Annotated in this window: 52 protein-coding genes and 1 pseudogene (1 of these 53 only partly in view); 29 read left to right on the plus strand and 24 right to left on the minus strand. The window is 60.5% G+C overall.

All coding sequences use genetic code 11. From position 1 onward, the window contains the following. Nucleotides 1-269: 269 nt before the first annotated feature. Nucleotides 270-1,151: a LysR family transcriptional regulator gene (locus L384_RS09865; RefSeq protein WP_022650550.1), complete on the minus strand. Its 882-nt coding sequence runs from the start codon at nt 1,149-1,151 to the stop codon at nt 270-272. Between the two features lie 105 nt (nt 1,152-1,256). Here L384_RS09865 and budA point away from each other — a divergent pair, with 105 nt between their 5' ends. From budA to L384_RS09845, 4 genes are all read left to right on the plus strand, one after another. Beyond that, nucleotides 1,257-2,036: an acetolactate decarboxylase gene (gene budA / locus L384_RS09860; protein ID WP_003858848.1), complete on the plus strand. Its 780-nt coding sequence runs from the start codon at nt 1,257-1,259 to the stop codon at nt 2,034-2,036. Further along, on the plus strand, nt 2,008-3,729 hold the full coding sequence (gene alsS / locus L384_RS09855; protein WP_176602847.1) for an acetolactate synthase AlsS: 1,722 nt from the start codon (nt 2,008-2,010) through the stop codon (nt 3,727-3,729). Before budA ends, alsS begins: the two co-directional genes overlap by 29 nt. Nucleotides 3,730-3,749: 20 nt before the next feature. Then, the gene (locus tag L384_RS09850; RefSeq protein ID WP_003858846.1) at nt 3,750-4,520 is read left to right on the plus strand and encodes a (S)-acetoin forming diacetyl reductase; all 771 of its coding nucleotides are present in this window, start codon (nt 3,750-3,752) and stop codon (nt 4,518-4,520) included. Nucleotides 4,521-4,657: 137 nt separating this feature from the next. Beyond that, complete coding sequence (locus L384_RS09845; RefSeq protein WP_003858845.1) at nt 4,658-5,131, plus strand: cold-shock protein; 474 nt, start codon at nt 4,658-4,660, stop codon at nt 5,129-5,131. 69 nt (nt 5,132-5,200) lie between these two features. Here the strand turns inward: L384_RS09845 and L384_RS09840 are convergent, their stop codons facing one another. From L384_RS09840 to L384_RS09820, 5 genes are all read right to left on the minus strand, one after another. Further along, a complete protein-coding gene (locus L384_RS09840; protein WP_023324280.1) occupies nt 5,201-5,905 on the minus strand; it encodes an ABC transporter ATP-binding protein in 705 nt (234 codons plus the stop codon). Further along, on the minus strand, nt 5,892-6,728 hold the full coding sequence (locus L384_RS09835; RefSeq protein ID WP_023324281.1) for an ABC transporter ATP-binding protein: 837 nt from the start codon (nt 6,726-6,728) through the stop codon (nt 5,892-5,894). Before L384_RS09835 ends, L384_RS09840 begins: the two co-directional genes overlap by 14 nt. Then, complete coding sequence (locus L384_RS09830; RefSeq protein WP_023324282.1) at nt 6,721-7,554, minus strand: ABC transporter permease; 834 nt, start codon at nt 7,552-7,554, stop codon at nt 6,721-6,723. The genes L384_RS09835 and L384_RS09830 overlap by 8 nt, the downstream gene beginning before the upstream one ends. Further along, nucleotides 7,554-8,567: an ABC transporter permease gene (locus L384_RS09825; RefSeq protein WP_022650553.1), complete on the minus strand. Its 1,014-nt coding sequence runs from the start codon at nt 8,565-8,567 to the stop codon at nt 7,554-7,556. Before L384_RS09825 ends, L384_RS09830 begins: the two co-directional genes overlap by 1 nt. A 71-nt stretch (nt 8,568-8,638) precedes the next feature. Beyond that, nucleotides 8,639-10,207, minus strand: a complete 1,569-nt coding sequence (locus L384_RS09820) for an ABC transporter substrate-binding protein (RefSeq protein ID WP_023315582.1) — start codon at nt 10,205-10,207, stop codon at nt 8,639-8,641. 200 nt (nt 10,208-10,407) lie between these two features. Here L384_RS09820 and L384_RS09815 point away from each other — a divergent pair. Beyond that, nucleotides 10,408-11,100, plus strand: a pseudogene (locus L384_RS09815) (GNAT family N-acetyltransferase); the annotation flags it as partial. Between the two features lie 108 nt (nt 11,101-11,208). On the opposite strand, the gene betA reads toward L384_RS09815, so the two are convergent. From betA to betI, 3 genes are read right to left on the minus strand one after another with little or no spacing between them, the layout of a single operon-like run. Beyond that, the gene (gene betA, locus L384_RS09810) at nt 11,209-12,873 is read right to left on the minus strand and encodes a choline dehydrogenase (RefSeq protein ID WP_003858831.1); all 1,665 of its coding nucleotides are present in this window, start codon (nt 12,871-12,873) and stop codon (nt 11,209-11,211) included. 13 nt (nt 12,874-12,886) lie between these two features. Continuing rightward, nucleotides 12,887-14,359, minus strand: a complete 1,473-nt coding sequence (betB, locus tag L384_RS09805; protein WP_023324284.1) for a betaine-aldehyde dehydrogenase — start codon at nt 14,357-14,359, stop codon at nt 12,887-12,889. Between the two features lie 13 nt (nt 14,360-14,372). Further along, a complete protein-coding gene (betI, locus tag L384_RS09800) occupies nt 14,373-14,960 on the minus strand; it encodes a transcriptional regulator BetI (RefSeq protein WP_003858827.1) in 588 nt (195 codons plus the stop codon). Nucleotides 14,961-15,088: 128 nt separating this feature from the next. Between betI and betT the strand changes: the two genes are divergently transcribed. The 6 genes from betT (at nt 15,089) to L384_RS09770 (ending at nt 21,158) form a co-directional block, all read left to right on the plus strand. Continuing rightward, nucleotides 15,089-17,122, plus strand: a complete 2,034-nt coding sequence (gene betT, locus L384_RS09795; RefSeq protein ID WP_022650556.1) for a choline BCCT transporter BetT — start codon at nt 15,089-15,091, stop codon at nt 17,120-17,122. 138 nt (nt 17,123-17,260) lie between these two features. Next, complete coding sequence (nadS, locus tag L384_RS09790) at nt 17,261-17,545, plus strand: NadS family protein (RefSeq protein WP_022650557.1); 285 nt, start codon at nt 17,261-17,263, stop codon at nt 17,543-17,545. 211 nt (nt 17,546-17,756) lie between these two features. Beyond that, nucleotides 17,757-18,668: an iron/manganese ABC transporter substrate-binding protein SitA gene (gene sitA / locus L384_RS09785; protein WP_003858820.1), complete on the plus strand. Its 912-nt coding sequence runs from the start codon at nt 17,757-17,759 to the stop codon at nt 18,666-18,668. Nucleotides 18,669-18,670: 2 nt separating this feature from the next. Further along, the gene (gene sitB, locus L384_RS09780; RefSeq protein ID WP_022650559.1) at nt 18,671-19,477 is read left to right on the plus strand and encodes an iron/manganese ABC transporter ATP-binding protein SitB; all 807 of its coding nucleotides are present in this window, start codon (nt 18,671-18,673) and stop codon (nt 19,475-19,477) included. After that, nucleotides 19,474-20,322, plus strand: coding sequence for an iron/manganese ABC transporter permease subunit SitC (gene sitC, locus L384_RS09775; RefSeq protein WP_022647369.1), 849 nt, complete (start codon nt 19,474-19,476; stop codon nt 20,320-20,322). The genes sitB and sitC overlap by 4 nt, the downstream gene beginning before the upstream one ends. Further along, nucleotides 20,319-21,158: a metal ABC transporter permease gene (locus L384_RS09770; protein WP_023324285.1), complete on the plus strand. Its 840-nt coding sequence runs from the start codon at nt 20,319-20,321 to the stop codon at nt 21,156-21,158. Before sitC ends, L384_RS09770 begins: the two co-directional genes overlap by 4 nt. On the opposite strand, the gene entD is transcribed toward L384_RS09770, so the two are convergent. Together entD and L384_RS09760 are read right to left on the minus strand one after the other, a co-directional pair. Beyond that, complete coding sequence (entD, locus tag L384_RS09765) at nt 21,094-21,783, minus strand: enterobactin synthase subunit EntD (protein WP_023324286.1); 690 nt, start codon at nt 21,781-21,783, stop codon at nt 21,094-21,096. The two genes, L384_RS09770 and entD, sit on opposite strands and share 65 nt — an antisense overlap. A 162-nt stretch (nt 21,784-21,945) precedes the next feature. Further along, nucleotides 21,946-24,186: a TonB-dependent siderophore receptor gene (locus L384_RS09760; RefSeq protein ID WP_022650562.1), complete on the minus strand. Its 2,241-nt coding sequence runs from the start codon at nt 24,184-24,186 to the stop codon at nt 21,946-21,948. A gap of 146 nt (nt 24,187-24,332) precedes the next feature. On the opposite strand from L384_RS09760, the gene fes reads away from it, so the two are divergent. The 3 genes from fes to entF are packed head-to-tail and all read left to right on the plus strand — an operon-like array spanning nt 24,333 to nt 29,609. Continuing rightward, entirely contained in the window at nt 24,333-25,532 is a 1,200-nt protein-coding gene (gene fes, locus L384_RS09755; RefSeq protein ID WP_032628162.1) for an enterochelin esterase, read from the plus strand. 10 nt (nt 25,533-25,542) lie between these two features. Continuing rightward, on the plus strand, nt 25,543-25,755 hold the full coding sequence (locus tag L384_RS09750) for an MbtH family protein (protein WP_003858806.1): 213 nt from the start codon (nt 25,543-25,545) through the stop codon (nt 25,753-25,755). Then, nucleotides 25,752-29,609, plus strand: coding sequence for an enterobactin non-ribosomal peptide synthetase EntF (entF, locus tag L384_RS09745; RefSeq protein WP_023324288.1), 3,858 nt, complete (start codon nt 25,752-25,754; stop codon nt 29,607-29,609). The genes L384_RS09750 and entF overlap by 4 nt, the downstream gene beginning before the upstream one ends. A gap of 88 nt (nt 29,610-29,697) precedes the next feature. Here the strand turns inward: entF and fepC are convergent, their stop codons facing one another. The 3 genes from fepC to fepD are packed head-to-tail and all read right to left on the minus strand — an operon-like array spanning nt 29,698 to nt 32,488. Beyond that, nucleotides 29,698-30,498, minus strand: coding sequence for an iron-enterobactin ABC transporter ATP-binding protein (gene fepC / locus L384_RS09740; RefSeq protein ID WP_023324289.1), 801 nt, complete (start codon nt 30,496-30,498; stop codon nt 29,698-29,700). Beyond that, on the minus strand, nt 30,495-31,484 hold the full coding sequence (fepG, locus tag L384_RS09735) for an iron-enterobactin ABC transporter permease (protein WP_072139725.1): 990 nt from the start codon (nt 31,482-31,484) through the stop codon (nt 30,495-30,497). The genes fepC and fepG overlap by 4 nt, the downstream gene beginning before the upstream one ends. Then, nucleotides 31,484-32,488, minus strand: coding sequence for a Fe(3+)-siderophore ABC transporter permease (gene fepD, locus L384_RS09730; protein ID WP_022650567.1), 1,005 nt, complete (start codon nt 32,486-32,488; stop codon nt 31,484-31,486). Before fepD ends, fepG begins: the two co-directional genes overlap by 1 nt. A 108-nt stretch (nt 32,489-32,596) precedes the next feature. Here fepD and entS point away from each other — a divergent pair, with 108 nt between their 5' ends. After that, entirely contained in the window at nt 32,597-33,844 is a 1,248-nt protein-coding gene (entS, locus tag L384_RS09725; RefSeq protein ID WP_023324290.1) for an enterobactin transporter EntS, read from the plus strand. Nucleotides 33,845-33,890: 46 nt separating this feature from the next. On the opposite strand, the gene fepB is transcribed toward entS, so the two are convergent. After that, nucleotides 33,891-34,850 carry a Fe2+-enterobactin ABC transporter substrate-binding protein gene (gene fepB / locus L384_RS09720; RefSeq protein WP_023324291.1) on the minus strand — a complete coding sequence of 320 codons (960 nt, stop codon included), beginning with the start codon at nt 34,848-34,850 and terminating at the stop codon, nt 33,891-33,893. Between the two features lie 188 nt (nt 34,851-35,038). On the opposite strand from fepB, the gene entC reads away from it, so the two are divergent. The 7 genes from entC to L384_RS09685 all read left to right on the plus strand — a co-directional run bounded on the left by entC (nt 35,039) and on the right by L384_RS09685 (nt 42,431). Continuing rightward, entirely contained in the window at nt 35,039-36,214 is a 1,176-nt protein-coding gene (entC, locus tag L384_RS09715; RefSeq protein WP_023324292.1) for an isochorismate synthase EntC, read from the plus strand. Nucleotides 36,215-36,223: 9 nt separating this feature from the next. Continuing rightward, nucleotides 36,224-37,834 carry a (2,3-dihydroxybenzoyl)adenylate synthase EntE gene (gene entE / locus L384_RS09710; protein ID WP_023324293.1) on the plus strand — a complete coding sequence of 537 codons (1,611 nt, stop codon included), beginning with the start codon at nt 36,224-36,226 and terminating at the stop codon, nt 37,832-37,834. Between the two features lie 10 nt (nt 37,835-37,844). Next, on the plus strand, nt 37,845-38,699 hold the full coding sequence (locus L384_RS09705) for an isochorismatase (RefSeq protein WP_017382510.1): 855 nt from the start codon (nt 37,845-37,847) through the stop codon (nt 38,697-38,699). Then, a complete protein-coding gene (gene entA, locus L384_RS09700; RefSeq protein WP_023324294.1) occupies nt 38,699-39,451 on the plus strand; it encodes a 2,3-dihydro-2,3-dihydroxybenzoate dehydrogenase EntA in 753 nt (250 codons plus the stop codon). Before L384_RS09705 ends, entA begins: the two co-directional genes overlap by 1 nt. Further along, nucleotides 39,451-39,864 carry a proofreading thioesterase EntH gene (entH, locus tag L384_RS09695; RefSeq protein ID WP_015571173.1) on the plus strand — a complete coding sequence of 138 codons (414 nt, stop codon included), beginning with the start codon at nt 39,451-39,453 and terminating at the stop codon, nt 39,862-39,864. Before entA ends, entH begins: the two co-directional genes overlap by 1 nt. Nucleotides 39,865-40,013: 149 nt before the next feature. Beyond that, entirely contained in the window at nt 40,014-42,119 is a 2,106-nt protein-coding gene (gene cstA, locus L384_RS09690) for a pyruvate/proton symporter CstA (RefSeq protein WP_015571172.1), read from the plus strand. Between the two features lie 114 nt (nt 42,120-42,233). Next, complete coding sequence (locus L384_RS09685) at nt 42,234-42,431, plus strand: YbdD/YjiX family protein (protein ID WP_006809671.1); 198 nt, start codon at nt 42,234-42,236, stop codon at nt 42,429-42,431. On the opposite strand, the gene L384_RS09680 is transcribed toward L384_RS09685, so the two are convergent. From L384_RS09680 to L384_RS09665, 4 genes are all read right to left on the minus strand, one after another. Further along, on the minus strand, nt 42,428-42,832 hold the full coding sequence (locus L384_RS09680; protein WP_023324295.1) for a helix-turn-helix domain-containing protein: 405 nt from the start codon (nt 42,830-42,832) through the stop codon (nt 42,428-42,430). The genes L384_RS09685 and L384_RS09680 overlap by 4 nt on opposite strands. Beyond that, nucleotides 42,807-43,109, minus strand: a complete 303-nt coding sequence (locus L384_RS09675) for a type II toxin-antitoxin system RelE family toxin (RefSeq protein ID WP_022647393.1) — start codon at nt 43,107-43,109, stop codon at nt 42,807-42,809. The genes L384_RS09680 and L384_RS09675 overlap by 26 nt, the downstream gene beginning before the upstream one ends. 183 nt (nt 43,110-43,292) lie before the next feature. After that, the gene (locus L384_RS09670) at nt 43,293-44,036 is read right to left on the minus strand and encodes an SDR family NAD(P)-dependent oxidoreductase (protein ID WP_017382507.1); all 744 of its coding nucleotides are present in this window, start codon (nt 44,034-44,036) and stop codon (nt 43,293-43,295) included. A gap of 57 nt (nt 44,037-44,093) precedes the next feature. After that, nucleotides 44,094-45,182, minus strand: a complete 1,089-nt coding sequence (locus L384_RS09665; protein WP_023324296.1) for an oxidoreductase — start codon at nt 45,180-45,182, stop codon at nt 44,094-44,096. Nucleotides 45,183-45,341: 159 nt separating this feature from the next. Between L384_RS09665 and L384_RS09660 the strand changes: the two genes are divergently transcribed. The 4 genes from L384_RS09660 to L384_RS09645 are packed head-to-tail and all read left to right on the plus strand — an operon-like array spanning nt 45,342 to nt 50,158. Further along, nucleotides 45,342-46,844 (plus strand): sugar ABC transporter ATP-binding protein, encoded by a 1,503-nt coding sequence (locus L384_RS09660; protein ID WP_023324297.1) that lies wholly within the window; start codon nt 45,342-45,344, stop codon nt 46,842-46,844. Next, complete coding sequence (locus L384_RS09655; protein ID WP_023324298.1) at nt 46,841-47,836, plus strand: ABC transporter permease; 996 nt, start codon at nt 46,841-46,843, stop codon at nt 47,834-47,836. Before L384_RS09660 ends, L384_RS09655 begins: the two co-directional genes overlap by 4 nt. Nucleotides 47,837-47,855: 19 nt before the next feature. After that, nucleotides 47,856-48,920, plus strand: coding sequence for a sugar ABC transporter substrate-binding protein (locus tag L384_RS09650; protein ID WP_022650577.1), 1,065 nt, complete (start codon nt 47,856-47,858; stop codon nt 48,918-48,920). Next, nucleotides 48,917-50,158, plus strand: coding sequence for an LVIVD repeat-containing protein (locus L384_RS09645; protein WP_023324299.1), 1,242 nt, complete (start codon nt 48,917-48,919; stop codon nt 50,156-50,158). Before L384_RS09650 ends, L384_RS09645 begins: the two co-directional genes overlap by 4 nt. Before the next feature lie 52 nt (nt 50,159-50,210). On the opposite strand, the gene mtnK is transcribed toward L384_RS09645, so the two are convergent. Beyond that, nucleotides 50,211-51,410: an S-methyl-5-thioribose kinase gene (gene mtnK / locus L384_RS09640; protein ID WP_023324300.1), complete on the minus strand. Its 1,200-nt coding sequence runs from the start codon at nt 51,408-51,410 to the stop codon at nt 50,211-50,213. A gap of 102 nt (nt 51,411-51,512) precedes the next feature. Here mtnK and mtnA point away from each other — a divergent pair, with 102 nt between their 5' ends. Both mtnA and L384_RS09630 read left to right on the plus strand, forming a co-directional pair. After that, the gene (gene mtnA / locus L384_RS09635; RefSeq protein WP_023315603.1) at nt 51,513-52,529 is read left to right on the plus strand and encodes an S-methyl-5-thioribose-1-phosphate isomerase; all 1,017 of its coding nucleotides are present in this window, start codon (nt 51,513-51,515) and stop codon (nt 52,527-52,529) included. A 42-nt stretch (nt 52,530-52,571) separates the two neighbouring features. Further along, nucleotides 52,572-53,042: an SRPBCC family protein gene (locus L384_RS09630; protein WP_023324301.1), complete on the plus strand. Its 471-nt coding sequence runs from the start codon at nt 52,572-52,574 to the stop codon at nt 53,040-53,042. Between the two features lie 53 nt (nt 53,043-53,095). Here L384_RS09630 and L384_RS09625 read toward each other — a convergent pair whose 3' ends face one another. From L384_RS09625 to L384_RS09615, 3 genes are read right to left on the minus strand one after another with little or no spacing between them, the layout of a single operon-like run. Next, entirely contained in the window at nt 53,096-53,638 is a 543-nt protein-coding gene (locus L384_RS09625) for a 1,2-dihydroxy-3-keto-5-methylthiopentene dioxygenase (RefSeq protein WP_023315605.1), read from the minus strand. Beyond that, complete coding sequence (gene mtnC / locus L384_RS09620; protein ID WP_006809660.1) at nt 53,635-54,324, minus strand: acireductone synthase; 690 nt, start codon at nt 54,322-54,324, stop codon at nt 53,635-53,637. Before mtnC ends, L384_RS09625 begins: the two co-directional genes overlap by 4 nt. Then, a complete protein-coding gene (locus tag L384_RS09615; RefSeq protein ID WP_003858775.1) occupies nt 54,321-54,935 on the minus strand; it encodes a methylthioribulose 1-phosphate dehydratase in 615 nt (204 codons plus the stop codon). The genes mtnC and L384_RS09615 overlap by 4 nt, the downstream gene beginning before the upstream one ends. Before the next feature lie 122 nt (nt 54,936-55,057). On the opposite strand from L384_RS09615, the gene L384_RS09610 reads away from it, so the two are divergent. Further along, a complete protein-coding gene (locus L384_RS09610) occupies nt 55,058-56,218 on the plus strand; it encodes a pyridoxal phosphate-dependent aminotransferase (RefSeq protein WP_003858773.1) in 1,161 nt (386 codons plus the stop codon). On the opposite strand, the gene L384_RS09605 is transcribed toward L384_RS09610, so the two are convergent. Beyond that, nucleotides 56,219-56,389, minus strand: partial view of an IbrB-like domain-containing protein gene (locus L384_RS09605; RefSeq protein ID WP_022650584.1) — the 3' portion only. 456 nt of this gene lie beyond the right edge of the window; only the last 171 of its 627 coding nucleotides appear in the window; the start codon falls outside the window, past its right edge — the gene reads right to left on this strand; its stop codon occupies nt 56,219-56,221.

Consider the following 56,389-nt stretch of genomic DNA (forward strand, 5'->3'; position numbering starts at 1 on the left):
AAAAATGTCATGTCATGCTAACGGGTTCCTACGCCCGGTTACGGATGTGCCGCAACGCAGGCACTTTACGACCGCGGAGAAGGGATGAAAAGGGATGCCCCTGAATTACATAAGGTTGCTTAAAAGTTTGCGAGGCGGCTTCCAAAGGGCATTGCCGGGTGGCGGCTGCGCCTTACCCGGCCTACAAAACCGCCAACAAGCCAACCAACCCGCGACACGAACCGTAGGCCCGCGCAAGCGCAGCGCCGCCGGGCACAGCCACACCGTAGCTACCCCTCGCTCATCATCGCCAGAAACCGCTTCACCGTCCGCGAACGCTCAAATCGCCGCCAGCAGAGTGCGATATCGGTATAAAGCTCCGGTGAGCGCAGCGCATGGTAGGTGACATTCGGCGGCGAAATAGCGGCCATGGATTTCGGCACCAGCGCGAACCCGCCGCCCGCGGAGACCATGCTCAGGGAAGAGGAAAGTTGTGAAGATTGCAGCGTGTGTTGCATATCGATCCCGGCCCGCTCGCAGCTGCCGTAAACGCGGTCATACAGCCCCGGCGCGACCTCCTGGGGAAACAGCACCACCGGCGTATCCCGCAGCTCCTCCAGCGCCAGATCGCCACACGCTGCCAGGGGATGATCGCGATGCAGCGCCACCACCATCGGCTCCCGGTCGAGGATTTTTAGCTCGAACACCTTACTGCTCTCGCACGGCAGGCGCACAAAGGCGATATCCAGCTCACCCTCCGCCAGCATCGTCGTCAGCGACGACATATTGGCTTCCACCTGGTGAACCTGCACCGCCATGTTCTGCACCTGAAACTGGCGAATCAGGGCGAAGATTTTGGGATGAAAAGCATCTGAACTGGTGATGCCAATCGACAGGCTGCCGTTCAGCCCGCGCGCGATGCCCCGGGCTTTCTCCAGCGCGGCGTCGCTCAGCGCCAGGATCTTACAGGCGTCCTCATAGAAGGCTTCTCCCGCCTCGGTCAGCTCCACGCCCCGCGTCAGGCGCCTGAACAGCGGCGTGCCCACTTCCTCTTCGAGCCGTTTGATCTGCTGACTCAGAGGAGGCTGTGAAATACCCAGCGCTTTGGCCGCCCTGGTGAAGTGTCGCTCGCGTGCTACCGCGACAAAATAGCGCAGATAACGAAGTTCCATATCAAAAACGTCTCAAACCAGCATGGATTCTATATTGGAACTCTCTGCTGAATCGGGTCAACATTTATTTAACCTTTATAAATAAAGTTGAAGAGGACGGGCATGATGATGCATTCATCTGCATGCGACTGTGAGGCGAGCTTATGCGAGACCCTGCGCGGATTCTCGGCTCAGCATCCTGACAGCGTGATCTATCAGACATCGCTAATGAGCGCCCTGCTAAGCGGCGTCTACGAAGGGGAGACCACCATCGCCGACCTGCTGGCGCACGGCGATTTTGGTCTCGGTACCTTTAACGAGCTGGACGGTGAAATGATTGCCTTCAGCAGCCAGGTGTACCAGCTGCGCGCCGACGGCAGCGCCCGCGCCGCGAAGCCGGAGCAAAAAACGCCGTTCGCGGTGATGACCTGGTTCCAGCCGCAGTACCGCAAAACCTTCGACGGGCCGGTCAGCCGTCAGCAGATCCACGACGTGATCGACCAGCAAATCCCCTCCGATAACCTGTTCTGCGCGCTGCGCATCGACGGCAATTTCCGCCACGCGCACACCCGCACCGTACCGCGCCAGACGCCACCGTACCGGGCGATGACCGACGTGCTGGATGACCAGCCGGTGTTCCGCTTTAACCAGCGCGAGGGCGTGCTGGTCGGGTTCCGCACCCCGCAGCATATGCAGGGCATTAACGTGGCGGGCTATCACGAACACTTTATCACCGACGACCGTCAGGGCGGGGGCCACCTGCTCGACTATCAGCTGGAGAACGGCGTGCTCACCTTCGGCGAAATCCACAAGCTGATGATTGACCTGCCCGCCGACAGCGCGTTTTTACAGGCCAATCTGCACCCCAGCAACCTTGATGCGGCTATCCGCGCCGTCGAAAACTAACAGGAGAACTACCGTGAACAGTGAGAAACAGTCACGTCAGTGGGCGCACGGTGCCGATATGGTTGTCGGCCAGCTGGAAGCGCAGGGTGTGAAGCAGGTGTTCGGCATACCGGGCGCAAAAATCGACAAGGTCTTTGACTCCCTGCTGGACTCCTCCATCGAGATTATCCCGGTGCGTCACGAGGCGAACGCGGCGTTTATGGCGGCAGCGGTAGGGCGGCTAACCGGCAAGGCCGGAGTCGCGCTGGTCACCTCCGGGCCGGGCTGCTCCAACCTGATAACCGGCATCGCCACCGCCAACAGCGAAGGTGACCCGGTGGTCGCGCTGGGTGGGGCGGTGAAGCGGGCAGATAAAGCGAAGCTGGTGCACCAGAGCATGGATACCGTCGCCATGTTCAGCCCGGTGACCAAATACGCCGTGGAGGTCAATTCGCCTGACGCGATTGCCGAGGTGGTGTCGAACGCGTTTCGCGCTGCCGAGCAGGGCAGGCCGGGCGGGGCGTTTGTCAGCCTGCCGCAGGATATTGTCGACCAGCCCACCACGGGGGCGATTTTGCCCGCCAGCGGTCCCGCGCTGATGGGGCCAGCACCGGAATCCGCCATTAACGACGTGGCGAAGCTTATTGAAAAGGCCAAAAACCCGGTCATCTTACTCGGCCTGATGGCCAGCCAGCCCGCCAACAGCGCCGCGCTGCGCAAGCTGCTGGAGAAAAGCCGTATTCCGGTCACCAGCACCTACCAGGCCGCCGGGGCGGTGAATCAGGAACACTTCACCCGCTTCGCCGGACGCGTCGGTCTGTTTAACAACCAGGCGGGCGATCGGCTCCTGCATCTGGCGGATCTGATCATCTGTATCGGTTACAGCCCGGTGGAATACGAGCCGTCCATGTGGAACAGCGGTGACGCCACCCTGGTGCACATTGACGTGCTGCCCGCCTATGAGGAGCGCAAGTATGTTCCCGATCTGGAACTGGTTGGGGATATTGCCGCCACGCTGAATCTGCTTGCCAGCCGAATCGAGCACAAGCTTGAACTCAGCCAGCGCGCCTCGGAAATTCTTGTCGATCGCCAGCATCAGCGGGACCTCCTCGACCGTCGCGGCGCATCGCTTAACCAGTTTGCCCTGCATCCGCTGCGCATCGTGCGCGCCATGCAGGACATCGTGAACAACGACGTGACGCTCACCGTCGACATGGGCAGCTTCCACATCTGGATCGCCCGCTACCTCTACAGCTTCCGCGCGCGTCAGGTGATGATCTCCAACGGTCAGCAGACCATGGGCGTGGCGCTGCCGTGGGCGATTGGCGCGTGGCTGGTCAACCCGGGGCGCAAGGTGGTGTCGGTCTCCGGGGACGGCGGCTTTTTGCAGTCGAGCATGGAGCTGGAAACCGCCGTACGCCTCAACGCCAATATTCTGCACATCATCTGGGTGGATAACGCCTACAACATGGTGGCCATCCAGGAGGAGAAAAAATATCAGCGTCTCTCCGGCGTGGAGTTCGGCCCGGTCGATTTCAAAGCCTATGCCGACGCGTTCGGCGCAAAAGGTTTTGCCGTCGAGAGTGCCGACGCGCTCGAACCGACGCTGCGTGCCGCAATGGATGTCGATGGCCCGGCCGTGGTGGCCATTCCCGTCGACTACAGCGATAACCCGCTGCTGATGGGCCAGCTCCATCTCAGCCAGATTTTGTGAATCAATATAAGGACAGAGAAATGCAAAAAGTGGCTCTCGTAACCGGCTCCGGCCAGGGAATTGGCAAAGCGATCGCGCTTCGCCTGGTGAAGGATGGTTTTGCCGTTGCTATTGCGGATTATAACGAAGAGACGGCGAAAGCGGTCGCGGATGAGATCACCCGCAACGGCGGGAAGGCCGTCGCCGTGAAGGTGGACGTCTCTGACCGCGAGCAGGTGTTCGCGGCGGTGGAAAAAGCCCGCACCGCGCTGGGCGGTTTTAACGTCATCGTCAATAACGCTGGGGTGGCGCCGTCCACGCCCATCGAATCCATCACGCCGGAGATTGTCGACAAGGTCTACAACATCAACGTGAAAGGGGTGATCTGGGGCATTCAGGCCGCAATTGACGCCTTCCGCAAAGAGGGGCACGGCGGCAAAATCATCAACGCCTGCTCCCAGGCGGGCCATACCGGCAACCCGGAACTGGCGGTCTATAGCTCCAGCAAGTTCGCGGTGCGTGGCTTAACCCAGACCGCCGCGCGGGATCTCGCGCCGCTGGGGATCACCGTTAACGCCTATTGCCCGGGCATCGTCAAAACGCCGATGTGGGCGGAAATCGACCGTCAGGTCTCCGAGGCGGCGGGTAAACCGCTTGGCTACGGGACGGAAACCTTTGCCAAACGCATCACGCTTGGCCGTTTGTCCGAGCCGGAAGACGTGGCCGCCTGCGTCTCTTACCTCGCCGGGCCGGATTCCGACTACATGACTGGTCAGTCGCTGCTGATTGATGGTGGGATGGTGTTCAACTAAATACACAATACTAAAAAGCTCTGACATGAACTTTCCCCTGCTCCCGTGCAGGGGCTTTTTTTTGTCTCGTCAGCCATTGTGCATTACACTGCGCGCTGCAAAACTTTAGTCTTGAGATCTGACAGGCGGTAACAGCGATGAACGGTACAATCACAACGTGGTTTAAAGATAAAGGCTTTGGATTTATCAAAGATGAAAACGGCGACAACCGCTACTTTCATGTGATTAAGGTCGCCAACCCTGATCTGATTAAGAAAGATGCGGCGGTGACCTTCGAGCCAACCACCAACAGCAAAGGCCTTTCCGCGTATGCGGTGAAGGTGATCCCCGAAAGTAAGCACCTCTATATTGCAGGCGAGCGCGTGAAGCTCACCTCAATTAAATCCTTCGTGGTGTTCAGCGAGGAAGAGCCCGTTGATACTAAAATCGACAAAGAGAACGCGGTGCTGTCGGTGGGGCTGCTGATGAACAGCATCAAACCAAAATCCGAGAAAAAGCCGGGCGAAATGCGCACGGTGAAGAAGCTGGCGATCACTACCTTCCAGAACACGACGCTGATCTTCACTGAAGATGAGATCGACATCGATGCCACGGTGAAGCTGCTGAAGTAACGTTTTGCCGGGTGGCGGTTACGCCTTACCCGGCCTACAAAATGCGTGCGGCACTCGCCGCCGCACGGTTTACCCCATCCTGTGCTCGCCCCGCAACATTGCTTCACGGTCAAATACCCGCTGGATCTCCCCGTGCGCCATAAATGCCGCCCGGTCGGACATATGCGCAATCACGTCCGCATCGTGGCTCACCAGCAGGTAGGTCATGCCGTGCTGCGCCTTCAGGCGGTTGAGCAGGTTAAGAATCTCCGCCTGTACCGACATATCCAGCGCCGAGGTCGGTTCATCCAGCAGCAGAAGCTGCGGGCGCAGCAGCAGCGCGCGGGCAATGGCCACGCGCTGACGCTGTCCGCCGGAAAGCTGATGCGGGTAACGCCTGCCCGCGTCGGCGGAAAGCCCCACCTCATGCAGCGCATTGGCCACCTTTTCCGCGATCTGCGTCTCGCCGTGGATGCTTAACGGCTCCGACAGCGTGCGCGCTATGGTGTGATTCGGGTGCAGCGACGCCCACGGATCCTGAAACACCATCTGCACGTTGCGGCGAAGCTCGCCTTCAAAGCGTCGCCCTGGCGTTAACGCTTCTCCCAGTAGCGCAATACTGCCGCGCCACTCGCGCTGCAGCCCCGCCAGCACGCGCAGAATAGTCGATTTCCCGCAGCCGGATTCGCCAATCAGGCTGAACGTCTCGCCTTTCTCAATGCTAAAGCTGGCGGCCGAAACCGCCGTTTTTTCCCCGAAGGTGACCTGCACCTGGTTAACCTCAACGATCGCCATCGCTGGCCTCCTTCCACGGCTGCGAACGGTCGAGCGTCGGCAGCATCTGCCCATAGGTATGGGCGTCTGGACGACAGGTCCACAGGGTGCGCGTGTACGGATGCGTCGCCTGCGGGAGCCGGCTTGCCGCCATCTCATCGACCTTTTCACCCTGATACATCACCAGCACGCGGTCGCAGTGTTCCGCGACGAGCGGCAAGTCGTGGCTGATTAACAGCATCGCCATCTGCCGCGCCTCGCACTGCTGTACCAGCAGCTCCAGGATCTGGTTGCGCAGGCGTGCGTCCAGCGCGGAAGTCGGTTCGTCGGCGATCAGCACCTGCGGGTTGTTGACGAGCGCAATGGCGATCATCACGCGCTGGCCCATGCCGCCGGAAAGTTCGCCGGGATAGCGCTGGAGCACGTGCTCGTTCAGCCCCACGGCGCGGATGATATCGTGAATGCGCGCCAGTCGTTCGGCGCGGGGCAGGCGCTGATGGAGGGTCAGCGCCTCATCAAGCTGGGCGGAGACGGTTTTCACCGGGTTTAGCGCGTAGCGCGGGTCCTGTAGAACCATCGCTATGCCGTTGCCGCGCAGCGCCTGCCAGCGGCGGCTGTTCAGGGTCAGCAGGTCGTTGCCAAGCACGTTAAGCCGCTTAGCGCTCACGATGCCGGGCTTGCGCACCAGCCCCATCAGGGCGCGGGCAGACATGGACTTGCCGGAGCCGGATTCTCCTACCAGCGCCAGCCGCTCTTTGCCCAACGTAAAGCTCAGGTTGTTGACCACGCGCGCGGCGGGGTAGTCGATATTCAGCGCATCGACGATGACGCGGTGTTCAGTCATGCTGTGGCTCCAGTACGTCGCGCAGGCCATCGCCCAGCAGGTTAAAGGCCAGGCTGGCAAACAGAATCGCCCCGCCTGGAATGGCGGCAATCCACCACTGGTCAAAAATGACCTGCATGCCGTCGGCAATCATCGCGCCCCATTCCGCCATCGGTGGACGCGCGCCCAGACCAAGGAAGCCCAGCCCGGCAGCGGCCAGAATAATCCCGGCCAGATCCAGCGCCAGTCGCACAATCGCGGAGGGCAGGCACAGGGGCAGAATATGGCCGACCAGCAGGCGCGGGCCGCGAATGCCCATCATCTCCGCGGCGGCCAGATAATCGCTGTGGCGCAGACGCTGGATTTCACTGCGCGCCTGGCGCGCATAGGCAGGCCAGGTCGTTAAGGCCAGCGCCAGCGCGCCGTTGACCAGCCCCGGGCCGAGCATCGCCACAAACGCGAAGGCGAGGATCAGGCGCGGCATCGACATCACCACGTCGGAAAAGCGCATCAGGATGCGCTCCATCCAGCCGCCGTAGTAGCCTGACAAAATCCCCACCAGCAGACCGGCGGGGAGGGTAATAACGGTGACTAAGGCCACCAGCCCCAGTGCCGGACGGGTGCCGTAGATTAATCGGGAGAGCAGATCCCGCCCATAGCTGTCAGTACCCAGCCAGTGCTGCGCGTTGGGCGGTTGCAGACGCGCGGCGGCGTCCTGCCAGTTGGGATCCTGCGGCGCAAGCCACGGCGCGAACAGAGCAATAAGCACCAGCAGCGCGATGGCGATCAGCCCGCAAAACGCGGCAGGGGAGCGGCGCAGGCGGCGTAAGAAGAGATAAAACGGCATTAGCGCACCCTGGGATCGGTCGCCCGCACAAGCAGGTCGGTAAGGTTATTGATCAGAACAAAGCAGACGCCAATCAGCAGCGTGCCGCCCATCACGGCGGTGGTGTCACCGGCGAACAGGGCCGTGGTGAGGTAGCGCCCGATGCCCGGCCACGAGAAGACGGTTTCGGTTAATACCGCGCCCTCCAGCATGCTGGTGTAGGCCAGCGCAATCACCGTCAGCAGCGTGCTGCGAATGTTCGGCAGCACGTGACGCAGCAGGATGGTCATCTCTCCGGCGCCCTTGGCGCGGGCGAGCAATATGTACTCTTTGTTCATCTCGCTCAGACAGGCGGAGCGCGTCAGGCGGGTGATACTTGCCAGCGAGTAGTAGGCCAGCAGCAGCACCGGCAGCACCAGGTGGCTGATGGCGTTGCGGAACGCCTCGCGGTCGCCGGAAAGCCAGGTATCTACCAGCGCAAATCCGGTTCGTGGCTCGACGGTGAATTGCCAGATGTCGTCCAGCCTGCCGGGGCCAGCGCTCCACTGTAGTTTCGCGTAGAACAGAGCCAGCATCAGCAGGCCGAGCCAGAATATCGGCACCGAATTGCCGAGCAGGGTGAGCGTTCTGATCGCTAAGTCCAGTGGCGAACCGGCGTAGCGGGCGCACAGCACACCCGCAATTACGCCGAGTACTGTGCCGATAATTAGCGCCAGCGTTGCCAGTTCCAGCGTGGCGGGAAAGGCGTGCAGCAGGTCCTGCAATACCGGCTGACCGGTAGCGCTGGCGGTGCCTAAATCCCCGTGAGCGAGGTTTTGCAGGTAGTGCCAGAACTGCACCGGCAGGGGCCGATCCAGCCCAAGCTGCTGGCGAACCTGATCGTAAGTGGACTGGCTGGCGTGATCGCCGACGATCTGCAATACGCGATCGACCGGGGAAAAGGCAGAGAGCGCAAACGTGACCAGCAGTAGCCCGAACAGCGTGAGCAGGAGAGTCAGCAGACCCTGAAGCACGCGGGTGGAAAGATGTGGCATGGGAAAATCGTTATCCTGAAAATATGCACGAACGACCCCCTCTCCCACGGGAGAGGGAGAGGGGGGAAAAGCTACTTCATAACGCGATCGTACCAGACCATATCCGCGTTCAGCCCCTGCTGATACCCCTTCACGTTATCGCGCACCACGATCTGAGTTTTGCCCTGGTCAACGAACACGTACGGCGAGTTATGCTGTAACTGTTCCTGCATCTTCTTATACAGATCCAGACGTTTCGCCGGATCCGGCTCGGCAACCGCCGCCAGCGTGGCCTTGTTCAGCTCCGGGATTTTCCAGCCGTTCAGACCGGCCACGGTGCTGGACTTCCCGTCGTTCCACGCGAAGGCGCTGGCGTTGGAGTGCGCATCGAAGTAATCCGGGATCCACAGGCGAATCGCCGCCTGATGCTGCTTAGCGCGCACGCGGGCGTACACCTGGCTACCCGCAGCGGGCAGCAGATCCACCTTCACGCCACCCTGAGCAAAGCTCGCCTGCATGGATTGCGCGATGGTGATGAACGGTGGTTTATTCTCCACGTCCAGCGTGAAATGCGCGTCTTTGATGCCCGCCTTGGCGAGGATCGCTTTTGCTTTTGCCGGGTCAAACGTGAACGGATTGTCCTCCAGCGCGCCCGGCAGGCCGACCGGCAGGAAGCTCTGATGAACAAAATACTGGCCTTTCAGCAGGTCTTTGGTGATGCCTTCATAATCCACCAGCCAGCGCGAGGCTTCCCAGAACGCTGGATTATTCAGCAGCGGGTTAGCGCTGTTGCCGGTGTTAAACACCAGATAGTTTTGCTCGGCAGAAGGGATGCTAAGCACCTTCACGCCCGGCTTGCCGCTGAGGGCGCTTATCTGGTCTGCACCCAGATCGCGCGCCACGTCCGCATCACCCTGCTGGATCAGCAGGCGGCGGGAAGCGGGATCGGGGACGTTTTTAATGATGATGCTTTTAAGCTTCGGCGCGCCGCCGGGCGCGGATTCGTTGGCTTCCAGCACGATGGCCTGATGCGGCTGGTAAACGCGCATTTTGAACGCGCCGCTGCCCGCAGAGTGCATTTTTAACCACGCGTTGCCGAAGTCGTTATCCTTCACGTTCGCCGCAACCTGTTTTTCATCGACGATGGAGGCAATCGGCGTGGAGAGAATATTCAGCGCCACCGACGGGCTAACGTCGGCCGTCCAGTGAAGCGTGAGGGTATGGTCGTCCACTTTCTTTAGCTGGCTGGCGATGTTGCTGGCGTCCCAGCCCAGTACGTTGAGGATAAACGCCGGGGATTTGTTCAGCGTCACGGCGCGGGTATAAGAGAAGATCACGTCTTCCGGGCGCAGCGGGTTGCCGGAGGAGAATTTCGCATCGGGTTTAAGCTTGATGGTCAGGGTTTTTGCTGCCGCGTCCGCGTCCCAGCTTTCTGCCAGAACCGGCGTGATTTTTTCCGGATTATCGCGGTCCGGCTGTACCAGACGCTGGTACAGGCTCGGAACGGTCTGGATGCTGGAAAGCTCGTTGGCTTCGGCCGGGTCAAGGCTCACGATATCATCCAGACCCTGGGCGACAACCAGCGTGTTGGGCGGGGTAGCGGCGTGAGCAGCGCTTGAGAGCGCAGCCAGCACCAGTAACGGCAGCAGTTTTTTAGTCATAGCGATCCCTGAATAAAATATATTGTGATTGTTTTATGCACCGTTACGGTAGGCTGGCTGAGGATTTCCTCAAAGTCGAAATTCTGCTTTGCTTATGCCATCCGGGAATAACGCATTCGGTCTGGTTATGAGTCACCTCTCTTTTCGTTCGCTTTTTAACCTGCTATAACAAACTCCTTACCTTTCAGGGAGTCACCGCCGTGCCCGAAATCAATCAACATGGTCAAACCGTTAACGATATTGTCCCGGACTGGAAATGCGCCCGCGCGTTAACCCGTACTCTGCTCACCGGCCAGTATTGCCGCCTGGAGCCGCTGGATGCTGACCGCCATTCGGCTGATTTGTTTGAAGCCTATGCGCTGGGTGACGACAGCGACTGGACGTGGCTTGCCAGCACCCAGCCTGTGAGCGTTGAGGCCACTGCGCACTGGGTGCTGGGAAAGGTGCTGGATGACGACCTGGTGCCCTTTGCCGTTATCGATCTGCGCACCGAAAAGGCGGTAGGGCTGGTCAGCTATATGGCGATAGAACGCTTTCAGGGCTCGGTTGAGATCGGCCACGTCACCTGGTCGCGCAGAATGAAGGGCACCCGCGTGGGTACCGAAGCGGTGTGGCTGCTGCTGAAAAATGCCTTTGAGCATCAATATCGCCGGCTGGAGTGGAAGTGCGATTCGATGAACATCGCCTCACGCAACGCGGCGGAGCGGCTGGGGTTTGTCTGGGAAGGGCGACTGCGCCAGAAGCTGGTGCGCAAAGGCCGCAACCGCGACAGCGATATGCTCTCGATTATTGACGGCGAATGGCCGGAAAAGGATGCGGCTCTGCGGACCTGGCTGGCAGCGGAGAATTTTGACGGGGAAGGGCGGCAGGTCAGGCGGTTAGAGGAATTTCGGACGAAAAAGCCTTACCCTTCACCCCAACCCTCTCCCCAAAGGAGAGAGGGTGTTCAAGTTCCCTCTCCCCTTTGGGGAGAGGGTTAGGGTGAGGGGAGAAGTTCGCACTCAGCGGCGAACCGGCGCCCCGTTCGCCACATAATACGCCGCCGTGCTCTTCGCCAGCGGCTCGCGCCCGCGAATGGCGTCGGCAATCTTTTCGCCAATCATGATGGTGGTGGCGTTCAGGTTGCCGGTGATAATCTGCGGCATAATCGACGCATCCACTACGCGTAACCCTTCCAGCCCGTGAACGCGGCCTTCGCCGTCGACCACCGCCATTTCGTCGTAGCCCATCTTGCAGGTACCGCACGGGTGGAAGGCGGTTTCGGCGTGGTTGCGCACGAACTCGTCCAGCTGTTCGTCGGTCTGGCATTCGACGCCCGGGCTGATTTCACGACCGCGATACTTGTCCAGCGCAGGCTGGTGCATGATCTCGCGGGTGATGCGAATCGCGTCGCGGAACTCCTGCCAGTCCTGCTCGTGGGACATGTAGTTGAACAGGATCGCCGGATGCTGGTGCGGATCGCGCGACTTGATGCGCACGTGGCCGCGGCTCGGGGAGCGCATGGAGCCAACGTGGCACTGAAAACCATGCTCTTTCACCGCGTTCGAGCCGTTGTAGTTAATCGCCACCGGCAGGAAGTGATACTGAATGTTCGGCCACTCGAACTCCTCGCGGCTGCGGATAAACCCGCCTGCTTCGAAGTGGTTGCTCGCGCCCACGCCCGTGCCGCCAAACAGCCACTCCGCGCCAATCTTCGGCTGGTTCCACCATTGCAGGGCAGGGTAGAGGGAGACCGGCTCCTTACATTCATACTGAAGATACATCTCCAGGTGATCCTGCAAGTTTTCACCCACTCCGGGTAAATCATGTACCAGCGGGATATCAAACTGCTTCAGCAGTTCAGCGTTGCCCACGCCGGAGCGCTGGAGGATCTGCGGAGACGCGATGGCGCCCGCGCACAGCAGTACCTCTTTCTTCGCTGTCGCTTTTGACGGAATGGTGCTTTCGCCTTCCAGCCACTCGACGCCCACCGCGCGCTTGCCGTCAAAGATAATGTGATCGGTCATGGCGTGGGTGCGGATGGTCAGATTCGGGCGCGGTTTGGCCTGATCCAGATAGCCGCGCGCGGTGCTGGCGCGTCGGCCCTGCGGCGTGACCGTGCGATCCATCGGGCCAAAGCCTTCCTGCTGATAGCCGTTGAGATCGTCGGTGCGCGGGTAGCCCGCCTGCACGCCTGCCTCCACCATCGCTTCAAACAGCGGGTTCACACCCGGCTTAGAGGTGGTGACGCTCACCGGACCGTCGCCGCCGTGGTAGTCGTTCGGCCCCACGTCGCGGGTCTCTGCCTTGCGGTAGTAGGGCAGGCAGTTGAGATAGCTCCAGTGCTCCAGACCCGGTTCTTTCGCCCAGTTGTCCAGATCCATTGCATTGCCGCGCACGTAGCACATGCCGTTGATCAGCGACGAGCCGCCCAGCCCTTTACCCCGTCCGCACTCCATGCGGCGGTTGTTCATGTAAGGCTCTGGCTCGGTTTCATACGCCCAGTTGTAGCGCTTGCCCTGCAACGGGAAGGCCAGCGCGGCAGGCATCTGGGTGCGGAAGTCAAAGCGGTAGTCCGGCCCGCCCGCCTCAAGCAGCAGGACGGTGGTGTTTGGATCTTCAGTCAGTCGTGTTGCCAGTACGTTGCCGGCAGAGCCGGCCCCGATAATGATGTAGTCAAATTGCAAATAAACCTCCCGGTTAAAATATGGACTGGAATTTACCCATCTCAACCTGGATGGACTTCACCTGGGTGTAACTCTGAAGCGTCATGACGCCGTTCTCACGGCCAATGCCGGAGTGTTTGTAGCCGCCCACCGGCATCTCTGCGGCGGATTCGCCCCAGGTGTTGATCCAGCAGATGCCCGCTTCGAGCTGATGAATGGCGCCGTGGGCGCGGTTCAGGTCGGTCGTGACGATGCCTGCCGCCAGCCCGTAGTCGGTGTCGTTGGCGCGGCGAATCGCTTCCTCAATGGACTCATAGGTGAGGATGGACATCACCGGGCCGAAGATCTCTTCGCGCACGATGGTCATCTCGTCGGTGCAGTCGGTGAACACGGTTGGGGCCACCCACGCGCCGTTATCGAAGCCTTCGCCCTTCAGCACGTCGCCGCCGCACAGCACGCGCGCGCCTTCCTCTTTGCCTTTGGCGATGTAGCGCATCACGCTGTCCCGGTGCGGGAAGCTGACCATCGGACCAAAGTTGGTAGCTTCATCGAACAGATCGCCCGCGCGGATGCGGCCCACGCGCTCAACGATTTTTTGCTCAAACGCGGCTTTGAACTTCGCCGGCACGAACACGCGGGTGCCATTGGTGCACACCTGGCCGGAGCTGAAGAAGTTGGCCATCATGGCGATATCTGCCGCGAGATCCAGATCCGCATCGTCAAACACTATCAGCGGGGATTTACCGCCCAGCTCCATCGTCACCTCTTTCAGGGACGAGGCCGCCGAGTTGGCCATCACCTTTTTGCCGCTGGCGACGCCGCCGGTAAAGGAGACTTTCGCGATGCCCGGATGCTCGGTCAGGTACTGGCCGGTCTCCGCGCCTACGCCCGGCAGGACGTTAAACACGCCGTCCGGCAGGCCCGCTTCGGTGTAGATTTCAGCAAGCTTCAGGGCGGTAAGCGGTGTCACTTCGCTCGGCTTGAAGATCATTGCGTTGCCCGCCGCCAGCGCCGGCGCGGATTTCCACAGGGCGATCTGGATCGGGTAGTTCCACGCGCCGATGCCCGCCACCACGCCCAGCGGCTCGCGGCGGGTGTAGACGAACGAGGTGTCGCGCAGCGGGATCTGGCTGCCCTCCAGCGCCGGGATCAGCCCCGCGTAGTAATCCAGCACGTCCGCGCCGGTGACGATGTCGACGGTCGAGGTTTCGGAATACGCTTTACCGGTGTCGAGGGTTTCCAGCGTTGCCAGCTCGTCGTTACGCTCGCGCAGGATATCGACGGCGCGACGCAGGATGCGCGAGCGCTCCATGGCGGTCATCGCCGCCCAGATTTTTTGCCCGCGCTTTGCGCTTTCGACGGCGCGGTCCACGTCTTCGCGCCCGGCGGCCTGCACGGTCGCCAGAACTTCACCGTTCGCCGGGTTGATGGTCTCGAAGGTGCGACCGCTGGTGGCGGATGTATAACCACCATTGATATAAAGCTGCTGTTCTGCCATTCGGGACATAAATTCTCCTCGGTTAGTCGGTCGGTAAATGCTGGCTGATAAAGTGGCTGGTAAGCGACTGGGCCAGGGTTTTATCCAGCGGTTTGCCGCTGAGCGCAGCGCGCAGCCACAGCCCGTCAATCAGTGCGGCGAGCCCGTAGCCCGCCTCTTCAGCCTGTTCACGCGGCAGCTCGCGGCGGAACTCGTACACCAGGTTTGAGAGCAACCGACGGCTGCTGACCTGCTGCAAACGGTAGAGCATCGGCTGATGCATGCTGCTGGCCCAGAAGGCCAGCCAGGCCTTCATCGCCGCGCCGCTAACCTGAGTTTCATCAAAATTGCCGCCGACAATCGCCTGCAAGCGCTGCTCTGCACTGCCGTCCGGCAGGGCGCGTAAACGGCTTAATACCGCGTCGCGCAGCTGACCGGTGATGTCGCGCATGGTCGCTTCCAGCAGACCGTTTTTATCTTTGAAATAGTGGCTGATGATCCCCGTGGATACGCCCGCCCGACGGGCGATCTGCGCGATGGTTGCGTCATGCATTCCCACTTCATTAATTGCTTCCAGCGTGGCATCGATTAGCTGCCTGCGCCGGATCGGCTGCATCCCCACTTTGGGCATTTTTGCCACTCCATTCATCAGCGTTGGTAATCTATTAAAGCGGTTTTTGATTGGACGTTCAATATAAAATGTGTCTTAATTGTTGCGATTTTAGATTTCAATAGTTACAAAAACAGTGAGGATACTGGATGACAGACCTTTCACAAGACAGAGAAAAAGACAAAATCAACCCGGTCGTTTTTTATACGTCCGCCGGGCTGATTTTGTTGTTTTCCCTGACGACTATTTTCTTTCGTGATTTTTCTGCCGAGTGGATTGGGCGCACTCTGGACTGGGTGTCAAAGACCTTCGGCTGGTACTATCTGCTGGCCGCGACGCTTTACATCGTGTTCGTGGTCTGCATTGCCTGCTCGCGCTTCGGTTCGGTGAAGCTCGGGCCAGAGCAGTCTAAGCCCGAGTTCAGCCTGCTGAGCTGGGCCGCAATGCTGTTTGCCGCAGGCATCGGCATCGACCTGATGTTCTTCTCCGTGGCGGAACCGGTCACGCAATATATGCAGCCGCCGGAAGGGGCAGGGCAGACGATGGAGGCCGCGCGCCAGGCGATGGTCTGGACGCTGTTCCACTACGGCCTGACGGGCTGGTCGATGTACGCCCTGATGGGCATGGCGCTCGGATACTTTAGCTATCGTTATAATTTGCCCCTTACCATCCGCTCCGCGCTGTACCCGATTTTCGGCAAAAAGATCAACGGTCCGATTGGCCACAGCGTCGACATTGCGGCGGTGATCGGCACCATCTTCGGCATCGCCACCACGCTCGGAATTGGCGTGGTGCAGCTCAACTACGGGCTGAGCGTGCTGTTTGACATCCCGGATTCGATGGCGGCGAAGGCGGCGCTGATTGCGCTGTCGGTGATTATCGCCACCATCTCGGTGACCTCCGGCGTGGATAAAGGGATTCGCGTGCTCTCCGAACTGAACGTCGCGCTGGCGCTGGGGCTGATCCTGTTCGTGCTGTTTATGGGCGACACCTCGTTCCTGCTCAATGCCTTAGTACTGAACGTGGGTGATTACGTGAACCGCTTTATGGGCATGACGCTGAACAGCTTCGCCTTTGACCGTCCGACAGAGTGGATGAACAACTGGACGCTGTTCTTCTGGGCGTGGTGGGTGGCGTGGTCGCCGTTTGTCGGCCTGTTCCTGGCGCGTATTTCGCGTGGGCGGACCATCCGTCAGTTCGTGATGGGCACGCTGATTATCCCGTTCACCTTTACCCTGCTGTGGCTGTCGATTTTCGGCAACAGCGCGCTGCACGAGATCATCCACGGCAATGCGACTTTTGCCCAGGAAGCGATGGCGCACCCGGAGCGCGGCTTCTACAGCCTGCTGGCGCAGTACCCGGCGTTCACCTTTAGCGCGTCCGTAGCGACCATCACCGGCCTGCTGTTCTATGTCACCTCGGCGGACTCTGGCGCGCTGGTGCTGGGGAACTTCACCTCGAAGCTCAAGGACATTAACAGCGACGCGCCGAACTGGCTGCGCATCTTCTGGTCCGTCGCCATCGGCCTGCTGACGCTCGGCATGCTGATGACCAACGGTATCTCTGCGTTGCAGAACACGACGGTGATCATGGGCCTGCCGTTCAGCTTCGTGATCTTCTTCGTGATGGCCGGGCTGTATAAATCGCTTAAGGTGGAAGACTACCGCCGCGTCAGCGCCAGCCGCGACACCGCCCCGCGTCCGCTGGGCGCGCAGGACAGGCTGAGCTGGAAAAAACGCCTCTCGCGCCTGATGAATTACCCCGGTACGCGCTACACCAAACAGATGATGGAGACGGTCTGTTTCCCGGCGATGGAAGAGGTGGCCCAGGAGCTGAAGCTGCGTGGCGCCTACGTGGAGCTGAAAAACCTGCCCCCGGAAGAGGGCGAAAATCTGGGGCACCTGGATCTGCTGGTGCACATGGGCGACGAGCAGAACTTTGTCTATCAGATCTGGCCGCAGCAGTATTCGGTACCCGGCTTTACCTACCGGGCGCGCAGCGGGAAGTCGACCTACTACCGGCTGGAGACCTTCCTGCTGGAAGGCAGCCAGGGGAATGATCTGATGGATTACAGCAAGGAGCAGGTGATTACGGACATTCTGGACCAGTATGAACGGCACCTGAACTTTATCCATCTGCACAGGGAAGCACCGGGGAATAGCGTGATGTTCCCGGATGCCTAAAGTTTGATCTGAATAAAGTGCGTGAAAGTTAAGGGGCCAGATTGTTATGAATCTGGCCCTGTACTTTTCGAATAGTGCTTATTATATCTTTTACTAGAGGTGTACTATGTACGCCTTTATGTTGTTCCGAGGTATAAAATGAGCATCTTTGATGAACTTAAAACTTCGCTTGAAGAGGCGGTTGAGATCCACAGCGGAAGGAAAGCCGCTTCCCGGGTAACCCGCTATGAAGTTGCTGATGTGCGCGCCATCAGAGAGCAGCTCAATATCACGCAAAGCGAAATGGCGAAGGCGCTTGGCACGAGCGTCGATACGATAAAGAGCTGGGAGTCTAAACGTCGCAACCCAACCGGGCTGGCGGCGAAGGTACTTAATGTGATTCGGGAGAATCCTGCATTTTATAAGGCACTTGCCGGGCAGTGAGTCGCCCTTATGCCGGGTGGCGCTGCGCTTACCCGGCCTACAAAACTCCAAAACTGCTTTACCGTAGGCCTGATAAGCGAAGCGCCATCAGGCTCTCCCTCCGTTGACACAACTTTAATGATAATTATTTTCATTTAAATATAGCCTGTGCTATACCTTATAGCACAGGCTAATTTTGCTTTGATTTTAATCACCTCAGGAGACTTCTGCGATGCATCCACGGCAAGGATTGAAGCGTCTGTTGCTCGGCGCGCTGCTCATGACCGCGACCACCACGGGCGCGCTGGCGGCTGAAAAGTTCCAGGTCATCACCACTTTTACCGTTATCGCTGATATGGCGAAAAACGTGGCGGGGGATGCCGCAGAGGTCACCTCCATCACCAAACCGGGCGCGGAAATTCACGAATACCAGCCCACCCCGGGCGATATCAAACGCGCGCAGAAGGCACAGCTGATCCTGGCGAACGGCATGAATCTGGAGCTGTGGTTCCAGCGCTTTTATCAGCATCTGAACGGTGTGCCGGAGGTGATTGTCACCAAAGGCATCACCCCGATGGGCATCAGCGAAGGGCCCTATAACGGCAAGCCCAATCCGCACGCGTGGATGTCGCCGGACAACGCCCTGATTTACGTCGATAACATCCGCGACGCGCTGGTGAAGTACGATCCGGCCAACGCACAGACGTATCAGCGCAACGCTGATGCTTACAAGCAGAAGATCACCGCCACTCTCGAACCGCTGCGCAAGCAGGTCGCGGAGATACCGGAAGACAAACGCTGGATGGTGACCAGCGAAGGGGCTTTTTCCTATCTGGCGCGGGATTTGGGCCTGAAGGAGCTTTACCTGTGGCCGATCAACGCCGATCAGCAGGGCACGCCCCAGCAGGTGCGCAAGGTTATCGATCTGGTGAAAAAACATCACATTCCGGCGGTGTTCAGCGAAAGCACGGTCTCCGATAAGCCCGCCCGTCAGGTGGCGCGTGAAACCGGCGCCCACTATGGCGGCGTGCTGTACGTCGACTCTCTGAGCGCGGAAAACGGCCCGGTGCCAACCTATATCGATCTGCTGAACGTCACCACCCGCACGCTGGTGCAGGGCATCCGCGACGGGATGAAGGAGTAATCATGCAGAAAGGTATTGTTGTAACCGACGTGACCGTGACCTACCGCAACGGCCACACGGCGCTGCGCGACGCGTCGTTCAGCGTGCCGGGCGGATCGATTGCTGCCCTGGTGGGGGTGAACGGTTCCGGCAAGTCCACGCTGTTTAAGGCGGTGATGGGGTTTGTGCGGGCGGCGAGCGGCACTATCTCCATTCTGGGGCTGCCGCCTCACCGGGCGCTGCGTCAGAACCTGGTCGCCTACGTGCCGCAGTCGGAAGAGGTCGACTGGTCGTTTCCGGTGCTCGTCGAGGACGTGGTGATGATGGGCCGCTACGGGCATATGGGGTTTCTGCGTCGTCCCAAAGAATGCGATAAGCAGATCGTCACCGACGCCCTGAAGCGTGTGGATATGCTCGAGCTGCGCCATCGGCAGATTGGCGAGCTGTCCGGCGGGCAGAAGAAGCGCGTGTTTCTGGCCCGTGCGATTGCCCAGCAGGGCGAGGTGATCCTGCTCGACGAGCCGTTTACCGGCGTGGACGTCAAAACCGAAGCCAGGATCATCAGCCTGCTGCGGGAGCTGCGCGACGAGGGTAAAACGATGCTGGTCTCGACCCACAATCTGGGCTCGGTCACGGAATTCTGCGATTACACGGTGATGGTCAAAGGCACCGTGCTGGCGAGCGGCCCGACGGATATCACCTTTACCGCCGAGAATCTTGAGCGCGCCTTCAGCGGCGTGCTGCGCCACGTGGTGCTCAGCGGCTCGGAAGATCGCATTATTACCGACGACGAACGCCCCTTCGTGGCGCACCGACAGGAGGCCAAATGAACGCGCTTCTCGAACCCTTCGGCTACGAGTACATGCTCAACGCGATGTGGGTCTCGGCGATGGTGGGCGGGCTGTGCGCGTTTCTCTCCTGCTATCTGATGCTTAAAGGCTGGTCGCTGATCGGCGATGCGCTGTCGCACTCCATCGTGCCGGGCGTAGCGGGCGCTTACATGCTCGGGCTGCCGTTCTCGCTGGGGGCGTTTTTATCGGGCGGGCTGGCGGCGGGCAGCATGCTGTTTCTCAACCAGCGCAGCCGCCTGAAGGAGGACGCCATTATCGGGCTGATCTTCTCCTCGTTTTTCGGGCTGGGGCTGTTTATGGTCTCGCTCAACCCGACCTCGGTGAACATTCAGACCATCGTCCTCGGCAATATTCTGGCTATCGCCCCGGAAGATATCGTCCAGCTGGCGATTATCGGCGTGGTGTCGATAGTTATCCTGCTGTTCAAATGGAAAGATCTGATGGTGACCTTTTTTGATGAGAACCACGCCCGCGCCATCGGCCTGCGTCCTGAACGCCTGAAAATTCTCTTCTTCACGCTGCTGGCGGTCTCTACCGTGGCGGCGCTGCAAACCGTCGGCGCGTTTCTGGTGATCTGTCTGGTGGTCACGCCTGGCGCGACCGCGTGGCTGCTGACCGATCGCTTCCCGCGCCTGCTGATGATTGCCGTCGCCATTGGCAGCATCACCAGCTTCCTCGGCGCGTGGGCCAGCTATTACCTGGACGGCGCCACCGGCGGCATTATCGTGGTCGCCCAGACGCTGCTGTTCCTGCTGGCGTTCGTCTTTGCGCCGAAGCACGGACTGCTTGCCAGCCGTCGTCGGGCGCGGGAGGCACACCCATGATGACGCTGCTCCTCGAACCCTTCCAGTTTGCGTTTATGAACAACGCGCTGCTGATTTCACTCCTGGTGGCCGTGCCCTGCGCGCTGCTGTCGGTTTTTCTGGTGCTGAAAGGCTGGGCGTTGATGGGCGACGCCATGAGCCACGCGGTGTTTCCCGGCGTCGTGCTGGCCTGGATGATGGGCCTGCCGCTGGCGCTGGGCGCGTTCGTGGCCGGTCTGTTCTGCGCGGTCGCCACCGGATACCTGAAGGATAACAGCCGCATCAAACAGGATACGGTCATGGGGATCGTCTTTTCCGGCATGTTCGGCGCCGGGCTGATCCTCTATATCGCTGTCAAACCTGAGGTGCATCTCGACCACATTCTGTTCGGCGATATGCTGGGTATTAACGGGATGGACATTCTGCAAAGCGGTCTCGTCGCGGGGATGATTGCGCTGGTGATTGGCCTGAAGTGGCGCGATTTTCTGCTGTTCTGCTTTGACTATCAGCAGGCGCAGGCGAGTGGCCTGCGCACCCGCTGGCTGCACCACGGCTTACTGTGCATGGTTTCGCTGACCATTGTGGCGACGCTGAAAGCGGTGGGGATCATTCTGTCGATTTCCCTGCTGATTGCCCCCGGCGCGGTGGCGGTGCTGATTACCCGACGCTTTCACATGGCGCTGCTGGTGGCGGTCGCCGTTTCAGCGCTGGTGTCGGTAAGCGGCGTTTATGCCTCGTTTTATCTCGACAGCGCGCCTGCGCCGACCATTGTGGTCCTGTTCGCGATGGTGTTTATCGTGACGTTTGTGGTGACCAGCGTGAAGGCTCGTCGCCAGGAGCGTGTGACAGCAGAGTGATGACCTGTTCGCCGTGCTGCTGCCAGTGCAGGGGGAAGGCGGTGCCTTCTTGAAAGTCTGCTAGTTGACAGGTCAATGCCAGCGTAAGCGTCTTATCGTCGAGCATGGTAACGCGGGCGCAGTCAAAACCCATCCAGGCCTGTACCTGCGGAAAGAGGGCCTTAAACAGGCTCTCTTTGGCGCTGAAGACCAGCGTCAGGGCGAGGGCGAACGGGTATCCCAGGCGGGAAAGCACAGGTTCTTCCTGTGTATCAATGATGCCGTCTTTGATTTCCCTGGCTTCGTTTTCGGAGAGGATCGTTTCACAATCGATGCCGATAAGCGCCGGGTATTGCGTGACGACGGCTATCGCCTGCGTGCCGCTGTGGGTGATGCTGCCGGAAATTCCTTGCGGCCAGAGCGGTTCCCCGCTGGGGCCGATGGCGGGCATGGTGTAGTCAGGTAAGGCGTGCGCGGCGGCGATGCGGCCTGCGAGGTGGTCGGCCTTGCGTTTGCGTCCGGCGTTAGCCAACTGGGCGTGGTGGGGGAGCCAGAGGAGATCGGCATCCGTAAAGGTGGTGGGGTCGAAGGTGATGCGGTGGAGGGTGTGGCCAGCGAGAGAAAATGTGCTGTGGGTGGTGTGCATGGTTTTCCCTTCAGTATTGTGCGGCCTGATGCCCTCACCCCAGCCCTCTCCCAAAGGGAGAGGGAGCAAACACTAAAAACGGCAACGGGGTTGCCGTTTTGCTTTTACCTCGCCCTCACCCCGGCCCTCTCCCACAGGGAGAGGGGGAAGTCACTGCCTGTATCAGAACCTCGTATTTACGCTCATGTACCAGGTGCGACCCGGTTCATTATACGTATACGCACCCGCGCCGTACATATACGCACCCGTCGTGGTATTACCCGTGGTCTGGGCGTTACCCGCGCGCCACTGGCGCTTGTCGAAGACGTTGTCCACGCCGCCGGTCAGGCTGACGTTTTTGGTCACGTCCCAGGTCGCGCTCAGACCAACGATGCTGTACGGGCTGACTTCGTCTTTCTCAGACCCGGTCACCGGCTGACCTTTGTAGTTGTACTTCTTCGGCTGCTGCTTGCCGTACCAGGTGAAGGTCGACTGCAATGAGACATCCTGACGTACCTGCCAGCTCAAGGTAGAGTTCAGCGTATACTCCGGGATGATCGACAGACGATCGCCGGTCTCCTTATTCTTACTTTGCAGCATGTAGGTGATGTTGTTGGTCCAGTTGATGGTGTCGCTGACCGGCACGTTCAGGGAGCCTTCCAGACCTTCCACTACCGCCTTCGGCACGTTTTCCCACTGGTAGATGTCGGTGGTGACTTTGCCGGTGGACGTCTGGCCAATCGGCGCGTAGCCCGCTTCAATCTTGTTGCGATAGTCGTTGCGGAACCAGGTCACGCCAGCCAGCCAGCCGTCGCGTTTCCACTCCAGGCCAATCTCTTTGTTGATACTGGTTTCCGCTTTCAGATCGTCGTTACCCATCATGTAGCAGCCCACGCCGTCGGAGCTGGCGTAGCAGCCCTGGCCTTTACTGTACAGCAGGTAGTTCGGGTTGGTCTGATACAGGCTTGGCGCTTTATAGGCGCGCGCGATGCCCATCTTCAGGGTGAAGTCATCCCCCAGACCTTGCGACAGGTTCAGGGACGGGCTCCAGTTATTACCCACAATAGTATGGTGGTCGAAGCGCAGGGCAGGGGTCAGCATGGTGCTGTCGGTCAGCTCCATGTTGTTTTCGGCAAACAGGGAGAAGATCTCCGCTGACGTGTACGGGCTACGATCTTCGCTCATGCCCGGGATGGTGCCCCCCTGCTGGGTTTGTGTAAAGGAGGTTGAGTCCTTCATGCGCTGCTGGTTCCACTCGGTGCCGAGCGTCAGGTTCTGGTTCACAATGAAATCAATCGGCAGGTTGATTTCGCTGTGCAGCATCACGTCGGCCAGATCGGTATCGGTGAATTTATTGCTGTTGAACAGGCCTTCCAGACCGCCCGCCAACCCTTCACCCAGACGAGAGTTGCGGGTGTGCTCGTACTGCGCCCAGTTGCTGGTGGTGATGCCGTTATCCCAGCCGCCGTTCCAGGTCACGGCGAAGTTCTGACGATAGATACGGTTAGTCTCTTTACCGTAGTTCTTCTTCACCAGCGCGTTGTCGTTGTTGGTGTTCTGCGTGTCGCCCGCATACAGGTTGTTCTGGCGGCTGTAGCCCGCTTCAAACTCCAGCGACTGCATCGGCGCGAAGTCCCAGCGCACCACGCCGTTGATGTCTTTATTTTCCACACCTTCACGGCCTGCGGGCAGGGTGTTGGCGTAAGCGCCCGTGCGGTCAGACTGGTGACCCTGGTTGATATCCCACGCGTCGGCCTGGGTTTTATCCAGGTTACCGTACATGCGGAAGCTGAAATCCCCGCCCAGCGGGCCGCTCAGGCTGAAGTTGGTGCGTTTGGTGGAACCTTCGTCTTTATGCTCTGGCGCGTTCAGGTAGGTGTTCCAGGAGCCGTGCCACTGGTCGTCAAATTTTTTGGTGATGATGTTCACCACGCCGCCCGCCGCACCATTACCGTAGCGGGCAGCAGCCGGGCCACGGATCACTTCGATGCGCTCGATCATCTCCGGCGGGACCCAGCCGGTATCGCCGCGGGTATCACGCTCGCCGCGCCAGCCCAGACGGATGGAGTTGCGGCTGGTGACCGGCTTGCCGTCGATCAGGATCAGGGTGTTTTCCGGGCCCATGCCGCGAATGTCAATCTGACGGTTGTTCCCGCGCTGGCCGCTGGTGGAGTTGCCGGTCAGGTTAACGCCCGGCATGGTGCGGATGATTTCCGCCACGTCGCGCGCTGGCGGGTTTTTGCGGATCTCATCGGCGGTGATGGTCGACACGCCCGGCGCCTGCAAATTCTGCTCGGCGGCGGTGATCACCATGGTGTCTTCGTTCTGCGCGGAGGCGGTGTTATCGTCTGCCATGGCGGGCAGCGCGACACCATAAATCCCTAAATTGACCAGCAAGGCCAGAGAGTGAATCTTCTTATTCATTGTACGTCCCGCTTTTATGGTTATTTAATGAGCGCGCTTCCCACAGCGCGGGCATTACGCTATTGCAAATGCAAATAGTTATCAATAATATTATCAATAAAATTTGCTCTGAAACAAAAAAGACTGTTAAACATGGGGTTATAAGGGTGACGGCGTTAACAACCGGAAGTGAAGCGTGGTGGCAGGCGAAAAACGGGCCGGAACGGGAACGTCATCAGGAAAACTATCGCGTGACATTCTGGTGGCGGGACCCGGCGGGAACGCAGAAAAGCTCGACGGTGAAACGCGTCTGGCTCTACGTCACCGGCGTGACCGATCACCATCAAAATGCCCGTCCGCAATCCCTTGAACGTATCCCGGATACTGACGTCTGGCAGTGGCAGGGCGAGTTCAGCCCCGAATGGCGCGGCAGCTACTGTTTTATCCCCTCCGATAACGAAAACGATTTTGCCGATGCAGTGTTTGAAGGCGAGCAGCCGGACCGCATGGCGCTGCGCGAAGGCTGGCGTAAACTGTTGCCGCACGCGGTGTCCGACCCGCTGAATCCGCAGAGCTGGCGCGGCGGGCGCGGGCACGCCGTCTCGGCGCTGGAGATGCCGGAGGCGCCCGTACAGCCCGGCTGGAACCATCCCGATACCCCTTACAATAAGCCTGTCTGTATTGATTGGCACAGCGCGCGTCTGAAGAACCGTCGCCGCGTGTGGATTTTTACCACCGGGGATGAAAGCCCCGAGCGCCCGCTGGCGGTGCTCCTTGACGGGCAGTTCTGGGCCGAAAGCATGCCCGTCTGGCCTGCTCTGGCGTCGCTCACCCATGAAGGCAAACTGCCGCCTGCGGTTTATGCCTTAATTGACGTCATTGACACCGCACACCGCAGCCGCGAGCTGCCGTGCAACCCTGATTTCTGGCTGGCGGTGCAGGAAGAACTTCTCCCGCAAGTGAAAAGCATGGCCCCGTTCAGCGACCGCGCCGACCATACCGTGGTGGCGGGTCAGAGCTTCGGCGGACTCTCTTCCCTCTATGCGGGCCTCAACTGGCCGCAGCGTTTTGGCTGCATCCTCAGCCAGTCCGGATCCTACTGGTGGCCGCACCGCGGCGCGCAGCAGGACGGGCTGCTCATCGAACAACTCAAAGCGGGTGAAAAAACCGCTCGCGGGCTGCGCATTGTCCTTGAGGCCGGGCGCAACGAGCCGCTTATTTTGCGCGCCAACCAGGCGATCTTCGCCGAACTACACACTCAGCAACCGGTTTTCTGGCGCCAGGTTGACGGCGGACACGATGCGCTTTGCTGGCGCGGTGGGCTGACGCAGGGGCTGATGACCCTCTGGCAGCCGCTTATTCAATAACGGAGTCTGTATGGAATTCAGCAATCCTTTCGATAATCCGCAGGGACAGTTCGCCATTTTGCAAAATGACCAGGGGCAGTACAGCCTGTGGCCGCAGCAGTGCGAGTTGCCCGCGGGCTGGCGCGTGGTCTGCGAACCGCAATCTCAGGAGGCGTGCCAGCAGTGGCTGGCGGAACAGTGGCAGACGCTTGAGCCGTTTTATTTTGCGGGGGAGCGCGCATGAACCGTCTCCCTCTTGTCGCCGCCCAGCCGGGGATTTGGATGGCAGAGCAGCTTTCCTCCCTGCCAAACGCCTGGAGCGTCGCGCACTATACCGAGCTGAAAGGCGCTATCGATGCGCCATTGCTGGCAAAAGCCATCGCTGAAGGCATGATGCAGGCCGACACCCTGCGGATGCGTTTTGCCGAAGATCACGGTGAGGTGTGGCAGTGGATCGATGAGGCCATGCTCCTGCCGGAGCCGTCCATCGTGCGCGTTGACTCCCACGACGCCGCCGTGGCGCTGATGGAAGCCGATCTCAAGCAGAACCTGCGCGTCGACAGCGGTCAGCCGCTGGCGTTTCACCAGCTGATCCAGGTGGGAGAAAGCCACTGGTACTGGTATCAGCGGTATCATCATCTGGTGGTAGATGGCTTCAGTTTCCCGGCCATTACGCGTCAGATCGCCGCCATTTACGCTGCGTGGCAGAAAGGGGAACCCGCGCCCGCCTCCCCGTTTACCCCGTTCGCCGAGGTGGTGGAGGAGTATCAGCGCTATCGCGACAGTGAGGCGTATCAGCGCGACGGTGCTTTCTGGGCCGAACAGCGCCAACAGCTTCCTTCTCCGGTCTCGCTCTCTTCCGCGCCCCTGCCTGGACACGCCGCCACCACCGACATCCTGCGCCTGAAAATGGCGATGGACGGACGTGCTTTCAGCCAGCTTGCACAGATGGCAGGCCAGGCGCAGCGTACCGATCTGGCGCTTGCGCTGGTGGTGCTGTGGCTGGGCCGCCTGACCGGACGGCTGGACTACGCCGCCGGGTTTATCTTTATGCGCCGCATGGGCTCCGCCGCGCTGACCGCGACCGGACCGGTGCTCAACGTCCTGCCGCTGGCGGTGAATATTCGCCCGCACGAGAGCCTGCCGGAACTGGCGCTGCGCCTGGCGAACCAGCTGAAAAAGATGCGTCGCCATCAGCGTTACGACGCCGAGCAGATCGTGCGCGACAGCGGACGTGCCGCAGGCGATGAAGCCCTGTTTGGTCCGGTGCTGAACGTCAAGGTGTTCGATTATCAGCTGGATATCGAGGGCGTCGAGGCCATTACCCACACGCTGGCGACCGGCCCGGTGAACGATCTGGAGCTTGCGCTGTTCCCGGACGAGCAGGACGGACTGAGCATTGAGATCCTCGCCAACGGGCAGCGTTACGACGAGGCGACGCTAAAGGGCCACGCGGCGCGGCTGAACGCAATGCTGACGCAGTTTGCCGCCAACCCGGACCTGCGCTGTGGCGACGTGGAAACCGTATCAGAGCAGGAGTATGCCCGGCTGGCGCGCATCAACGATACCGGGCTGGCGCTGCCGTCCACCACGCTGGCGGATCTGGTCGCGGAGCAGGCGAGCAAAACGCCGGACGCCCCCGCGCTGGCGGATGCCCATACTGAACTGAACTACCGCCAGATGCGCGAGCAGGTGGTCGCGCTGGCAAACCTGCTGCGCGCGCGCGGCGTGAAGCCGGGCGACAGCGTGGCGGTGGCGCTTCCGCGCTCGGTGTTCCTGACGTTAGCCTTGCACGGCATTGTGGAGGCGGGCGCCGCGTGGCTGCCGCTCGACACCGGCTACCCGGACGATCGCCTGCGGATGATGCTCGAGGACGCGAAGCCGTCCCTGCTCATTACCACCGACGAGCAGCTTCCGCGCTTTAGCGATCTCTCCGTCGAGACGTTTAGTTACAACACACTATTACCGACCTCGGGTGCTGAACCGCTGCGCCTGGCGAAGCCGGAGCAAACCGCGTACATCATCTTTACCTCCGGTTCGACGGGACGTCCAAAAGGGGTGATGGTCGGCCATACCGCCATCGTTAACCGCCTGAAGTGGATGCAGGATCATTATCCACTGACGGCGCATGACGTGGTGGCGCAGAAAACGCCGTGCAGCTTTGACGTGTCGGTGTGGGAGTTCTGGTGGCCGTTTATCGCCGGGGCGAAGCTGGTGATGGCCGAGCCGGACGCGCACCGCGATCCGCAGGCGATGCAGAGCTTCTTCGCAGAATATGGCGTAACCACCACCCACTTCGTGCCGTCGATGCTGGCGGCGTTCGTCGCCTCACTGACGCCGGAAAACGCCCACTGTTGCAGGACGCTGAAGCTGGTGTTCTGTAGCGGCGAGGCGTTGCCGACTGCGCTGTGCCGCGAGTGGGAACAGCTCACCCATGCGCCGCTGCACAACCTCTATGGCCCGACCGAAGCGGCGGTGGACGTCAGCTGGTATCCGGCGTACGGCCCCGAGCTGGCGGCGGTGGAAGGGAACAGCGTGCCGATCGGCTTCCCGGTGTGGAATACGGGGCTGCGCATTCTGGACGCGATGATGCGCCCGGTGCCGTTCGGCGTGGCGGGGGATCTGTATCTCACCGGCATCCAGCTGGCGCAGGGGTATCTGGGACGCCCCGACCTTACCGCCAGCCGCTTTATCGCCGACCCGTTCGCGCCGGGCGAGCGGATGTACCGCACCGGTGATGTTGCCCGCTGGCTGGATAACGGCGCGGTGGAATATCTGGGCCGCAGCGACGACCAGCTAAAAATTCGCGGCCAGCGCATCGAGCTGGGTGAAATCGACCGGGCGATGCTTGCGCTGCCGGACGTGGCGCAGGCCGTGGCGCACGCCTGCGTGTTCAACCAGGCAGCGGCGACGGGTGGCGATGCCCGCCAGCTGGTGGGGTACGTGGTTTCTGAATCTGGCTTACCGCTGGACCGCGACGCGCTGCTTGCATCACTCAAAGCCCAGCTGCCACCGCATATGGTGCCGGTGGTGCTGCTGCAAATCAGCGCGCTGCCGTTAAGCGCCAACGGCAAGCTGGATCGCAAGGCGCTGCCGCTGCCGGAGCTGACCAGCAGAACTTCCGGTCGCGCACCTGAGACGCAAACCGAAGTGGCCGTGGCGCAGGCGTTTTCTTCCCTGCTGGGCTGCGCGGTGAATGATATCGAGGCCGATTTCTTTGCCCTCGGCGGCCACTCGCTGCTGGCGATGCGCCTCGCGGCTCAGCTCAGCCGTGCGTTCAGCCGTAAGGTCACGCCGGGGCAGATTATGGTCGCCTCGACGGTAAGCAAGCTTAGCGCCCTGCTGGACTCGCAGATGAGCGACGAGCAGGCGCAGCGTCTGGGGTATGAAACCCTTCTGCCGCTGCGTGAAAGCAACGGCCCGACGCTGTTCTGCTTCCATCCGGCGTCCGGCTTTGCCTGGCAGTTTAGCGTCCTGGCGCGCTACCTCAGCCCGCGCTGGTCCATCGTCGGCATTCAGTCGCCGCGGCCAAACGGCCCGATGCAGCAGTGCGCGGATCTCGATGGGGTGATCGAACATCATCTGAACACGTTGCGTAAGCAGCAGCCGCAGGGGCCGTATTACCTGTTCGGCTATTCCCTCGGCGGCACGCTGGCGCAGGGCATTGCGGCCCGCCTGCGCGAGCAGGGTGAAGCGGTGGCGTTCCTCGGCCTGCTGGATACCTGGCCGCCGGAAACCCAGAACTGGGCGGAGAAAGAGGCCAACGGCCTCGACCCGGCGGTGCTGGCAGAGATCGAGCGCGAGCGTCAGGCGTTTATCGCCGCCCAGCAGGGGCAGGGCTCCAGCGAGCTGTTTAACGCCATTGAGGGCAACTACGCCGACGCGGTGCGGCTGCTCACCACCGCACACAGCGCGCGCTTTGACGGTAAAGCGACGCTGTTTGTCGCCGAGCGAACGCGAACCCAGGATCCTCAGGCCGCGTGGGCGCCGTGGGTGGGCGAGCTGGAGGTCTACAGCCAGGACTGCGCCCACGTGGATATTATTTCACCGCAGGCGTTTGAGAAAATTGGGCCGGTACTGAAGGAAATTTTAGGATAGTGCAAATGCCCCTCACCCTAACCCTCTCCCACGGGGAGAGGGGATGGTTTGCTCCCTCTCCCTGTGGGAGAGGGCCGGGGTGAGGGCATCAGACCGCACTTTTTCCAAGCGGCACCACCAACGGCGTACCCGCCACCGGATCGTCAATAATCATGCAGCGCATGCCGTAGATCCGCGCGATCAGCTCTGGCGTCACAATCTCCTTCGGCGCGCCCTGCGCCACAATCTCGCCGTCGCGCAGCGCAATCAGATGTGTCGCGTAGCGGCACGCCTGGTTTAAGTCGTGCAACACCGCCGCCAGGGTGTACCCCTGCGTACGGTTCAGCTCGCTCAGCAGCTCCAGCAGGTCAATCTGATGGCTGATATCCAGCCAGGTCGTCGGCTCGTCCAGCAGCATGATCGAGGTTTCCTGCGCCAGCACCATTGCGATCCACGCGCGCTGGCGCTGTCCGCCGGAGAGGGTATCGACGCTTTGCTGGGCCAGCTCGGTGATGCCCGTCGCCTGCATCGCGCGCTTCACGGCCTCGTCGTCCTCCTTGCGCCAGCGGGTAAACAGCGGCTGGTGCGGATAGCGCCCGCGGGAGACCAGCTCCTGCACGGTAATATCCCCCGGCGTGGTGGCGTTTTGCGCCAGCAGCCCAATTCGGCGCGCCACCTCTTTGCTGGCGAAGCGCTGGATCTGCTCCCCGTCGAGGAACACGCTGCCCTCAACCGGCGACATCAGGCGGCTCAGCGTGCGCAGCAATGTTGATTTGCCGCAGCCGTTTGGCCCGATAATGGCGGTGAAGTGGCCGTCCGGAATGGCGACGGATAAGTCCCGGGCAATGATTTTTTTGCCGTAGCCGAGGGTCAAGTTTTCGCCGCGCAAGCGGGTGGTTAAATCTGTCATTTCTTGCGTGACTCCTGAACGAGCAAGACGATGAGGTAAATCCCGCCGAGGCTGACGGTCACCACGCCCACCGGCAGTTGATAAGGCGTAAACAGCCGCTGGGCGCAGAGATCGGCGGCCAGCAGTAATACTGCACCGCACAGCGCCGCCTGGGTTAATCCCCAGCGCGCGGTGCCGCTAAGTCGCCGCGCGATATGCGGCGCGACAAGGGCAATAAACGAGATCGGCCCGGCGATGGCGGTAGACGCTGCGGTCAGCAAGACCGCCACCAGCATCAGCATCAGGCGCGAGCGCTCTACGCTCACGCCCAGCGCGCAGGCGCTGTCGTCGCCCATCTCCAGCAGCCGCATGCGCCTGACCAGCAGCAACGCGCCGATAAACATCAGGATAATCAGCGGCGCGGCGGGCCAGGTTTTTACCCACGTCAGACCGTTGAGGGAACCGGCGTACCACAGTCCGGCGGAGAGTGCGGTTTCCAGCGACGCCTGTAGCAGAAGCCAGGTGTTAAACGCCATCAGCATCGCGCGGATGCCGATCCCGATGATGATCAGGCGGAAGGTGTCGATGCCGTTGCGCCAGGCCAGGGCCCAGATAAGCAGGGAGGTGAGAATGCCGCCCGCCATCGCCGTAAAGGTAATGGCCGTGAGATGCTGCCCGAACAGCACCATCGCCACCAGCACGCCGCTCCACGCGCCGGTATTCAGGCCCATCACGTCCGGGCTGCCGAGGGGGTTACGCATCAGCGACTGGAATATCGCGCCGCTGACGCCAAGCGCCGCGCCAACCAGGATCGCCATTGCCACGCGCGGCAGTCGCCATTCGGTGACCACCATGGTGATGTTACGCGGCGCGCTGCCGGTGAGAGCGTGAAAGACCTGCGCGAAATCAAGCGTTACGGCACCGCTTTGCAGGCTCCAGACCGCCAGCAGCAGACAGGCGACGACCAGCAGGGCGACGCTGGTGAGTAAACGACGTGACGGGGCCATCATGCGCCACCCCCGCGTCTGCGTCGTACCAGGAAGATCAGCACCGGCGCGCCGATAAAGGCGCTGACCACCGAGACACGCAGTTCGCCCGGCACCAGCAGGCGGCCCAGCACGTCGGCAAACAGCAGCAGGGCAGGGGTCGCCAGCAGCGTTACCGGGAGGGACCAGCGGTGATCCGCCCCCACCAGCCAGCGCGCCATGTGCGGCATCATCAGGCCGATAAAGGCAATCGGGCCGACCACGGCGGTCGCGCTGCCGCACAGCACGGTGATGGCAAGCAGGCCCGTCAGCTGCGTACGCGCCACGCGGTTGCCGAGGGCGGTCGCGGTGTCACTGCCGAGGCTCAGGCTGTTCAGCGCCCGGCTTAAACAGAGCGCCACGGCGGCAGCGACGCTCGCCGGGATCACCACCACTTTTAAGGTTTCAAGGGTACGAATATCCAGCGAACCCGCCTGCCAGAAGCGCAGCTGGTCATACACGTCCGGGTTGAGCAGGGCGATGCCGTTGGACAAGCCTTCCAGTACCGCCGCGAGCGCTACGCCCGCCAGCGTTAAGCGTACCGGGCTGAGCTGTCCGCCGCCCTGGCTGCCGGTAAACGCCACCACCAGCGAGGCGGCCAGCGCGCCGCAGAAGGCCATCACCAGCTGTTCAGACGGAGAGGTGAAACCAAACAGCGCCGCGCCGAGCACAATGGCGAAGCTGGCACCAGAGTTCACGCCGAGAATGCCAGGGTCCGCCAGCGGGTTGCGGGTGAGGGTTTGCATCAGGGCACCGGCAAGGCCGAGCGCACCACCGGCCAGCAGGCCGGCAAGGGTGCGGGGCAGGCGAGCGTCGAGCACGATGGTGCAGTCGGCGCTCTGACAGGTACCGGATAGCGCATCGACAATAACGGACGCGGGCAGCGGTTTTGCGCCGACCAGCAGGCTGAGTGCAATCGCAAGGATTAGCAGTAGCAATAAAACGGGCACGGCAAGGGCGCGCACCGCAGAAGAGGAAAACGACATAGCAACATCCATGATTTGATAATGATAGTGATTATCGTTATCTATCTTATTTGGCTATGTTAGCATGTGCGCCCATGGAATGGGTAGAAATAGACTCAAGGCTTTGTCATGAATCAAAAATCCTGGCTGCTTAACCTCAGCCTGCTCAAAACACACCCGGCGTATCGCGCCGTTTTTATCGCTCGCTTTATCTCCATTTTGTCCCTCGGTCTGCTTGGTGTGGCCGTGCCGGTGCAAATCCAGACCATGACTCACTCCAGCTGGCTGGTAGGGTTATCCGTCACCTTAACCGGCGGGGCGATGTTTATCGGCCTGATGGTGGGCGGCGTGCTGGCGGACCGCTACGAGCGTAAAAAGCTTATCCTGCTGGCGCGCGGTACCTGCGGGGTGGGCTTTGTCGGGCTGTGTCTGAACGCCATGCTGCCGGAGCCGTCGCTGATGGTGATTTATGCCCTGGGCCTGTGGGACGGCTTTTTTGCCTCGTTAGGCGTGACGGCGCTGCTGGCGGCCACGCCCGCGCTGGTCGGGCGCGAAAACCTGATGCAGGCGGGGGCGATCACCATGCTCACCGTGCGCCTCGGCTCGGTGATTTCGCCGATGGTCGGCGGTCTGCTGCTGGCGACCGGCAACGTGGCGTGGAACTACGGCCTTGCCGCAGCCGGAACCTTTATCACCACCCTGACGCTGCTGCGTCTGCCGCTCCTGCCACCGCCGCCGCAGCCGCGCGAGCATCCGCTGAAGTCCCTGATGGCCGCGATTCGTTTTCTGTTCAGCAACCCGTTGATTGGCGGCATTGCGCTGCTCGGCGGCCTGCTGACGATGGCGAGCGCCGTGCGCGTGCTGTACCCGGCGCTGGCGGGCGAGTGGCAGATGAGCGCCTCAGAGATTGGCGTGCTGTACGCCGCCATTCCGCTCGGCGCCGCGTGTGGGGCGCTGACCAGCGGCAACCTGGCGCAGAGCGCGAGACCGGGGCTGATCATGCTGGTGGCGACGCTGGCCTCGTTTATCGCGATTGGTTTCTTCAGCCTGATGCCGGTGTGGGCGCTGGGGGTGATGTGTCTGGTGATTTTTGGCTGGCTGAGCGCGGTCAGCTCGCTTTTACAGTACACCCTGATCCAGACCCAGACGCCGGAAGGGATGCTCGGGCGCATTAACGGCCTGTGGACCGCGCAGAACGTGACGGGCGATGCAATTGGCGCGGCGATCCTCGGCGGGATGGGGGCGATAATGACCCCGGTGGCGTCGGCGAGCAGCAGCGGGTTTGTGTTAGCGATGATTGGCGCGATCTTACTGGTGACGCTGGTGGAATTGCGGCGGTTCAGGCAGGAGGTTGCGTTGAACGACGGTGCGGCCTGATGCCCTCACCCCGGCCCTCTCCCACGGGGAGAGGGAGGAAAAATGCCTACTTAAACAACGCATTCAATCTGTCTAACACCAGCATCGCGCTGTAATAATCCAGGCGGAACGTCTCCGTTCCCAGCGCCCAGACGCGCTTGTTCTTCACCGACGGCAGATGCGCCAGCAGCGGATTGGCGTAAATCGCATTCACGTCTTTCTGGTCGCCGGCAAACACGAACAGCCCTTCGCCGTTCAGCCCCGTCGCCAGATTTTCTCCACCCAGCTGAATAATGTCGTGGCGCTTGCCCTGGCTTGTTGAGGTCTGCAAACCGGCAGGCAGGTCCGCCAGCGTAAAGCCCAGCTGGTGCAGCAGCTTGCCCTGCGCGGAGTCTGTCGTCCACAGGTTCGCCGTGTGTGCCGCGGCGGTGTAAACGATGGCGTTCACCGGCTGTGGCGGCAGCTTCATCTGCTGCTTCACCTGGGCGAGCTGTTTATCGAAGGCAGCGATGCGCTCTGCGGCCTGTGTCTCCTGCCCGGTGATCGTCCCCAGCTGGGTCAGCAGTTCCTGCCAGCTTTTGTCGTCGTAATTGATGATAAGCGTCGGCGCGATGGCGGAAAGCTGATCGTAGAGCGCAAGCGCGGAATCCCCGCCTGTGGCGCTGATCAAAATCAGGTCCGGCATCTGGGCCGCGACCGCTTCGGCGCTCGGCTCGCCGATGTACAGCCGGGCAACCTTACGCTGCTTCGCGATATCGCCCCACTGACGTAAAAAGCCCTGCGCATCCGCCACGCGGTTGTTCGGCGTGGTCGCTCCGCTGGCAATGACCGGCGCGTCAATGGCCAGCAGGGAGCCGGTTAAGGTCACGCTGGTGGAGACAATGCGCGTCGGTTTGCTCTCAAGCGTGTGAACGCCGCGGCTGTCGGAGACCTGGCGCGGCCAGTCGTCGGCGGCGGCTGAGGTTAGTCCTAAAACAAAAAGTCCTGTTAAAAGAAGGGCATTGCGGCAAACGGCAGCGATTTTCACAGAGCGGCATCCTGATTTTATTGAAGATAATGCTTCTCATTTTCAGGGCTGTAGGGAAGGGATGCAAGCGTTTGTCGCACAAGTTATTTGCCCGACGGTTGACAGCGGGGCGATGTGGGATTAGGTTAGCCGACGAAAATATAAATGATAATCATTATTGCTTCTTTTATCATTTTAAGGAGGATGATATGGACACGTCCCTGGCTGAGGAAGTTCAGCACACCGCGACTACGCTGCAAGCAGATAGCTTTTTCTTTATGTCGCCTTACCGCAGTTTTACCACGTCCGGCTGTTTTGCCCGTTTTTCTGAACCCGCCGTCGGCGGTGACGATCCGGCGGGTCCCTTTCAGCAGAAATTAGCTCAGGCTTTCCGGAATGCGAAAAACAGCGGCATTGCCCATCCGGTGATGGTAGGGGCGATCCCCTTCGATACCCGCAAACCGTCATCGCTGTTTATTCCGCAACGCTGGCAAACCTTCTCCCGCCCGGCGCGTCAGCAGTCCGCACGCTACGCCTCCGGCGCGCAGACGCTGAACGTGCAACAACGCACCGAGATCCCGCCGCAGCCGATTTTCGAGGAGATGGTGGCCCGCGCCGCGTCGCTCACCGCCACGCCGCAGGTGAATAAGGTGGTGCTGTCGCGCCTGATTGATATTGCCACCGACAAACAGATTGATAGCAGCGCGCTGATGGAGCGTCTTATCGCCCAGAACCCGGCGAGCTTTAACTTCCACGTACCGCTGGAAGACGGCGGCGTGCTGCTGGGCGCCAGCCCGGAACTGCTGCTGCGTAAAGAGGGCGCGCACTTTAGTTCGCTGCCGCTGGCGGGCTCTGCGCGCCGTCAGCCGGACGATGTGCTGGATCGCGAAGCGGGCACTAAGCTGCTGGCCTCCGAAAAAGACCGTCACGAGCACGACCTGGTAACCCAGGCGATGAAAACCATTCTGGAACCGCGCAGCCATCATTTGAGCATGCCGGCTTCCCCGCAGCTCATTACCACCCCAACGCTGTGGCATCTGGCCACGCCGGTTGAGGGTGACGCGCGTGAAAACGAGAACGCCCTGACGCTGGCCTGCCTGCTGCACCCGACCCCGGCCCTGAGCGGTTTCCCGCATCAGGCGGCAAAAGAACTCATTGCCGAGCTGGAGCCCTTCGACCGCGAACTGTTCGGCGGCATTGTTGGCTGGTGCGACAGCGAAGGTAACGGCGAGTGGGTGGTAACTATCCGCTGCGCGCGGCTGCATCAAAATACCGTTCGCCTGTTTGCCGGCGCGGGCATTGTGCCTGCTTCCTCCCCGGTGGGCGAGTGGCGCGAGACGGGCGTGAAGCTCTCCACCATGCTCAACGTGTTTGGTTTGCACTAAGGAATACTCATGACCATCCCTTTTACCCGCTGGCCTGAGGATTTTGCCCGGCGCTACCGTGAAAAAGGCTACTGGCAGGATCTGCCGCTGACCCACATCCTGACGGACCATGCGGACAGCGATGCGGTCGCGATAATTGACGGCGATCGCCGCATTACCTACCGCGCGTTTAATCAGGCGGTGACGAATCTGGCGTCCGCCCTTCAGGCGCAGGGGCTGCATCGCGGCGAGACCGCGCTGGTGCAGCTCGGCAACGTGGCCGAGTTCTACATCACCTTCTTCGCGCTACTGCAAATCGGCGTCGCGCCGGTCAACGCGCTCTTTAGCCATCAGCGCAGTGAACTCAACGCCTACGCGGAGCAGATCAAACCCGCCGTACTGATTGCCGATCGCGACCACGCGCTGTTCTCGGGCGATGATTTTCTCAACACCTTTGTGGATGCGCATCGCTCGGTACGCGTTGTGCTGCTACGCGGCGATAAGGGCGAACACGCGCTGGAGGCGGCGATTTCACGCCCGGCGGACAATTTCATCCCGAACCCGACGCCCGCCGACGAAGTGGCGTTCTTCCAGCTCTCCGGCGGCAGCACCGGCACGCCGAAGCTGATCCCGCGTACGCACAACGACTACGACTACAGCATTCGCCGCAGCAACGAAATCTGCGGTATCACTGCGCACACCCGCTATCTGAACGCGCTTCCCGCGGCGCACAACTACGCCATGAGTTCGCCGGGATCGTTAGGCGTTTTCACGGCGGGCGGCTGCGTGGTGCTGGCGAACGATCCGAGCGCCACGCTCTGCTTCCCGCTGATTGAGCAGCATCAGATCAACGTCACCTCGCTGGTGCCGCCCGCGGTCAGCCTGTGGTTGCAGGCGATTGCCGACGGCGCGGGGAACGCCCAGCTGAAATCCCTCGAACTGCTCCAGGTAGGCGGCGCACGTCTCTCCGCCACGCTTGCGGCGCGCATTCCGGCGGAAATTGGCTGCCAGCTTCAGCAGGTGTTTGGCATGGCGGAAGGGCTGGTGAACTACACCGCCCTCGACGATGCGCCGGAGCGCATCATCAATACCCAGGGCCGCCCGATGTGCCCGGACGACGAAGTGTGGGTGGCGGACGAGGACGGCAACCCGCTGCCGCGCGGGGAAGTCGGACGCCTGATGACGCGCGGCCCGTACACCTTCCGCGGCTATTTCAACAGCCCGGAACACAACGCCAGCGCCTTTGATGCCAACGGTTTCTACTGCTCGGGCGATCTGATCGCCATCGACGAGCAGGGTTACATCACCGTGCAGGGGCGCGAGAAAGATCAGATCAACCGCGGTGGCGAGAAGATCGCCGCCGAAGAGATCGAAAACCTGCTGCTGCGCCACGACGCGGTGATCCACGCCGCGCTGGTGAGCATGGAGGACAGCCTGCTGGGCGAAAAAAGCTGCGCGTACCTGGTGGTGAAACAGCCCCTGCGCGCGGTGGAGGTGCGACGCTTCCTGCGCGAGCAGGGCGTTGCCGAATTTAAGCTGCCGGACCGCGTGGAGAGCGTGGATGCGCTTCCGCTCACGCCGGTCGGCAAAGTTGATAAGAAACAGTTGCGCCTGTGGCTTGCTGAACGCGCCCGGGGCTGAGGAACAGAGAATGGCCATTCCAAAATTAACCGCATACGCGCTGCCAACCGCCGCCGAACTGCCGACCAGTAAAGTGAACTGGGCGTTTGAACCGGAGCGCGCCGCGCTGCTGATCCACGATATGCAGGAGTACTTCCTGAACTTCTGGGGCGAAAATAGCGACATGATGCAGCAGGTAGTGGCGAACATCGCTAAACTGCGCGCGTACTGCAAAGAGCACAATATTCCGGTGTACTACACCGCGCAGCCGAAAGATCAGAGCGATGAAGACCGTGCCCTGCTGAACGACATGTGGGGGCCGGGCCTGACCCGTTCGCCGGAGCAGCAGCGCATCGTCGCTGAGCTGACCCCGGATGAAGCGGACACCGTGCTGGTGAAGTGGCGCTACAGCGCGTTTCACCGCTCGCCGCTGGAGCAGATGCTGAAAGAGACCGGGCGCAACCAGCTTTTGATCACCGGCGTATACGCCCACATCGGCTGCATGACCACCGCCACCGACGCCTTTATGCGCGACATTAAACCGTTCTTTATCGCCGACGCGCTGGCGGATTTCACCCGCGACGAGCACCTGATGTCGCTGAAATACGTGGCCGGACGTTCGGGCCGCGTGGTGATGACCGACGAGCTGCTGCCGTCCGTTCCGGCAACGAAAGCCGCGCTGCGTGAGCTGATCCTGCCGCTGCTGGACGAGTCCGACGAGCCGATGGATGACGAAAACCTGATCGACTACGGTCTGGATTCAGTACGGATGATGGCGCTCGCCGCCCGCTGGCGCAAAGTGCACGGCGACATTGATTTCGTGATGCTGGCAAAAAATCCGACCCTCGATGCCTGGTGGGCGCTGCTCTCCCGCGAGGTGAAGTGATGGCTTTTGATTTTACCGGTAAAACCGTCTGGGTGACGGGCGCGGGTAAGGGCATTGGCTATGCGACCGCGCTGGCATTTGTGGAGGCCGGGGCGCAGGTGACCGGGTTCGATCTGGCTTTCCCTCACGGCGAATATCCGTTTGCCACCGAAACGCTGGACGTGGCGGATGCGGCGCAGGCGAGTGACGTCTGCGGGCGTTTGCTCAGCAGCCTTGAGCGGCTCGACGTGCTGGTTAACGCAGCGGGCATTCTGCGTATGGGCGCGACGGATCAGCTTTCGCCGGAGGACTGGCAGCAGACCTTTGCGGTCAACGTCGGCGGCGCGTTCAACCTGTTCCAGCAGACGATGGGCCAGTTCCGTCGTCAGCAGGGTGGGGCGATTGTGACGGTGGCCTCTGACGCGGCGCACACGCCGCGCATCGGCATGAGCGCCTACGGCGCGTCGAAAGCGGCGCTGAAAAGCCTGGCGCTGACAGTCGGGCTGGAACTGGCGGGCAGCGGCGTACGCTGTAACCTGGTGTCGCCGGGTTCAACGGATACCGACATGCAGCGCACCCTGTGGACCAGCGACGATGCGGAACAGCGGCGCATTCGCGGCTTTGGCGAGCAGTTCAAGCTTGGCATTCCGCTCGGTAAAATTGCCCGTCCGCAGGAGATTGCTGCGACCGTGCTGTTCCTGGCATCCGATGCCGCCAGCCATATCACCTTGCAGGATATCGTGGTGGACGGCGGCTCCACGCTGGGGGCGTAATGATCTGGAAACGTCATTTAACGCTCGAGGAGCTGAACGCCACCAGCCTGAATACGATGGTGGGGCACCTTGGCATCGTCTATACCCGCCTCGGGGACGATACGCTGGAAGCGGAGATGCCGGTGGATGCGCGCACCCATCAGCCGTTTGGCCTGCTGCACGGCGGCGCCTCGGCGGCGCTGGCGGAAACGCTGGGCTCGATGGCCGGTTTTCTGATGACCCGTGACGGGCAGAACGTGGTGGGTACGGAACTGAATGCCACGCACCACCGCGCAGTCTCACACGGTAAGGTACGCGGCGTGTGTCAGCCGCTGCATCTGGGCCGTTCCAGCCAGAGCTGGGAGATCGTGGTGTTCGACGAGCAGGGGCGGCGGTGCTGTACCTGTCGGTTGAGTACGATGGTGTTGGGGTAAGTCATTCAGCTGAAAGTGATCGGCTTAACACTGTGGTGTAAATCTCTGGTTTGACCACGCATTATTGCGTTTCAAAGTTGTTAAATTTTATCCGTTGTTCTAGAAACAAAATGTAACATCTCACTGTTTCACAACAACGGACAACAACTATGAACAACTCAGGGAAATACCTTACGTGGGCGGTGCTCTCCGTGGTGGGAGCCTTTGCCCTGGGCTATATCGCCCTCAACCGGGGGGAGCAGATCAACGCGCTGTGGATCGTCGTCGCCTCCGTCTGCATTTATCTGATCGCATACCGTTTTTATGGCCGCTATATCGCAAAGACGGTGCTGGGCGTAGACGGCACGCGCATGACGCCGGCCGTGCGTCATAACGACGGTCTGGACTACGTGCCGACCGATAAAAAAGTGCTGTTCGGTCACCATTTCGCGGCGATTGCCGGGGCAGGCCCGCTGGTGGGGCCGGTACTGGCCGCGCAGATGGGCTACCTGCCGGGGATGATCTGGATCCTCGCTGGGGTGGTGCTGGCGGGCGCGGTGCAGGACTTCATGGTGCTGTTCGTCTCCACCCGTCGCGACGGTCGTTCGCTGGGTGAGCTGGTGAAAGAAGAGATGGGGGCAACCGCCGGGGTGATTGCGCTGGTGGCGACCTTTATGATCATGGTGATCATCCTCGCGGTGCTGGCGATGATTGTGGTGAAAGCCTTGACCCACAGCCCGTGGGGAACCTATACCGTCGCCTTCACCATACCGCTGGCGCTGTTCATGGGGATCTACATTCGCTACCTGCGTCCGGGGCGCATTGGTGAAGTGTCAGTCATTGGCCTGGTGTTCCTGGTGTTTGCCATTATCTCCGGCGGCTGGGTGGCGGAAAGCCCGACCTGGGCACCGTTCTTCGACTTCACCGGCGTGCAGCTGACCTGGATGCTGGTAGGCTACGGCTTCGTGGCGGCGGTGCTGCCGGTATGGCTGCTGCTGGCCCCGCGTGACTACCTCTCTACCTTCCTGAAAATCGGCACCATCGTCGGGCTGGCGATCGGCATTTTAATTATGCGCCCGACCCTGACCATGCCTGCGCTGACCAAATTTATTGACGGCACCGGCCCGGTCTGGACCGGCAATCTGTTCCCGTTCCTGTTTATCACCATCGCCTGTGGGGCGGTGTCGGGCTTCCACGCGCTGATTGCCTCCGGGACCACGCCGAAGATGCTGGCGAATGAAAATCAGGCCTGCCTGATTGGCTACGGCGGCATGCTGATGGAGTCCTTCGTGGCGATTATGGCGCTGGTTTCGGCCTGTATTATTGACCCGGGCGTGTATTTCGCGATGAACAGCCCGATGGCGGTGCTGGCCCCGGCCGGCACCGTTGACGTGGTCGCCTCTGCCGCGCAGGTGGTGAGCGGCTGGGGCTTTGCGATTACCCCTGAAACGTTGACGCATATCGCTAATGAGGTCGGCGAGCAGTCGATTATCTCCCGCGCAGGCGGGGCGCCAACGCTGGCGGTGGGCATGGCCTACATCCTGCACGGCGCGCTGGGCGGGCTGATGGATGTCTCGTTCTGGTATCACTTCGCCATTCTGTTCGAGGCGCTGTTTATTCTGACGGCGGTGGATGCCGGTACCCGTGCGGCGCGCTTTATGTTGCAGGATCTGCTGGGGGTGATCTCCCCGAACCTGAAACGTACCGATTCACTCCCGGCTAACCTGCTGGCGACAGCGCTGTGCGTGCTGGCGTGGGGCTACTTCCTGCATCAGGGCGTGGTCGACCCGCTGGGCGGGATTAACACCCTGTGGCCGCTGTTCGGTATCGCCAACCAGATGCTGGCGGGCATGGCCCTGATGCTCTGCGCGGTAGTGCTGTTCAAGATGAAGCGCCAGCGTTACGCATGGGTGGCGCTGGTGCCAACGGCGTGGCTGCTGATCTGTACCCTGACCGCGGGCTGGCAGAAAGCCTTCAGCCCGGACAACAAGGTGGGCTTCCTGGCGATCGCCAATAAGTTCCAGGCGATGATCGACAGCGGTAAGATCCCGGCACAGTACACCGAATCTCAGCTGTCGCAGCTGGTGTTTAACAACCGTCTGGACGCCGGGCTGACCATCTTCTTTATGGTGGTGGTTGTGGTGCTGGCGTTGTATTCTCTGAAAACCGCGCTGGCGGCGTTGAAAGTCGACAAACCGACGGCGAAAGAGACGCCGTATGAGCCAATGCCTGAGAACCTGGACGAGATTGTCACCCAGGCGAAAGGGGCGCATTAACATTACCAAACCCCCTCACCCCAGCCCTCTCCCCAAAGGGGAGAGGGTGTTAAAGTTCCCTCTCCCCTTTGGGGAGAGGGTCAGGGTGAGGGGAATACAAACGAGAAACTGATTATGTTCGACACCCTTTCCAAAGCAGGTAAATACCTGGGCCAGGCCGCTAAAATGATGATTGGCGTGCCGGATTACGACAACTACGTCGAGCATATGCGCGTCAACCACCCGGACCAGACGCCCATGACCTACGAAGAATTTTTCCGCGACCGTCAGGACGCCCGCTACGGCGGCAAGGGCGGGGCGAAGTGCTGTTAACCCTCTTTCGGTAAATAGAGGCTGATCTGCTCCTGTTTACAGCCGTAAAGTGCCGCCAGCTTTTCGCGGGTGCGCTTTTGCGGTCGGGAGTCCAGCGCTTCCAGCTGTGACACGGCGGACTGGCTGATGCCAAGCTTCTCCGCCACCTCCTGCTGGGACATGCCGCGTAAAATGCGCCAGGCGGCCTGTAGGCTGACGTTCTCGTTATGCATGATGTCGCACACTTCACCCGGTAAACCTACGTTATCGTAGATGTCTGATTCGTAAGGGATGTCTTCCCAGTCGTTTTCATCATCGTCATCGTACTCAAGCATGGCTAAACGCATGCGAAAATATTCACCGTAGGGTATGACAACATACTGTTTTTTTCCTTCTTCATCCTTGATGAACTGAATAGTCATATTCCGTATGCTCCTCATGAAGGTAGGTAGTGGTTGTCCGGCGTTTTACTGCCACTACGTAGCAGATATCACCCGGCGGGTCTCCGAAGGTGTAAATGACCCTGTAATCACCTAATCGCAACCTGTAGTGGTTTTCGGGAGAAGATAATTTCTTGATATCCGCGACAGGTGATGTTTTATCGTCCATCTTCTCCAGCCTGAATTTAATGCGGTTCTGATATCGAGGATCGATTTTAGAAAACTGCTTCTCTGCTGTTTTAGACCACACAATCTTCATCCGTACCTCCACTGTACGCCCATACAAAATATAAGGAAATAATAAGACTATTAGATAAATTCCGAATTTCTAATGGGGTACTGTAGAGCGGAGAATAACCGCGAGAAAGCGGCAAAACGCGAATCGTCGAGGCGGCTCGAACAGGCCTCTGCCGGGCGACAGAGGCATACAGTAAATTTGCGATCAGGCGTTCAGACCGCCGTCGACATCCAGACCGGTGCCGGAAATTTGCCCCGCAGCCGGGCTGGCGAGGAAGGTGACTGCCGCTGCGATATCCTCCGGCTGGCCGTAATGGCCCAGGGCAATAAGCTGACGCTGAGAGTCAGCCTGCTCACCGTCTTCCGGGTTCATATCGCTGTTGGTCGGGCCGGGGTGGACCAGGTTGACGGTAATGCCGCGCGGGCCTAAATCACGGGCCAGACCTCGGGTGAGAGAGTTAAGGGCAGACTTGGTCATCGAGTAGACGGCGATCCCCGGCTGCGCCACGCGGTTCGCCAGACAGCTGCCAATGTTGATGATGCGTCCGCCGTCCGACATATGCACCAGCGCTTCCTGAATGGCGATCACCACGCCGCGGATGTTGACGTTGATCAGAGCGTCGATGTCCGCCAGGGTCATGGACTCCAGCGGGCCGCCGCGCGCAATCCCGGCGTTATTGACCAGAATATCCAGCCCGCCGAGGGAGCGCGCCGCCTGCGTGACCGCATCCTGAATCGCCTGCGCGCTGGCGCTGTCGGCCTGAATCGCCTCGCCGTGTCGCCCCAGCGCGTTGATCTCATCGACGACCTGCTGGGCTTTATCGACGGATTTTTCGTAGGTGATAACCACATCGGCACCGGCTCGCGCCAGCGACAGCGCAATCGCCCGACCCAGCCCACGACTGGCGCCGGTAACCAGCGCCTTTTTACCTGTTAAATCGATCTGCATGATGACCTCGTTGCAAGAGTGGAGAGAATCATCATTAGGTATAGCCCGTCGGCGCAATTAACGGCTGAAGGATTCCACCTTCGCAAACGCGGCGCGCAGCACCTCAGGCGTTAACGTCACCGGCAGATAGTGAATCGACTCCACCGGGCGCAGGGTGTGGCCAATGACCTTATCCAGCTCGTCGCGGTTGTGAATATCGACGTCCAGCTCGCGAAGCGTGATTGGCAGGTTAAAGCGCCGGTACGCCGCCACCAGCTGCGCCAGCACGTCGTCCTGGCCGAGCAGGGCGCTCTGGACCAGAATGCCGTAGGCCACCTTGGTGCCGTGCAGGTATTTTTCCGTCTGCGGCAGCACGGTTAAGCCGTTGTGCACCGCGTGCGCCGCCGCCACGCGGGTATAGCGCTCACCCAGACCGCCGACCATTCCGCCTCCGGCAATAATCGCATCCACCACGTCCCGGAACGCCTGCGTCTGTTCGCCGCGCTGCTGATCTGCAAGCGCCTCTTCGCTGCGTTCCAGCAGCACGTCGCGGATCGCCAGCGCACCGTTCAGGCCAAGACGCACGGTCAGCGGCAGACTCTCAGGTTGAGGGGCGAGCACCGCCGCTTCGTACCACTTCGCCAGCGTATCGCCGATGCCCGCCAGCAGGTATTCCGCCGGGGCGTTAAGGATGATCTGCGGCTCCACCAGCACCAGAAAGTTGGCGTCGTCAAAAATCTCAAACTGTAGCGCCTGACCGGCATCGTTGTACCACACGGAGAGCGGGGTCCACGCCGCGCAGGTGGCGGCGATAGTGGGAATGCCCACGAACGGCACGCCCAGACAACGCGCCACGGCCTTGACGGTATCCATTACCGCACCGCCGCCCACGCCAATCACCACGCTGGTTTCACTTCCCGACTCGTTTACCAGATGAGTGACGTCACGCTCGCTGCAATGGCCCTTAAACAACAGATGTTTTGCCCCCGTCGCGTTAAAACTCTGCGGCAGATAAGGGCGTGCGCCCTCGATTGCCCGCTCGCCGTAGATCCACACCGCGCGGGAAAGTTGTTCCGGAGTAAAGAAATTATCCAGGTGTGCAAGGCTTCCCGGATGAGAGAAGTAGTTCGCCGGGCCGGGTACGACGCGGATATCGGTGTTGCTCATGAAGTTGTCCTTTTTTAGCAAGCGCTAACCCGATGTTATGTCTGGACATCCGGATGGCTAATAATATTTCGCTTTATCTTATGCCTTTTCCGTCGTTGTCAGTCAACCGGAGCTGTGAAAAATTCGCTAAATCAGAAGAGTAATGAAGGATTTACGCGGATGGTTTCCAGTCGCCTTGAGATGCGCGGTATCAGCCTGGCCTTTTCCGGCTTTCAGGCGCTGTCGCGCGTGGACTTCACGCTGAACGGCGGGTCGGTGCATGCGCTGACCGGCGCCAACGGCGCGGGGAAATCGACGCTGATGGCGGTGCTGTGCGGGACGCACGACCACTATGAAGGCGAAATCTGCATTAACAACCAGCCGGTAAGCATCCGCGAGCCGCTGGACGCCAAACGGCTGGGCATCCACCTCGTGCAGCAGGAGGTGGACGTGGCGCTGATCCCGGGGTTAAGCATTGCTGAAAACATCATGCTCGACCAGCTGGCGCAGCCAGGGCACCGCTACCGCTGGCGCGACATCCGCCAGCAGGCGCGGCAGGCGCTGGCGCAGCTGGATGTTTCGCTCGACGTTCGCCGCTCCATCGACGGCTGCACGCTGGCTGAAAAACAGCAGATTTTGCTGGCGCGGGCGTTATCTCATCACTGCCGTTTTTTGATTCTTGATGAACCCACCGCGCCGCTTGACGCGCACGAGAGCGAGCGTCTGTTTGCGGTAGTAAGACGTCTGCAACAGCAGGGCATCGGCGTGGTGTTTATCTCACACCGCATTCACGAGCTAAAAGCTATCTGCGACACCCTCACGGTGCTGCGCGACGGCAGGCTGATTGAGTCTGGCCCGATGGCCGATCTCAGCGGTGAAGAGATTGTTGAGAAGATGCTCGGCCACGTGCTGAGCGATATCTACCCGCCCGCGCGCCCGCCGCACGGCGACGAAACGCTGCTGCGGGTAGAAGGGCTGCACGACGACGCGCTGCTGAAAGATATCTCGCTGCACCTGCGCAAGGGCGAAATTCTCGGCATTGCCGGGCTGGCGGGCGCGGGCAAAACAGAACTCTGTAAGGCGCTGTTTGGCGCCAGTAAAAGCCGCGTCGCGAACGGCGAGCTGAACCATCAGGACTGGAAACCGCGCGACCCGGCGGACTCGGTGCTGCGCGGCCTGGCGCTGGTGCCGGAAGAGCGGCGCAAAGAGGGCATTTTTATCGACGAGCCGGTGAGCATGAATCTTGCCGTGTGCGCCGATAACAGCTTCTCGCGCTGGAGCCTGTTCGGCCATCGTCAGGCGTGGCGCTGGGCGGAGGAGGTGATCGCCCGCGTCGGCGTTCGCGCCCGCGGTCCCGGGCAGGTTTTGCGACGTCTCTCCGGCGGCAACCAGCAGAAGGTCGCCATCGGTAAATGGTTGCGTAATGACGCCAGCGTGCTGATATTCGACGAGCCGACCAAAGGCGTGGACGTGAAGGCCAAAACCGATCTGTTTCAGCTTATCGACGGCCTGGCGCGCGAGGGCAAAGGGGTGATTTACGCCTCGGGCGAATTTGCCGAACTGGTCGGGCTGTGCGACCGCATCTGCGTCCTGTGGGACGGGCGCATCGTGGCGGAAATCGCCGGGGCCGAGGCCCGTGAAGAGACACTACTTTATTATTCAACCGGAGGAACGGCGTCGTGAGCAAGGCCCTTTCAGTGAGCGCGGCGGCGTCTGGCCGTCAGCAGATTTTCGATTTTCTCTACAAGTGGGGCATGTTGCTGACCGTCGTCGCGCTGGTGGCCGTTTTTGGCCTGGCGTCGGACAGCTTCCTCGATCCGAACAACATCATCAACATTCTGCGCTCGATTGCCATCGTGACGGTGATTGCCATCGGCGTGTCGATCTCCCTGACCGTCGGCGGGTTCGATCTCTCGGTGGGATCCACCGCGTCGCTGGCGAACGCGCTGGTGATTTCGCTCTTCGTCTGGCACGGCTTCGGCACCACCGAGTCGATTGTAATCACTCTCGCGCTCTGCACGCTGGTCGGCCTGTTTAACGCCTTTCTGATCGTCATCCTGCGCATTCCGGACATGCTCGCGACCCTTGCCAGCCTGTTTGTCATCCAGGGCGTGGCGATGACCTACAGTTACGGCGGGTCGATTACTGAGAACATGGTGCTGCCGAGCGGCGACATGGCGGAAGGGACCATCCCTGCGACGTTCAGCCTGCTGGGGCAGGTGCCGACCATTGTGATCGTCATGCTGATGGTGACGATTCTGGCGCAGCTGGGCCTGTCGCTGACCACTCATGGACGCCGGATGTACGCCATTGGCGGCAACCCCGAAGCCGCGCGCCTCTCTGGCATTCGCACCACGCGCTACAAGGTGGCAGCCTACGTGATTGCCTCCCTGCTGGCGGGCCTGGGCGGGATTTTGCTGGCCTCGCGCATTGGGTCGTCGCAGGTGAACGCGGGCGGCGGTTACCTGATGGATGCGGTGGCGGCGGCGTGGATCGGCTTCTCGCTGGCCGGGTCCGGCAAGCCGAATGCCCTGGGCACGCTGGTGGGGGCGGTGATCCTCGGCGTGCTGTCGAACGGGCTGGTGATGCTCTCCGTGCCGTATTACGCCATGGACATTATAAAAGGGCTGGTGCTCGCGGTAGCGCTGGCGATTACCTACATACAAAAACGCTGACAACACAACGGGATAAAAAATGAAAAAGATTGCACTCTCTTTGGTGGCATTAGGGTTATTCACCGCTCTGCCTGGCTTCGCGGCCACGCCCGCACCGCTCCCGGCGGCCATTGCCAACCATGACGGCCCCATTCGCATTGCGGTGATCCGCAACCTCGGCTCAGACGACAACACCACGCAGTTTGTTGCCGGGGCCATTCAGGAAGGAAAAAAGCTCGGCTTTAAGGTCAGCACCTTTTTAAGCAACGGGGACGATGCCAAATTCCAGGACTTCGTGAACCAGGCCATCAGCCAGAAGTACGACGGGATTATCCTGTCTCAGGGCCGCGATCCGTACTCCACCGCGCTGGTAAAAAAGGCGGTGGATGCCGGGATCAAGGTCGCCGTATTTGATACCGCCGTCAACGGCGAGATCCCGGGCGTGACCGTTACCCAACAGGACGATGCCTCTCTGACCAATCTCTCCTTCGGCCAGCTGGCGAAAGATTTCAACGGCAAGGCCAATATCGTCAAGCTGTGGGTAGCGGGCTTCCCGCCGATGGAGCGTCGTCAGGCGGCGTATAAAGAGTTGCAAAAGCAGTACCCGGAGATTAAAGAGCTGGAGTCCATCGGCGCGGTCTCCTCTGACGTGCAGGGCGATACCGCCAACAAGGTGGGTGCGATCCTGGCGAAATACCCCAAAGGCAAAATCGACGCCATCTGGGGGACCTGGGATGCTTTCAGCCAGGGCGCGTATAAGGCGCTGAAAGAGAACGGCCGCACCGAGATCAAACTCTACAGCATCGACATCTCCAACCAGGATTTACAGCTGATGCGCGAGCCGGGTAGCCCGTGGAAGGTGAGCGTGGCGGTAGATCCGAAGCTGATTGGCGCGACCAACGTACGCCTGATCGCCAACAAGATTGCCGGTGAAGCCACGCCTGCCACCTACGACTTCAAAGCCGCTGCGATCCCGCAGGCGCTGCTGACCGCGCAGCCGGGGGCGGTGAACGTGGCGTCGCTGGGCAAAATCATTCCGGGCTGGGGCCAGACGGAAGATTTTATCGCGCCGTGGTTTGCGACGCTGGAAGCGAAAAATAAATGAGCATGCTTCCTACGCCAGAATACAGCTGCAATATGCGGCTGATTGGCCATAGCGACCAGGGCGGTCGCCCGGACGGCGTGCAGCTGATGGTGCACCGCGGCTTTGCGTATATCGGCCATATGGTGTCGCAGGGCTTTTCGATTGTCGACGTGCGCGATCCAAAAAATCCGAACCCCGCGGGCTATGTCCCCGCGCCGCCGGGCACCTGGAACGTGCACCTCCAGGCGCATGACGACCTGCTGCTGGTGATCAACGCCCGGGATCTGTTTGCCGATGCCCGCTTCGCCGACGAGAAGGTCTACTACACCCGTCAGGTAGGAGAGACCGTCAGCGACGTTCAGGACAGGGGCTGGAGCGCCGGGCTTCGCGTTTTTGATATCTCCACGCCGGACAGGCCGCGCGAAATCGGCTTTCTGTCGCTGAGCGGCATCGGCATTCACCGCATCTGGTACGTCGGTGGCCGCTGGGCGTACGTGTCGGCGCTGATCGACGGTTTTACCGACTACATTTTCCTGACCATTGACCTGGCGGACCCGCGCAAGCCCGAGGTGGCGGGGCGCTGGTGGCTGCCGGGGATGAACCAGGCCGCAGGCGAACAGCCGGACTGGCCGGAAGGGAAACGCTACGCGCTGCACCACGCGATTATTGCGGGGGATACCGCGTACGGCAGCTGGCGCGACGGCGGCCTGACGCTGCTGGACGTGAAGGATCGTACCCAGCCTAAGCTCATTAGCCACCGTAACTGGAGCCCGCCGTTTGGCGGTGGGACGCACACCGCGCTGCCGCTGCCGGACCGCGATCTGCTGGTGGTGCTGGACGAAGCGGTGCTCGATAACCAGGAAGACGGCGAGAAGCTGATCTGGCTGTTTGATATTCGCGAGCCGTCGAACCCGGTGAGTATCTCTACCTTCCCGCAGCCGGATGAAATCGACTACGTGGCGAAAGGGGCGCATTTTGGCCCGCACAACCTGCACGAGAACCGGCCGGGGAGCTTTGTCAGCTCCACGCTGATCTTCGCGACGTATCAGAACGCGGGCGTGCGCGCGTATGACATTTCCAATCCGTATCGCCCGGTGGAAACGGGAGCGCTGGTGCCCGCGGCGCCGGAGAGGATGATGGATACGCGGCCGAATCGCCCGCAGGTGATCCAGTCGTGTGACGTGTTTGTGGACGCGCAGGGGATTATTTACAGCACGGACTATAACGGCGGGCTGTCGGTGATTGAGTATCTGGGGTGAGTGCGGTTTGATGCCCTCACCCCGGCCCTCTCCCACAGGGAGAGGGAGAAAATCAACTGTACTGCCGCACCCGTGCCACCAGCTCTTCCGCGCTGTCGATGCGGTCGGCAATCACAATCAGCGCTTTACCGAGGGATATCGCGTGGCGCAGGCATTCGTGACGCATCGCTTCATCCTGAATGGTGTCGATATCCGCCACATGGGAAAGCCCGACGCTGCGGCGAATCAGCTCGGTGCCGCAGAATCCGATGGCATCGTGCCAGACCTTTTTCAGGAATGCGGAGGCATAGCCCGGTGCGCTGAGTGCGGCGTCGCGGGCTTTCTCGTTTGCCAGTACCTGGAAGCGCTCCGCAAAGGTGTTCCACAGTTCCTGAATATCGGTCAGGCGCTGCTCGCGCGCGGCGGCGGCATCGCGAATGCCCAGATGCCCCGGCAGGCCGCAGAAGTTGAGCAGCAGGTTGCCGATGGCGGTGCCAACGTCAAAGCCCATCGGCCCGAAATAGCCGAACTCAGCGTCGATGGCCTTCAGGCTGCCGTCGGCCACAAAAATCGAGCCGCTGTGAATGTCTCCGTGCAGCAGGGCTTCGGCGTGCGCGAAAAAGCGGTGCTTGAGGGAGGCCACGGCGATTTTAAGCTGGGCGTCGTCGCGCAGGGCGGCAACATCGTTTTCCAGCTCGGCCGGGTAGCTGTTGCGCGCGTGGATCTGGTACGGATCGTTGAAGAACAGATCTTCGGTGATCTCGCACATCTCCGGGTTGATGAATTTTGCCACCTGCGCTTTTTTCTCGTGCGGATGCAGATAAAAATCGCTGGTGTGGAAAAGGGTGTGAGCCAGATATTCCCCCAGCTGACGCGCTGCCTGTGGGTAATAATTATTTCTGATCAGCTCGCCGCGCCAGATGCGATGGCTGGAGAGATCTTCCATCACCATCACCGCCAGTTCCGGATCAAAGTGGTGGATTTTCACGGTGTGCTGAGGGCTGTGCTGGTAATGCTCGACCAGGGTTTGCGCTTCAAGACGGGCACGATCCAGCGTCAGCGGCCAGGATTCGCCGACGCAGCGTACGTAGGGCAGCGCCTGCTTAACGACGATGCGGCTGACGCCCGCGCTGTCGAAAATTTTAAAAACCAGATTGAGGTTGCCGTCGCCCACTTCCTGCGCCTCTACCAGCGATGACGGATCTTCAAGTCCGCCAAACTGCCTGGCATACTCCACGGCGTCCTGAGCGGTAAAGGTACGGTATTGCGACATGGCCTGCTCCTCAGTTTTGCTAATTAAGACATGTAGACGTCTATACATCTGGATTTCATCCTGACACAATGTGCTACAACAACGCAACAGGGAATTAACGACATGCAGACATTACAGACGACCAGCCTGCGGGTGGCGAATAATCAGCTCTTTATTCTCGACCAACAGGCGCTTCCGCAGGAGAAACGGTGGGTGGATGCCTCGACGGTCGAGGCGCTGGTCGGGCATATCCACGCTTTGCGCGTACGTGGCGCGCCGTTGATTGGTCTCTCTGCAAGCCTGCTGCTGGCGCTGTTAGCGGAAAGCGGCAAAAGCCGCGACGAGCTGGCGGTGGCGATGGAAACCCTGCGCGCATCCCGCCCGACAGCGGTAAACCTGATGAACAACCTCGACCGCATGAAGCTTGCGCTGTGGGAAGAGGATTTCGTTCCGGCGCTGGTGGCTGAGGCGCTGCGCCTGATTGACGAAGACAAACGGCTCTGCGACGCGATTGCAAAAGCGGGCAGCGCGCTGGTGAAGCCCGGCAGCCGTCTGCTGACCCACTGCAACACCGGCGGGCTGGCGACGGCGGGCGTCGGTACCGCGCTGGGGGTGATTGCTCGCGCGCATAAGGAAGGCAAGGTAAGCAACGTCTGGGTGGATGAAACCCGTCCGCTATTGCAGGGCGGCAGGCTGACCGCGTGGGAACTCGGCGAGCTGGGCGTGCCGTATCAGCTAATTACCGACTCCATGGCCGCCAGCCTGATGGCAAAAGGGCAGGTCGACGCCGTGTGGGTGGGGGCAGACCGCATTGCCGCCAACGGCGACGTGGCGAACAAAATCGGCACCTACTCTCTGGCGGTGCTGGCGAAATTCCACGGCATTCCGTTCTATGTCGCCGCGCCGCAAACGACCCTCGACCCGGACTGCCCGAACGGCGACGCGATCCCGATTGAGCAGCGCGCCGCCAGCGAGGTGACGGGCGTCGCCGGAAGCTTTGGCGCGGTGCAGTGGGCACCGGAAAACGCGCAGGTTTATAACCCGGCGTTTGACGTCACCCCCGCCTCGCTGATTAGCGGCTGGGTACTGGATACGGGCGTGGTCACTCCGGACGAGGTGGCGGAAGGGAAATTTGCCTGAGTCCGGCTATCCTTTAAGGGGCTCCCTTAAGAGGACAACATCGTGACGCTCGATCCTGAAACAGACTTAAAACTGGAGCGCGTGGTGGACGCACCGCGCGATCTGCTGTGGCTCTGCTGGACTACGCCAGAGCACATCAAAAACTTCTTCATTCCTGCTCCCCATAAGGTGACCGAATGCGACCTCGACCTGCGCGTGGGCGGGCGGTTCAATACCGTGTTTGAGGTGGACGGGCAGCGGATGGATAACCGGGGCGTATTCCTTGAAATCGATCCGGGGAAAAAGCTGGTCTTTACCGACGGCTATACCGAAGGCTGGAAGCCGGCCGAGAAGCCGTTTATGACGGCAATTTTGTTCCTGGAAGACGCCGGGGAGGGCAAAACCCGCTATACGGCGATAGCGCGCCACCCCACGAAGGAAATCCGCGAGCAGCATGAACAGATGGGATTTCACGAAGGGTGGGGGATTGTGCTGGATCAGCTGGTGGGGTATGTGAAAGGGCTTAACGCTTAGTGCGCGCTGGTGCCCTCACCCCGACCCTCTCCCACAGGGAGAGGGAGAAAAGATCAGGCCAGGCGCGGATACGCATCCGCAATCGCATCCCCGGTAAACTGCGCCACCCAACCCTCCGGGTTATCGAAAATACGAATGGCGGTAAAGTTCGGCTCTGAGCCCATATCAAACCAGTGCGGCGTGCCCGCGGGCACGGAGATCAGGTCGTTTTTCTCGCACAAGACCTGATATACCTCATCGCCGATGTGCAGGCAGAATAATCCCGCCCCTTCCACGAAAAAACGTACTTCGTCTTCGCCGTGGGTGTGTTCGTTCAGGAACTTCGCGCGCAGCGCCTCTTTCTGCGGATTGTCGGCGCGCAGGCTGATCACATCCCAGCTCTGGTAACCTTTCTCTGCCACCAGCTTGTCGATCGCATGCTGATACGCAGCGATCACGGCTTCAGGCGCGGGATCGTGCCCTAAATCGCGATCCGCAGCCCAGCGTTCAAACCGCACGCCTTTTGCGTTGAGCTGTTGGGCAATCTCGGCGGCGTCGGTGCTGTGCCACTGGTGCTGACTGGCGTCTTTATCGGAATAAATGGTCAATGCGCTCATGAAGGGATCTGCTCCGGATTAATCTCGTCAAACTGGTGGATCTGATGGTGATGGCTTGCGCCGTCATCTTCACCGCGAATCAGTTGCAGGGTGCGAAAACCCGCCTGTTCAGCTGCGTCCAGCTCCTGATGAATATCTGACAGAAACAGGATCTGCGACGGGGCGATGCCCGTTTGCGCCGCAATGTTTTGATAAGACTGCACCTCGCGCTTGGCGCCAATGTGGGTATCAAAATAGCCGCTGAACAGATGAGTAATATCACCTTCGTCGCTGTAGCCAAATAACAGTTTCTGCGCGGCGACGGAGCCAGAGGAATAAACATAGAGATCAATCCCTTGTGCCTTCCACTTTTCCAGCGCGGGCAGTACGTCAGGATAGAGGTGTCCGGTAAAGTCACCATTGACGTAACCGTCCTGCCAGATGATGCCTTGCAGGGCTTTGAGCGCCGTCGATTTGCGGTCTTCATCCATAAAGGTAAACAGCACGTTGATGAGATCGCTGACGCTGGCATGCGGAGCGCTGATTTCATCGCGCAGGTTGTCCAGAATCGATTTGACCGGCTCGGCGTACTGCTGCGCGGTCACGAAGGCCGCCAGCCGCTCACGCGCGTAGGGGAACAAAACATCATGGACAAAACGGATATCGCTGGTGGTCCCTTCAATATCCGTCACAATCGCGCGAATCATACTCTCTCCCATTGTCGTAAACGCATTTCGCATTCAAATAAGAATTCTAAACCTTCCAGATGACGGCGGGCTTCGGCCACGTCGCGTCCCCAGCAGGTTAAGCCATGGCCGCGCAGAAGAAAACCATAATTAAGCGGGCGTTCCTGCGCGTAATGGGCGATGCGCGAGGCGAGGGCGTCGATGTCCTGGTCGTTATCAAACACCGGGATGGCCACCGTATCCCGATGCGTGGTCTGCCCGGTAAGGGATTTTTGCATCTCGAAACCGGTGATCTTCAGCTCGGCCTCGTTCACCAGCCGCGACAGCACCGTGGCATTGACGGTGTGAACGTGCAGGACAGCGTTAGCTTCGGGGAACAGGCGATAGATGAGGGTATGCAGCCCGGTCTCTGCCGACGGTTTACGGCCAGACGGCGCGCGGTTAGTGGCGATTTCAACCTGTAGAAAATCGGCGGTGGTCAGGCTACCTTTATCTTTTCCGGATTCGCTCAGCCAGCACAGGTGTTCATCCTGACGCATGGACATATTGCCGCCGGTAGCGGGCGCCCAGCCTTTAGCGCCAATCCAGCGGCAGGCCTCGACCAGGTGTGTGAGTTGCAGGTTGTCTGTCATTTCCTTTTACCCTCTCGGCCAGGAATATTTATATCGTTTAGACGTCTAAGCGTCTTGATTGCCAAAGACTAACATCGTGTTATAGTGTCAGCAACATAAGTATTACAGGCAGGCACACTACAATGAGCAATAACCCGTTGATCCCGCAGAGTAAACTTCCCAATCTCGGCACGACGATTTTTACGCAGATGAGCGCCCTGGCGCAGCAGCACAACGCCATTAACCTCTCACAAGGTTTCCCGGATTTTGATGGGCCGAAATATTTGCAGGAGCGTCTGGCGTACCACGTTGCGCAGGGAGCCAACCAGTATGCGCCGATGACCGGCGTGCAGACGTTGCGTGAAGCCATTGCGGATAAAACGGCGGAGTTATACGGCCATAAGCCTGACGCGAACAGCGATATTACGGTGACGGCAGGGGCGACCGAAGCGCTGTATGCGGCGATAACCGCCCTGGTGCGTACGGGTGATGAGGTGATTTGTTTTGACCCGAGCTACGATAGCTACGCCCCGGCGATTGAACTGGCCGGCGGCGTGGTGAAGCGCGTGGCGCTCCAGCCACCGCATTTTCGCCCTGACTGGCAGGCATTTGCTGCGCTGCTGAGTGACAAAACCCGTCTGGTGATCCTGAATACTCCGCATAATCCGTCGGCGACGGTGTGGCAAAAAGCCGATTTTGCTGCGCTGTGGCAGGCCATCGCCGAACGTGAAATATATGTTCTGAGCGACGAGGTGTATGAGCATATCTGCTTCGCCGAAGTGGGGCATGCCAGCGTGCTGGCGCATCCGCAACTTCGCGAGCGTGCAATCGCGGTATCGTCATTTGGGAAAACCTACCATATGACCGGCTGGAAGGTAGGGTACTGCGTGGCCCCGGCGGCCATTAGCGCTGAGCTGCGCAAAGTGCATCAGTACCTGACGTTTGCCGTGAACACACCGGCTCAGCTGGCGCTGGCGGATATGCTGCGTGCGGAACCCGGACATTACCGCGAGCTGCCGCACTTCTATCGTGAACGTCGGGATCTGTTTGTGGCGGCGCTGAGCAAAAGCCGCCTGGAAATTTTGCCGTCTGAAGGAACCTATTTCCTGCTGGCCGACTACAGCGCGATTTCCGATCTGGACGACGTGAGTTTCTGCCAGTTGTTGACGAAAGAGGTGGGAGTGGCGGCCATTCCGCTGTCGGTGTTCTGCGCCGATCCCTTCCCGCATAAGCTGATTCGTCTTTGCTTTGCGAAGCAGGAATCGACGCTGCTCGCTGCGGCAGAGCGTCTGGCGACGCTCTGACTATTTCACCGTCCAGGCTTCTGAAAAACGACGGTCTGCGAAGAGTTCGAGCAGACCGTTGATCTGCTTCAGACGCAGCACTTCATCGCTGTCCATACCCAACTCCTGGCCAATTTTCTGCTCACTCCAGCCCATAAGCACCAGTTCTCGCACGATTTCTGACATGGCGTT

Source organism: Enterobacter sp. MGH 38, assembly GCF_000492855.1.
GTDB lineage: Bacteria > Pseudomonadota > Gammaproteobacteria > Enterobacterales > Enterobacteriaceae > Enterobacter > Enterobacter hormaechei_C.

What these genes read in the sequence shown, in the direction of transcription:
- entF (WP_023324288.1), top strand. Translation starts at nt 25,752, where the DNA reads ATGAACCGTCTCCCTCTTGTCGCCGCCCAGCCGGGGATTTGGATGGCA.
- L384_RS09680 (WP_023324295.1), bottom strand. Translation starts at nt 42,832, where the DNA reads ATGACTATTCAGTTCATCAAGGATGAAGAAGGAAAAAAACAGTATGTT.
- L384_RS09650 (WP_022650577.1), top strand. Translation starts at nt 47,856, where the DNA reads ATGAAAAAGATTGCACTCTCTTTGGTGGCATTAGGGTTATTCACCGCT.
- fepC (WP_023324289.1), bottom strand. Translation starts at nt 30,498, where the DNA reads ATGACAGATTTAACCACCCGCTTGCGCGGCGAAAACTTGACCCTCGGC.
- L384_RS09820 (WP_023315582.1), bottom strand. Translation starts at nt 10,207, where the DNA reads ATGACTAAAAAACTGCTGCCGTTACTGGTGCTGGCTGCGCTCTCAAGC.
- entH (WP_015571173.1), top strand. Translation starts at nt 39,451, where the DNA reads ATGATCTGGAAACGTCATTTAACGCTCGAGGAGCTGAACGCCACCAGC.
- mtnC (WP_006809660.1), bottom strand. Translation starts at nt 54,324, where the DNA reads ATGATTCGCGCGATTGTGACGGATATTGAAGGGACCACCAGCGATATC.
- mtnA (WP_023315603.1), top strand. Translation starts at nt 51,513, where the DNA reads ATGCAGACATTACAGACGACCAGCCTGCGGGTGGCGAATAATCAGCTC.
- L384_RS09660 (WP_023324297.1), top strand. Translation starts at nt 45,342, where the DNA reads ATGGTTTCCAGTCGCCTTGAGATGCGCGGTATCAGCCTGGCCTTTTCC.
- L384_RS09685 (WP_006809671.1), top strand. Translation starts at nt 42,234, where the DNA reads ATGTTCGACACCCTTTCCAAAGCAGGTAAATACCTGGGCCAGGCCGCT.
- entE (WP_023324293.1), top strand. Translation starts at nt 36,224, where the DNA reads ATGACCATCCCTTTTACCCGCTGGCCTGAGGATTTTGCCCGGCGCTAC.
- cstA (WP_015571172.1), top strand. Translation starts at nt 40,014, where the DNA reads ATGAACAACTCAGGGAAATACCTTACGTGGGCGGTGCTCTCCGTGGTG.
- entD (WP_023324286.1), bottom strand. Translation starts at nt 21,783, where the DNA reads ATGCACACCACCCACAGCACATTTTCTCTCGCTGGCCACACCCTCCAC.
- entS (WP_023324290.1), top strand. Translation starts at nt 32,597, where the DNA reads ATGAATCAAAAATCCTGGCTGCTTAACCTCAGCCTGCTCAAAACACAC.
- nadS (WP_022650557.1), top strand. Translation starts at nt 17,261, where the DNA reads ATGAGCATCTTTGATGAACTTAAAACTTCGCTTGAAGAGGCGGTTGAG.
- betI (WP_003858827.1), bottom strand. Translation starts at nt 14,960, where the DNA reads ATGCCCAAAGTGGGGATGCAGCCGATCCGGCGCAGGCAGCTAATCGAT.
- L384_RS09830 (WP_023324282.1), bottom strand. Translation starts at nt 7,554, where the DNA reads ATGCCGTTTTATCTCTTCTTACGCCGCCTGCGCCGCTCCCCTGCCGCG.
- L384_RS09670 (WP_017382507.1), bottom strand. Translation starts at nt 44,036, where the DNA reads ATGCAGATCGATTTAACAGGTAAAAAGGCGCTGGTTACCGGCGCCAGT.
- alsS (WP_176602847.1), top strand. Translation starts at nt 2,008, where the DNA reads ATGCGGCTATCCGCGCCGTCGAAAACTAACAGGAGAACTACCGTGAAC.
- L384_RS09865 (WP_022650550.1), bottom strand. Translation starts at nt 1,151, where the DNA reads ATGGAACTTCGTTATCTGCGCTATTTTGTCGCGGTAGCACGCGAGCGA.
- L384_RS09625 (WP_023315605.1), bottom strand. Translation starts at nt 53,638, where the DNA reads ATGAGCGCATTGACCATTTATTCCGATAAAGACGCCAGTCAGCACCAG.
- L384_RS09850 (WP_003858846.1), top strand. Translation starts at nt 3,750, where the DNA reads ATGCAAAAAGTGGCTCTCGTAACCGGCTCCGGCCAGGGAATTGGCAAA.
- fepD (WP_022650567.1), bottom strand. Translation starts at nt 32,488, where the DNA reads ATGTCGTTTTCCTCTTCTGCGGTGCGCGCCCTTGCCGTGCCCGTTTTA.
- budA (WP_003858848.1), top strand. Translation starts at nt 1,257, where the DNA reads ATGATGCATTCATCTGCATGCGACTGTGAGGCGAGCTTATGCGAGACC.
- entC (WP_023324292.1), top strand. Translation starts at nt 35,039, where the DNA reads ATGGACACGTCCCTGGCTGAGGAAGTTCAGCACACCGCGACTACGCTG.
- L384_RS09675 (WP_022647393.1), bottom strand. Translation starts at nt 43,109, where the DNA reads ATGAAGATTGTGTGGTCTAAAACAGCAGAGAAGCAGTTTTCTAAAATC.
- mtnK (WP_023324300.1), bottom strand. Translation starts at nt 51,410, where the DNA reads ATGTCGCAATACCGTACCTTTACCGCTCAGGACGCCGTGGAGTATGCC.
- betT (WP_022650556.1), top strand. Translation starts at nt 15,089, where the DNA reads ATGACAGACCTTTCACAAGACAGAGAAAAAGACAAAATCAACCCGGTC.
- sitC (WP_022647369.1), top strand. Translation starts at nt 19,474, where the DNA reads ATGAACGCGCTTCTCGAACCCTTCGGCTACGAGTACATGCTCAACGCG.
- sitB (WP_022650559.1), top strand. Translation starts at nt 18,671, where the DNA reads ATGCAGAAAGGTATTGTTGTAACCGACGTGACCGTGACCTACCGCAAC.
- L384_RS09825 (WP_022650553.1), bottom strand. Translation starts at nt 8,567, where the DNA reads ATGCCACATCTTTCCACCCGCGTGCTTCAGGGTCTGCTGACTCTCCTG.
- L384_RS09645 (WP_023324299.1), top strand. Translation starts at nt 48,917, where the DNA reads ATGAGCATGCTTCCTACGCCAGAATACAGCTGCAATATGCGGCTGATT.
- L384_RS09705 (WP_017382510.1), top strand. Translation starts at nt 37,845, where the DNA reads ATGGCCATTCCAAAATTAACCGCATACGCGCTGCCAACCGCCGCCGAA.
- L384_RS09845 (WP_003858845.1), top strand. Translation starts at nt 4,658, where the DNA reads ATGAACGGTACAATCACAACGTGGTTTAAAGATAAAGGCTTTGGATTT.
- betB (WP_023324284.1), bottom strand. Translation starts at nt 14,359, where the DNA reads ATGTCCCGAATGGCAGAACAGCAGCTTTATATCAATGGTGGTTATACA.
- entA (WP_023324294.1), top strand. Translation starts at nt 38,699, where the DNA reads ATGGCTTTTGATTTTACCGGTAAAACCGTCTGGGTGACGGGCGCGGGT.
- sitA (WP_003858820.1), top strand. Translation starts at nt 17,757, where the DNA reads ATGCATCCACGGCAAGGATTGAAGCGTCTGTTGCTCGGCGCGCTGCTC.
- fepG (WP_072139725.1), bottom strand. Translation starts at nt 31,484, where the DNA reads ATGGCCCCGTCACGTCGTTTACTCACCAGCGTCGCCCTGCTGGTCGTC.
- L384_RS09665 (WP_023324296.1), bottom strand. Translation starts at nt 45,182, where the DNA reads ATGAGCAACACCGATATCCGCGTCGTACCCGGCCCGGCGAACTACTTC.
- L384_RS09750 (WP_003858806.1), top strand. Translation starts at nt 25,543, where the DNA reads ATGGAATTCAGCAATCCTTTCGATAATCCGCAGGGACAGTTCGCCATT.
- L384_RS09615 (WP_003858775.1), bottom strand. Translation starts at nt 54,935, where the DNA reads ATGACAGACAACCTGCAACTCACACACCTGGTCGAGGCCTGCCGCTGG.
- L384_RS09760 (WP_022650562.1), bottom strand. Translation starts at nt 24,186, where the DNA reads ATGAATAAGAAGATTCACTCTCTGGCCTTGCTGGTCAATTTAGGGATT.
- L384_RS09610 (WP_003858773.1), top strand. Translation starts at nt 55,058, where the DNA reads ATGAGCAATAACCCGTTGATCCCGCAGAGTAAACTTCCCAATCTCGGC.
- L384_RS09770 (WP_023324285.1), top strand. Translation starts at nt 20,319, where the DNA reads ATGATGACGCTGCTCCTCGAACCCTTCCAGTTTGCGTTTATGAACAAC.
- L384_RS09835 (WP_023324281.1), bottom strand. Translation starts at nt 6,728, where the DNA reads ATGACTGAACACCGCGTCATCGTCGATGCGCTGAATATCGACTACCCC.
- L384_RS09840 (WP_023324280.1), bottom strand. Translation starts at nt 5,905, where the DNA reads ATGGCGATCGTTGAGGTTAACCAGGTGCAGGTCACCTTCGGGGAAAAA.